This window comes from Aeromonas sp. R4-3 (genome assembly GCF_040908275.1).
GTDB classification, from domain to species: domain Bacteria; phylum Pseudomonadota; class Gammaproteobacteria; order Enterobacterales; family Aeromonadaceae; genus Aeromonas; species Aeromonas rivipollensis.
Genome location: NZ_JBFODK010000017.1, coordinates 1 through 45,106 on the forward strand (window position 1 = coordinate 1; position 45,106 = coordinate 45,106).

The 45,106-nt window shown below is 62.9% G+C and carries 43 protein-coding genes, 2 tRNA genes and 1 pseudogene; 25 read left to right on the top strand and 21 right to left on the bottom strand.

Annotated features, from left to right (window positions below; genetic code table 11):
• Nucleotides 1-44: 44 nt before the first annotated feature.
• The 3 genes from AB5Y91_RS03085 to pabB all read right to left on the bottom strand — a co-directional run bounded on the left by AB5Y91_RS03085 (nucleotide 45) and on the right by pabB (nucleotide 3,557).
• Nucleotides 45-1,343, bottom strand: coding sequence for an HAAAP family serine/threonine permease (locus AB5Y91_RS03085; RefSeq protein WP_106886661.1), 1,299 nt, complete (start codon nucleotides 1,341-1,343; stop codon nucleotides 45-47).
• A gap of 191 nt (nucleotides 1,344-1,534) precedes the next feature.
• Nucleotides 1,535-2,125, bottom strand: coding sequence for a CoA pyrophosphatase (locus AB5Y91_RS03090; protein ID WP_163157417.1), 591 nt, complete (start codon nucleotides 2,123-2,125; stop codon nucleotides 1,535-1,537).
• Between the two features lie 55 nt (nucleotides 2,126-2,180).
• Nucleotides 2,181-3,557, bottom strand: coding sequence for an aminodeoxychorismate synthase component I (gene pabB / locus AB5Y91_RS03095; RefSeq protein ID WP_368169048.1), 1,377 nt, complete (start codon nucleotides 3,555-3,557; stop codon nucleotides 2,181-2,183).
• 209 nt (nucleotides 3,558-3,766) lie between these two features.
• Here pabB and AB5Y91_RS03100 point away from each other — a divergent pair, with 209 nt between their 5' ends.
• Nucleotides 3,767-5,290: a fumarate hydratase gene (locus tag AB5Y91_RS03100; protein ID WP_368169049.1), complete on the top strand. Its 1,524-nt coding sequence runs from the start codon at nucleotides 3,767-3,769 to the stop codon at nucleotides 5,288-5,290.
• Nucleotides 5,291-5,449: 159 nt separating this feature from the next.
• Here the strand turns inward: AB5Y91_RS03100 and AB5Y91_RS03105 are convergent, their stop codons facing one another.
• Nucleotides 5,450-5,929: a cell division inhibitor gene (locus AB5Y91_RS03105; RefSeq protein ID WP_106886664.1), complete on the bottom strand. Its 480-nt coding sequence runs from the start codon at nucleotides 5,927-5,929 to the stop codon at nucleotides 5,450-5,452.
• 233 nt (nucleotides 5,930-6,162) lie between these two features.
• On the opposite strand from AB5Y91_RS03105, the gene AB5Y91_RS03110 reads away from it, so the two are divergent.
• Entirely contained in the window at nucleotides 6,163-6,360 is a 198-nt protein-coding gene (locus AB5Y91_RS03110; protein ID WP_005323525.1) for a DUF4250 domain-containing protein, read from the top strand.
• A 396-nt stretch (nucleotides 6,361-6,756) separates the two neighbouring features.
• Nucleotides 6,757-9,231 (top strand): glycogen/starch/alpha-glucan phosphorylase, encoded by a 2,475-nt coding sequence (locus AB5Y91_RS03115; RefSeq protein ID WP_163147602.1) that lies wholly within the window; start codon nucleotides 6,757-6,759, stop codon nucleotides 9,229-9,231.
• Between the two features lie 64 nt (nucleotides 9,232-9,295).
• Here AB5Y91_RS03115 and AB5Y91_RS03120 read toward each other — a convergent pair whose 3' ends face one another.
• The 3 genes from AB5Y91_RS03120 to trxC all read right to left on the bottom strand — a co-directional run bounded on the left by AB5Y91_RS03120 (nucleotide 9,296) and on the right by trxC (nucleotide 12,114).
• Nucleotides 9,296-9,862 (bottom strand): cytochrome b/b6 domain-containing protein, encoded by a 567-nt coding sequence (locus tag AB5Y91_RS03120; RefSeq protein WP_368169050.1) that lies wholly within the window; start codon nucleotides 9,860-9,862, stop codon nucleotides 9,296-9,298.
• Nucleotides 9,863-10,133: 271 nt separating this feature from the next.
• Entirely contained in the window at nucleotides 10,134-11,519 is a 1,386-nt protein-coding gene (locus AB5Y91_RS03125; protein ID WP_368169051.1) for a DASS family sodium-coupled anion symporter, read from the bottom strand.
• Between the two features lie 154 nt (nucleotides 11,520-11,673).
• Nucleotides 11,674-12,114 carry a thioredoxin TrxC gene (gene trxC, locus AB5Y91_RS03130; RefSeq protein ID WP_368169052.1) on the bottom strand — a complete coding sequence of 147 codons (441 nt, stop codon included), beginning with the start codon at nucleotides 12,112-12,114 and terminating at the stop codon, nucleotides 11,674-11,676.
• Nucleotides 12,115-12,268: 154 nt separating this feature from the next.
• Between trxC and AB5Y91_RS03135 the strand changes: the two genes are divergently transcribed.
• The 3 genes from AB5Y91_RS03135 to AB5Y91_RS03145 all read left to right on the top strand — a co-directional run bounded on the left by AB5Y91_RS03135 (nucleotide 12,269) and on the right by AB5Y91_RS03145 (nucleotide 18,801).
• Nucleotides 12,269-15,067: a response regulator gene (locus AB5Y91_RS03135; RefSeq protein WP_368169053.1), complete on the top strand. Its 2,799-nt coding sequence runs from the start codon at nucleotides 12,269-12,271 to the stop codon at nucleotides 15,065-15,067.
• Nucleotides 15,068-15,209: 142 nt separating this feature from the next.
• On the top strand, nucleotides 15,210-16,946 hold the full coding sequence (locus AB5Y91_RS03140) for an ABC transporter transmembrane domain-containing protein (RefSeq protein ID WP_368169054.1): 1,737 nt from the start codon (nucleotides 15,210-15,212) through the stop codon (nucleotides 16,944-16,946).
• Between the two features lie 103 nt (nucleotides 16,947-17,049).
• On the top strand, nucleotides 17,050-18,801 hold the full coding sequence (locus AB5Y91_RS03145) for an ABC transporter transmembrane domain-containing protein (protein WP_163157362.1): 1,752 nt from the start codon (nucleotides 17,050-17,052) through the stop codon (nucleotides 18,799-18,801).
• A 60-nt stretch (nucleotides 18,802-18,861) separates the two neighbouring features.
• Here the strand turns inward: AB5Y91_RS03145 and AB5Y91_RS03150 are convergent, their stop codons facing one another.
• Nucleotides 18,862-20,043: a hypothetical protein gene (locus tag AB5Y91_RS03150; RefSeq protein WP_368169055.1), complete on the bottom strand. Its 1,182-nt coding sequence runs from the start codon at nucleotides 20,041-20,043 to the stop codon at nucleotides 18,862-18,864.
• Between the two features lie 429 nt (nucleotides 20,044-20,472).
• Here AB5Y91_RS03150 and AB5Y91_RS03155 point away from each other — a divergent pair, with 429 nt between their 5' ends.
• Nucleotides 20,473-20,946 (top strand): DUF4442 domain-containing protein, encoded by a 474-nt coding sequence (locus AB5Y91_RS03155; RefSeq protein ID WP_025327111.1) that lies wholly within the window; start codon nucleotides 20,473-20,475, stop codon nucleotides 20,944-20,946.
• A gap of 39 nt (nucleotides 20,947-20,985) precedes the next feature.
• Here AB5Y91_RS03155 and ybcJ read toward each other — a convergent pair whose 3' ends face one another.
• The 4 genes from ybcJ to AB5Y91_RS03175 all read right to left on the bottom strand — a co-directional run bounded on the left by ybcJ (nucleotide 20,986) and on the right by AB5Y91_RS03175 (nucleotide 24,022).
• The gene (ybcJ, locus tag AB5Y91_RS03160) at nucleotides 20,986-21,219 is read right to left on the bottom strand and encodes a ribosome-associated protein YbcJ (RefSeq protein ID WP_010674882.1); all 234 of its coding nucleotides are present in this window, start codon (nucleotides 21,217-21,219) and stop codon (nucleotides 20,986-20,988) included.
• A 174-nt stretch (nucleotides 21,220-21,393) separates the two neighbouring features.
• On the bottom strand, nucleotides 21,394-21,798 hold the full coding sequence (locus tag AB5Y91_RS03165; protein ID WP_303806534.1) for a MaoC family dehydratase: 405 nt from the start codon (nucleotides 21,796-21,798) through the stop codon (nucleotides 21,394-21,396).
• The gene (locus AB5Y91_RS03170) at nucleotides 21,795-23,579 is read right to left on the bottom strand and encodes a class I poly(R)-hydroxyalkanoic acid synthase (RefSeq protein WP_368169056.1); all 1,785 of its coding nucleotides are present in this window, start codon (nucleotides 23,577-23,579) and stop codon (nucleotides 21,795-21,797) included. Before AB5Y91_RS03170 ends, AB5Y91_RS03165 begins: the two co-directional genes overlap by 4 nt.
• Before the next feature lie 92 nt (nucleotides 23,580-23,671).
• The gene (locus tag AB5Y91_RS03175; protein ID WP_025327108.1) at nucleotides 23,672-24,022 is read right to left on the bottom strand and encodes a phasin family protein; all 351 of its coding nucleotides are present in this window, start codon (nucleotides 24,020-24,022) and stop codon (nucleotides 23,672-23,674) included.
• A 303-nt stretch (nucleotides 24,023-24,325) separates the two neighbouring features.
• Here AB5Y91_RS03175 and AB5Y91_RS03180 point away from each other — a divergent pair, with 303 nt between their 5' ends.
• The 3 genes from AB5Y91_RS03180 to pdxY all read left to right on the top strand — a co-directional run bounded on the left by AB5Y91_RS03180 (nucleotide 24,326) and on the right by pdxY (nucleotide 26,934).
• The gene (locus AB5Y91_RS03180; protein ID WP_106886674.1) at nucleotides 24,326-24,889 is read left to right on the top strand and encodes a phaC PHA synthase; all 564 of its coding nucleotides are present in this window, start codon (nucleotides 24,326-24,328) and stop codon (nucleotides 24,887-24,889) included.
• Between the two features lie 78 nt (nucleotides 24,890-24,967).
• Nucleotides 24,968-25,723 (top strand): DUF429 domain-containing protein, encoded by a 756-nt coding sequence (locus AB5Y91_RS03185; protein ID WP_368169057.1) that lies wholly within the window; start codon nucleotides 24,968-24,970, stop codon nucleotides 25,721-25,723.
• Nucleotides 25,724-26,058: 335 nt separating this feature from the next.
• Nucleotides 26,059-26,934 (top strand): pyridoxal kinase PdxY, encoded by an 876-nt coding sequence (gene pdxY / locus AB5Y91_RS03190; RefSeq protein WP_368169058.1) that lies wholly within the window; start codon nucleotides 26,059-26,061, stop codon nucleotides 26,932-26,934.
• Between the two features lie 38 nt (nucleotides 26,935-26,972).
• Here pdxY and AB5Y91_RS03195 read toward each other — a convergent pair whose 3' ends face one another.
• The 4 genes and pseudogenes from AB5Y91_RS03195 to AB5Y91_RS03210 all read right to left on the bottom strand — a co-directional run bounded on the left by AB5Y91_RS03195 (nucleotide 26,973) and on the right by AB5Y91_RS03210 (nucleotide 29,026).
• Nucleotides 26,973-27,266, bottom strand: a complete 294-nt coding sequence (locus AB5Y91_RS03195; RefSeq protein ID WP_234676075.1) for an antibiotic biosynthesis monooxygenase — start codon at nucleotides 27,264-27,266, stop codon at nucleotides 26,973-26,975.
• A 113-nt stretch (nucleotides 27,267-27,379) separates the two neighbouring features.
• Nucleotides 27,380-27,886 (bottom strand): GNAT family N-acetyltransferase, encoded by a 507-nt coding sequence (locus AB5Y91_RS03200; RefSeq protein WP_139745335.1) that lies wholly within the window; start codon nucleotides 27,884-27,886, stop codon nucleotides 27,380-27,382.
• Between the two features lie 167 nt (nucleotides 27,887-28,053).
• Nucleotides 28,054-28,446, bottom strand: coding sequence for an NUDIX domain-containing protein (locus AB5Y91_RS03205; RefSeq protein WP_106886679.1), 393 nt, complete (start codon nucleotides 28,444-28,446; stop codon nucleotides 28,054-28,056).
• Nucleotides 28,443-29,026 (bottom strand): annotated as a pseudogene (locus AB5Y91_RS03210) (class IV adenylate cyclase). The gene AB5Y91_RS03205 and the pseudogene AB5Y91_RS03210 overlap by 4 nt, the downstream one beginning before the upstream one ends.
• 270 nt (nucleotides 29,027-29,296) lie before the next feature.
• On the opposite strand from AB5Y91_RS03210, the gene AB5Y91_RS03215 reads away from it, so the two are divergent.
• The 4 genes from AB5Y91_RS03215 (at nucleotide 29,297) to AB5Y91_RS03230 (ending at nucleotide 31,606) form a co-directional block, all read left to right on the top strand.
• Nucleotides 29,297-30,142 (top strand): DUF5718 family protein, encoded by an 846-nt coding sequence (locus tag AB5Y91_RS03215; protein WP_368169059.1) that lies wholly within the window; start codon nucleotides 29,297-29,299, stop codon nucleotides 30,140-30,142.
• Between the two features lie 134 nt (nucleotides 30,143-30,276).
• A complete protein-coding gene (locus tag AB5Y91_RS03220; RefSeq protein WP_368169068.1) occupies nucleotides 30,277-30,609 on the top strand; it encodes a YnfA family protein in 333 nt (110 codons plus the stop codon).
• A 35-nt stretch (nucleotides 30,610-30,644) separates the two neighbouring features.
• Nucleotides 30,645-31,106, top strand: a complete 462-nt coding sequence (locus AB5Y91_RS03225) for an N-acetyltransferase family protein (protein ID WP_368169069.1) — start codon at nucleotides 30,645-30,647, stop codon at nucleotides 31,104-31,106.
• Nucleotides 31,107-31,165: 59 nt separating this feature from the next.
• Nucleotides 31,166-31,606, top strand: a complete 441-nt coding sequence (locus AB5Y91_RS03230; RefSeq protein ID WP_368169060.1) for an acetyltransferase — start codon at nucleotides 31,166-31,168, stop codon at nucleotides 31,604-31,606.
• 73 nt (nucleotides 31,607-31,679) lie between these two features.
• Here AB5Y91_RS03230 and AB5Y91_RS03235 read toward each other — a convergent pair whose 3' ends face one another.
• Nucleotides 31,680-33,074, bottom strand: a complete 1,395-nt coding sequence (locus AB5Y91_RS03235) for a DEAD/DEAH box helicase (RefSeq protein WP_368169061.1) — start codon at nucleotides 33,072-33,074, stop codon at nucleotides 31,680-31,682.
• A 276-nt stretch (nucleotides 33,075-33,350) separates the two neighbouring features.
• Nucleotides 33,351-33,827 carry a glutathione peroxidase gene (locus AB5Y91_RS03240; protein WP_368169062.1) on the bottom strand — a complete coding sequence of 159 codons (477 nt, stop codon included), beginning with the start codon at nucleotides 33,825-33,827 and terminating at the stop codon, nucleotides 33,351-33,353.
• A gap of 209 nt (nucleotides 33,828-34,036) precedes the next feature.
• Here AB5Y91_RS03240 and AB5Y91_RS03245 point away from each other — a divergent pair, with 209 nt between their 5' ends.
• Nucleotides 34,037-34,645: a 2OG-Fe(II) oxygenase gene (locus AB5Y91_RS03245; RefSeq protein ID WP_163157388.1), complete on the top strand. Its 609-nt coding sequence runs from the start codon at nucleotides 34,037-34,039 to the stop codon at nucleotides 34,643-34,645.
• Between the two features lie 212 nt (nucleotides 34,646-34,857).
• Nucleotides 34,858-35,844: a D-alanine--D-alanine ligase gene (locus tag AB5Y91_RS03250; protein ID WP_368169063.1), complete on the top strand. Its 987-nt coding sequence runs from the start codon at nucleotides 34,858-34,860 to the stop codon at nucleotides 35,842-35,844.
• A gap of 277 nt (nucleotides 35,845-36,121) precedes the next feature.
• Here AB5Y91_RS03250 and AB5Y91_RS03255 read toward each other — a convergent pair whose 3' ends face one another.
• Nucleotides 36,122-36,550, bottom strand: coding sequence for a VOC family protein (locus AB5Y91_RS03255; protein WP_025327092.1), 429 nt, complete (start codon nucleotides 36,548-36,550; stop codon nucleotides 36,122-36,124).
• 183 nt (nucleotides 36,551-36,733) lie between these two features.
• On the opposite strand from AB5Y91_RS03255, the gene AB5Y91_RS03260 reads away from it, so the two are divergent.
• The 3 genes from AB5Y91_RS03260 (at nucleotide 36,734) to AB5Y91_RS03270 (ending at nucleotide 38,753) form a co-directional block, all read left to right on the top strand.
• On the top strand, nucleotides 36,734-37,519 hold the full coding sequence (locus AB5Y91_RS03260) for a tRNA-uridine aminocarboxypropyltransferase (protein ID WP_368169064.1): 786 nt from the start codon (nucleotides 36,734-36,736) through the stop codon (nucleotides 37,517-37,519).
• 29 nt (nucleotides 37,520-37,548) lie between these two features.
• A complete protein-coding gene (locus AB5Y91_RS03265; protein WP_263686348.1) occupies nucleotides 37,549-37,677 on the top strand; it encodes a hypothetical protein in 129 nt (42 codons plus the stop codon).
• A 296-nt stretch (nucleotides 37,678-37,973) separates the two neighbouring features.
• Entirely contained in the window at nucleotides 37,974-38,753 is a 780-nt protein-coding gene (locus AB5Y91_RS03270) for a TSUP family transporter (protein ID WP_368169065.1), read from the top strand.
• Between the two features lies 1 nt (nucleotide 38,754).
• On the opposite strand, the gene AB5Y91_RS03275 is transcribed toward AB5Y91_RS03270, so the two are convergent.
• Both AB5Y91_RS03275 and AB5Y91_RS03280 read right to left on the bottom strand, forming a co-directional pair.
• Nucleotides 38,755-39,696, bottom strand: coding sequence for a LysR family transcriptional regulator (locus AB5Y91_RS03275; RefSeq protein WP_368169066.1), 942 nt, complete (start codon nucleotides 39,694-39,696; stop codon nucleotides 38,755-38,757).
• 52 nt (nucleotides 39,697-39,748) lie between these two features.
• Complete coding sequence (locus tag AB5Y91_RS03280) at nucleotides 39,749-40,666, bottom strand: DMT family transporter (protein WP_163157399.1); 918 nt, start codon at nucleotides 40,664-40,666, stop codon at nucleotides 39,749-39,751.
• 157 nt (nucleotides 40,667-40,823) lie between these two features.
• On the opposite strand from AB5Y91_RS03280, the gene AB5Y91_RS03285 reads away from it, so the two are divergent.
• The 6 genes from AB5Y91_RS03285 to AB5Y91_RS03310 all read left to right on the top strand — a co-directional run bounded on the left by AB5Y91_RS03285 (nucleotide 40,824) and on the right by AB5Y91_RS03310 (nucleotide 44,951).
• Entirely contained in the window at nucleotides 40,824-41,711 is an 888-nt protein-coding gene (locus AB5Y91_RS03285) for a helix-turn-helix domain-containing protein (protein ID WP_368169067.1), read from the top strand.
• A gap of 62 nt (nucleotides 41,712-41,773) precedes the next feature.
• Nucleotides 41,774-41,896, top strand: coding sequence for a hypothetical protein (locus AB5Y91_RS03290; RefSeq protein ID WP_262110571.1), 123 nt, complete (start codon nucleotides 41,774-41,776; stop codon nucleotides 41,894-41,896).
• A gap of 76 nt (nucleotides 41,897-41,972) precedes the next feature.
• Nucleotides 41,973-43,607, top strand: coding sequence for an ATP-dependent endonuclease (locus tag AB5Y91_RS03295; protein WP_106886689.1), 1,635 nt, complete (start codon nucleotides 41,973-41,975; stop codon nucleotides 43,605-43,607).
• 103 nt (nucleotides 43,608-43,710) lie between these two features.
• Nucleotides 43,711-44,430: a hypothetical protein gene (locus tag AB5Y91_RS03300; RefSeq protein WP_106886690.1), complete on the top strand. Its 720-nt coding sequence runs from the start codon at nucleotides 43,711-43,713 to the stop codon at nucleotides 44,428-44,430.
• Nucleotides 44,431-44,705: 275 nt separating this feature from the next.
• Nucleotides 44,706-44,782, top strand: a tRNA-Met gene (locus AB5Y91_RS03305).
• A 92-nt stretch (nucleotides 44,783-44,874) separates the two neighbouring features.
• Nucleotides 44,875-44,951, top strand: a tRNA-Met gene (locus AB5Y91_RS03310).
• The last annotated feature ends 155 nt before the right edge of the window (nucleotides 44,952-45,106 follow it).

The following is a 45,106-nucleotide window of genomic DNA, read 5'->3' on the forward strand; positions in this document are numbered from 1 at the left end:
GGGTCAACCGGCGATCCGGTTGACCCTGGCCATCGGGGGCGGGGTTAGCCGACCAGCTGATAGAGGATGGCAGAGATGGCGATGAGGCCCATGGTTGCCACGAACACGTTGCTGATCTGGCCCTGGTATTTCGCCATGGCCGGGACGCGCTTGATGGCGTACATCGGCATCAGGAACAGGATTGTGGCGATGATGGGGCCACCCAGGGATTCGATCATGCCGAGGATGGAGGGGTTGATCACGGCCACACTCCACAGGGTCAGAATGAAGAAGGCGATGATGAACAGCTCAATCTTCTTGTGGTTCGGCTCTTTGCCGGAGGAGCGCATCTGCTGCATCACCATGCCCTTCAGACCTTCACGGGCACCCAGGTAGTGACCGAAGAAGGAGGAGACGATGGCGACGAAGGCAACCAGCGGGCCGAAGTAGGAGATGAAGGGGCTCGCATGCTGGTTGGCCAGGTAGGAGAGCACGGCAATGTTCTGGGACTTGGCTTCTGCCAGCTGGGCCGGAGTCAGGCTCATCACGCAGGAGAAGACGAAGAACATCACGAAGCCCAGCAGTACGATGGCGGTGCGCTTCAAGATGGCGTCTGACTTGGCGACGGCGTTGTCACCGTGGTCACGGCGCTGGGCCAGGGCGAAGCTGGAGATGGCCGGGCTGTGGTTGAAGGAGAACACCAGCACAGGGATGGTCAGCCACAGAGTGGTGGCGAAATCCTTGGCGGAAGGCACCTGGGCCAGGGCGGCACCTGTCCAGTCCGGGATCAGGTAGAGGGAGATGCCCGCCAGGATGGCGATGAGCGGGTACACCAGGAACTCGGTGACCTTCAGCATCAGCTTCTCACCGGCCAGCATGACCGACATCATGGCCATGATTAGCACTATGGAGAGGATCCAGCGCGGTGGCGCCGTCATCTGCAGCTGGTTGACCAGGAAGCTCTCGACGGTATTGGTGATGCCCACGCCGTAGATCAGCACTATGGGGTAGATGGCGAAGAAGTAGAGCAGGGTGATTAGTTTGCCGGCGCCCACGCCGAAATGCTCTTCCACCACTTCGGTGATATCCGCATTTGGCTTCTTGGAGGAGAGCACGAAGCGCGCCAGGCCACGGTGGGCCAGGTAAGTCATGGGGCCGACCAGCAGCGCCATCACCACCAGTGGCCAGAAGCCACCCATGCCGGCGTTGATGGGCAGGAACAGGATGCCGGCGCCGACGGCGGTGCCGAACAGGCTGATAACCCAGGTGGTGTCTTGTTTGCTCCAACCGCGTGATTGGACCGAGCGGATCCCTTGCTCCTGTGCGGCTGCAACGTCCTGTGCGCCAGTGACAGTATTGGACATGTGTCTCACCCCGAATGTGTGGTTTTAATTAGTCGGCGCAAGAATACTTTTTTTTTAATCAAAAATGTTGATCAGATTCACCTTTATGAGGCTGAAACCCGCACTTTCTTATAGAAATGTGATCAAAAGAATAAATAATCAAAATTTATTTATCATATGCGGTGTTAGTTGAATGTTAAATGGATAATCTTTCACCTCGCCAGGTTATCAATATGTTGTCCTGACAGGTGCTGGGCCAGTTGGCGGATCATGCTGGCGGTGGCCCCCCAGATGAAGGAGTGTTGCCAGGGGATCCAGTAGATGGTGTGGCGCTTGCCCGCCCTTGGGAGGGTCAGGGCTATGTGATGGGCCGGATCCAGCACATGGCTGAGGGGCACCTCGAAGGCCTGCTCCACCTCATCGGGGCTGAGGGCAAGCCGATAGTCGGGGTCTATCATGGCCAGCACCGGCAGGACGTCATACAGGGAGATGGTGTTGAGGGGGGTGAGGCTGCCGATGACCCGGATCTGGGAGGCGGGGATCCCGAGCTCCTCGTGGGTCTCTCGCAGGGCCGTGTGGATCAGGCTCTCATCTTCAGGGTCCTGGCGCCCGCCGGGGAAGCTTATCTGCCCCGGGTGGTGGCGCAGGGTAGGGCTGCGGCGGGTCAGCAACAGATGCAGCCCCTGGGGACGCTCCACCAGGGGGATCAGCACAGCCGCCGGTTTGAGCCCCGCCAGCATCAGGCGGTGGGCGGGGGCGGGGCGCTGCAACAGGAAACGGGTCAGCAGCTCGGCGCGGTTCATCTCGATATCCATCTCGGTCCTGGTCTCCTTGGGGCGGGCGAGGGCAGTCACAGGCTCATTGGCGCAGGGCATCCAGCAGTGGCAGGATGCGGGCCACCTTGTCGTAGGTCTCCTGATATTCGGCGTCCGGGTCTGAGTCGGCGATGATGCCCCCTCCCGCCCAGCAATGGAGCCGGCCGGCCTCGGCTATCAGGGTGCGAATGCAGATGCTGGTGTCCATCCGGCCGTGCTGGCTCAGGTAGCCGATGCTGCCGCAATAGGCGTTGCGCCGCACCGGCTCCAGCTCCTCGATGATCTCCATCGCCCGGATCTTGGGGGCCCCCGTGATGGAGCCGCCAGGGAAACAGGCCCGCAGCAGATCCACCCCCTGCCAGCGCGCATCCAGCTCACCGTGAATGGTGGAGACAAGGTGATGCACGGCGGGGAAGGACTCCACCGCAAACAGGCTAGGCACGCTGACGGAGCCCGGGCGGCTGACCCGACCTATGTCGTTGCGCAGCAGATCCACGATCATCAGGTTCTCCGATCTGTCCTTGTCGGCACTGGCGAGCGACTCGGCCACTTGCCTGTCGATGGCGGGATCCGGATGACGGGGCCGGGTGCCCTTGATGGGCTTGGTCTCGATGTGGCGGCCATCGAGCAGCAGGAAGCGCTCGGGGGAGAGGCTCAAAATGGCGCTCTGGGGCAACCGGACAAAGGCCGAGAAGGGGGCCTTGTTGGCGACGCTGAGGGCGAGATAGGCGGACCACTCGTCCCCGCCATAGGGGGCGCTGAAGCGCTGGGTCAGGTTGATTTGATAGCAGTCCCCCGCTGCCAGATAGGCCTGGATGCGGGCGAACTTCTCGCCATACTCGGCCCGGCTCATGTTGCTCTGCCACTCTCCCTGCAAGGCGAAGGGGGCGCCGGCCTGCGGGGTTTGCGCCGCCAGCCACTGCAGGCGTCTCGCGAGCCCGGCCTCATCTCCCCAGTGCACCAGCTGCCAGCGGCCGGTCGCGACCTCCCGCAGCAGTGCCCAGTCGTAGATCCCCACCGCCATGTCAGGTACCTGGATGTCCGCACAGGCCTGAGTGGGCAGACGCTCGAATCGCCGTCCCAGGTCGTAGCCAAAGAGCCCCAGGGCGCCCCCGATGAAGGGCAGGTCATGTTCATCCTGCACCTGATCCCCCAGCAGGGCCTGCTGGGTGCGGGCGAGCAGGGTGAGGGGATCGTCTTCATGCAGGGTCTGGCTGCCTGCGTGGCGCAGGCTGGTGCTGGCACCCCGGGTCTCCAGGGTGGCGAGCGGATCGGCGCTGATGATGTCAAAGCGGTTGTCGGCGCCCGTTGGGCCTGCCGATTCCAGCAAGATGGCCCAGGCCTGGTGTTGCAAGCGGGCAAACAGGGCGTGAAGCGATGCTTGCGGGTCGAAATGGTGGATATGCAGTCTTGGTTTCATTTTTTGTTACACAGGCAACAGTTTGCACCCAGCTCCCTAGCCGGTTCGGGTGCTCAAGCGTATCATGGCCGCCGGCATTTTTAAGAAAAACACCGTTATAAAAACACGCCGTAGTCGCCGGCTCTGTGCGCATTCGCCGCCTGCCGTAGGCCCGGCTCATATGGAAGCCCTTGCTCGCGCAAGCGACGACAAGGACCAGTGAGGATGATATGAGCATCATTAGAAAACAGGACTTTATCGATTCCATTGCTGACGCCCTGCAGTACATCTCTTTCTACCACCCCCTCGATTTTGTCCATGCCGCCAAGGCTGCCTATGACCGCGAGATCAACCCGGCCGCCAAGGATGCCCTGGCCCAGATCCTGATCAACTCCCGCATGTCTGCCGAAGGGCATCGCCCTCTGTGCCAGGACACCGGCATAGTCACCTGCTTCGTCAAGATCGGCATGCAGGTGCAGTGGGACAGCGACATGACGGTCCAGGAGATGGTGGATGAGGGCACCCGCCGTGCCTACACCAACCCGGACAACCCGCTGCGTGCCAGCGTGCTGGCGGATCCGGCCGGCAGTCGCAAGAACACCAAGGACAATGCCCCTGCCGTGGTGCACATCGACATGATCCCGGGGGACAAGGTGGAAGTGAGCATTGCGGCCAAGGGCGGCGGCTCCGAGAACAAGTCCAAGATGGTGATGCTCAACCCCTCCGACGATGTGGTCGAATGGGTGCTCAAAACCGTGCCGACCATGGGCGCCGGCTGGTGCCCGCCTGGCATGCTGGGGATCGGCATTGGCGGCACCGCCGAGAAGGCGGCCGTGCTCGCCAAGGAAGCCCTGATGGAGCACATCGACATTCAGGAGCTGATCGCCCGGGGTCCAGAGACCACAGAAGAGAAGCTGCGGGTCGAGCTCTATGACAAGGTCAACCGGCTGGGGATTGGTGCCCAGGGTCTGGGCGGCCTTACCACAGTGTTGGACGTGAAGGTCAAGTCCGCCCCGACCCATGCGGCCTCCAAGCCGGTGGTGATGATCCCCAACTGCGCCGCTACCCGTCATGTTCACTTCGAGCTCGATGGCTCTGGCCCCGCCGAATTGACCCCGCCGAAGCTGGAAGACTGGCCACAGATCACCCGTGAAGCGGGCGGCAACGTGCGCCGGGTCAACGTCGACGGCATCACCAAGGCCGAGCTCGCCAGCTGGAAGAGCGGTGACACAGTGCTGCTGTCCGGCAAGATCCTCACCGGCCGTGACGCGGCCCACAAGCGCATTGCCGACATGCTGAAAAATGGCGAAGGCATGCCGGAAGGGGTCGACTTCACCAACCGCTTCATCTATTACGTCGGCCCGGTCGATGCGGTGCGTGACGAAGTGGTCGGCCCGGCTGGCCCCACCACCTCCACCCGGATGGACAAGTTCACCGACATGATGCTGGGTGAAACCGGCCTCATCGGCATGATAGGCAAGTCCGAGCGGGGTCCGAAAACCGTCGAGAGCATCAAGCAGCACCAGGCCGTCTATCTGATGGCCGTGGGGGGTGCCGCCTACCTGGTGGCCAAGGCCATCAAGAAGGCCCGTGTGGTGGCCTTCGCCGATCTGGGGATGGAAGCCATCTATGAGTTCGAGGTGGAAGACATGCCGGTGACAGTGGCGGTCGACTCTCAGGGCAACAACATCCATGAAACCGGCCCGGCTTACTGGTCTGCCAAGATCGCCGAGCTGGATACCAAGCTCGCCTGATCCTGTGCAAACCCCTGGCGGGGCGCCGGGCAGATAGCAGCCCATCACACAGGCCATATGACAGAAGGCGACCCCAGGGTCGCCTTTCTCGTCTTGGTTGCCGGCCAGGATGACGCGCGGGGGCGGGGAGCCCTGCCAGCTGGCGCCGGTCGGCGTGTATTAATGGTTCAGGTAGACGTCCTGCCCACCGTAACAAAGGGGGCCACCTTGGGATGGGGTGGGCTCGAAGAAGCGGGTCAGGACACCTGTACGCTGCCCCAGGGTGCTGAGGCGGCTGCGATCCAGGGCAACCCGTTCCGGCAGCCAGGTCAAGACGGCGGCACAATGGCCGTTGGCCAGGCTCTGCTCCAGCAGACGTTGCCAGTTTTTGATCTTGGGGCCGTGGACCACCAGTACCCGGGCTGGGTTGATCCCCTGTGCCTGCAGTTGCTTGGCCACGGGCAGCCCTGGCGGGGCTATGAGCAAAATCCAGCCGCTGTCGCTCTGGCTCAATCTTCCCAGCGCATCCAGCAGCGGGGCTTCATGGAGATCCATGGCCAGTCGATGCTCATGCTCCGCCTTGCCCTGATGGCGGGTGGGCCAGGTGGGGATAACACCTGCAGAGGAGGAGAGTGGGCGGTGACTCAGGGGCTGGCTCATATGTGTGTCCTGTATGAATAACCATGCTGTATGCGTATACAGTAGTTCTATCTCATGCCAGTGACAAGGCGTTTGTGATTAAAAATGTGAGCCGACTAACAGGTTTTTTTATTAACTATTTGAATTTAAATAATATTTATATTGATGGTGGGGCGGGTGTTTTTTAACCTGTAGACAAAGCGCGGGTCGGCGCTCATGGTTATACAGTATGTATGGCAAGAGGAGGGACCAAGATGGATGTGAGCACCTTGCAACGGCTGGACGCCAATATTCTGCTCGGGATCATCAACGAGAAGCTGCGGCTGGAGTGCGATGGTCTGGAAGAGTTGCTGGCTTACTACGACATGACGGAGGATCAGCTGGCCACCCGTCTGCAGCAGATTGGTTATCACTACGACCCCATGAGTAACCAGTTCAAGGCTCATGGTTAATTCAGCTCAGGAAGCTGCCCCAATTGGGGCAGCTTCCTTTTATTGCCGTGCTGATGCATCAAGCATTGAAAGCGATTTCATCGCCGGCCGAATAGCCGCTTATTTTCACGTATTTTCAGCCGCTGGCAATCATTGAAAACCTATTCATGAATCCATCTTTTTGAATTTCATTCAATGTTTTGATTTTTAAGGTTATTTTTATTTTGTTTAGGCGGGATATAGGAAAGGGTTTTCATGGTGAAACTGTCATTTTTATACGTTAAAGTGTGACTCACGTTAACTTTTAAACCCCCGGCTTTAGCTAGTATGCCCACGCCGGAACATATTCTGAGATAACAACAGCGCCGGTCCCTCAAGGGGATAACATTTTTTATTTGTAACGAAGGAAAATGGTTTATGGCTACCAAGAAGAAGACAGACCAGGATCTCCAACTGGATAAAGATCAGCTCAAGGCGAGTATCGTGCGTCACCTGCGTTCTACCTTGGGTACAAGCGAACAGAAAGCCTCCCCCGAAGCATGGTGGAAAGCGACCGCTGCCGCCGTCAACGAACAGGTGTACGAGCGCCTGACCCGTACTCAGCAGACTCACTTCAAGAAAGATACTCGTGCGATTCACTATCTCTCTGCTGAATTCCTGATGGGGCGTTTGACCTCCAACAACCTGCACAACCTCTCCCTGTACAAAATTTGCGAAGAGGCCCTGGGTGAACTAGGTCTGGAACTGACCGATCTGTGCGAACAAGAGCCGGACATGGCCCTTGGTAACGGCGGCCTGGGCCGTCTGGCCGCCTGCTTCATCGACTCCCTGGCCACCCTGAACTACCCGGCGGTGGGTTACGGCATCCATTACGAGCACGGTCTGTTCCGTCAGGAGATCCAGGATGGCCGCCAGATCGAGCGCCCGGACTCCTGGCGTGAATATGGCAACCCCTGGGAGATCTGCCGCCCCGAGTCGGTACAGGAGATCCCGCTCTACGGCTACGTGGAGACAGTGTTCGGTGACAAGGGCGGCCTGAAGAAGGTGTGGCACGCCGGTCGCAAGATCAAAGGGGTGCCCTGGGACATCCCTGTGGTGGGCTTTGGCGGTCACACCGTCAACATACTGCGGCTGTGGGAATCCCGTGCCTCCGAGTTCTTTGACTGGGATGTGTTCAACGCCGGTGGTTACATCGACTCCCAGGCCGAGAAGGCCCAGGCCGAGACCATCTCCAAGGTGCTCTACCCGAACGACGAGACAGATGCAGGCAAAGAGCTGCGCCTGATCCAGCAGTACTTCTTCTGTGCCTGCTCCATCAAGGACATCATGCGCCGCTACAAGCGGGTGCATGGTGCGGACTTCCGCAACTTTGCCGCGCAAATTGCCATTCAGCTCAACGATACCCACCCGACAGTGGCCATCCCCGAGCTGATGCGAGTGCTGGTGGACGAGGAAGACCTGCACTGGGATGCCGCCTGGGCCATCTGCTACCAGGTCTTCTCCTACACCAACCACACCCTGCTGCCGGAAGCGCTGGAGAAGTGGTCCGTCAGCCTGTTCGAGAAGGTGCTGCCCCGTCATCTCGAGATCATCTACGAGATCAACGCCCGCTTCCTGAACGAGCTGGTGGAACCCAAGTGGCCGGGCAACGATGCCATCAAGGCCAAGCTCTCCATCATCGAAGAAGGGGACGTACGCAAGGTGCGCATGGGCAACCTGTGCGTCATCGGCTCCTCCAAGGTGAACGGCGTGGCCGAGATCCACTCCAAGCTGGTGAAAGAGGATCTCTTCCCCGAGTATGCCGAGCTGTGGCCAGAGAAGATGTGCAACGTCACCAACGGCGTGACCCCCCGTCGCTGGCTGCTGGCCTGCAACCCCGAGCTCTCCGCCCTCTACAACGAGGTGGTGGGCAAGGAGTGGCCGCTGCAGCTGGACAAGCTGCGCAGCGTGACCAAGTTTGCCGACGACAAGGCGTTCCAGCAGCAGTTCATGACCATCAAGCGTCACAACAAGGAGAAGCTGGTCAAGGTCATCAAGGCCGAAACCGGTATCGATGTCTCGGCCGAGGCGATCTTCGACGTCCAGATCAAGCGTCTGCACGAGTACAAGCGTCAGCAGCTGAACCTCATCCACATCATGGCGCTGTATCGTCGTCTGCTGGCGAACCCGGACTATGACATGCATCCGCGTGTGTTCATCTTCGGCTCCAAGGCGGCGCCCGGTTACAAGCTGGCCAAGGACATCATCTACGCCATCAACAAGCTGGCGGAGCGGGTCAACAACGACGCCCGCATCCAGGGCAAGCTGAAAGTGGTGTTCATGCCGAACTACCGCGTGAGCCTGGCCGAGAAGCTGATCCCGGCGGCGGATGTCTCCGAGCAGATCTCCACCGCAGGCTACGAGGCCTCAGGGACAGGCAACATGAAGATGGCACTGAACGGCGCCATCACCATAGGTACCCTGGATGGTGCCAACATCGAGATCGCGGAAGAGGCAGGAGCCGAGAACTGCGCCATCTTCGGTCTGAACGTGGACGAGGTGAAGTCCCTGAAGGCGCGCGGTTACAACCCGTACGACTTCTACTATGCCAACTCCGAGCTCAAGGCGGTGCTGGACTGGTTCGACACCGACTACTTCACGCCGGGTCGCCCGGGGGAGCTCGCCTCCATCAAGCGCTCCTTGCTGGAAGGGGGAGACCCTTACCTGACCCTGGCCGATTTTGCCTCCTACTCGGAAGCGCACAAGCTGATCGATACCTGGTATCGGGATCCGGCGCTGTGGGCGAAGAAGGCCATCATCAACTCGGCCACCATGGGCAAGTTCAACTCCGACCGCTCCATCCAGGACTACGTGGATCGGATCTGGAAATTGAAGAGCTGCAACGTCGGCTGACCACAACCAATATGAAAAAACCCCGCATCGCGGGGTTTTTTTATCTCCTTTGATCGAGAAGGACTCAGCGCTTGTCGACGATCTCGGTGCCGACCGGCACGCGCTTACTGCCGGTGATCATGGCCCTGATAAGATCCCCCCGGGTCAGGCGATCGAGGACGATGACCGCCAGCACATGGATGAAGATGGCGATCTGCAGCGCCTTGGCAAAGAACTCGTGCAGCTCCTCCATGAGATCCTCATTAAACAGCTGCTCGTACCCCGTCATGATCCCGGTGACGGCTGTCCCCACCAGACAGGTCAACAGCAGCAGTATCATCAAGGCACCCAGCGGATTGTGGCCGGCATGATAGGGGTGCTTGCCCTGCCAGCTGGCCTGCAGGTAGCGGCCCAGACGGGCCGGGGTCGGAAACCACTGGGCAAACCTGGCGTAGTCTGAGCCGGCAAATCCCCACAGGATGCGCAGCACCAGCAATCCGGCCAGGGCGTATCCGACATAGCGGTGATTGCGTCTGCCCTCATCCAGGATGAACAGGTTGAGCACGCATAGCAGGACGGTTGCCCAGTGAAACACCCTGATCAGGGGATCCCACACCCTGATGGCCTTGCCGCTTTCCGTCGCTTTCTCCATGATTTTTTTCCTCTCGTTGTGATCCATACCGGCTTTCCATACGCCTGTTGCCGGAGCGCCGTTGCCCGCATCATGGAGGCACTTTCTTAAGGCCGTGTTAATGGCTTGAGGCGCGTCACAGGGCAGGGCCAGTGGCAAGGAGAGGGGGAGAGGCTGGGGGGAAGCTCTAGGGGGGAAGAATAAACAGAGCCCCGAGGGTGCGGGGCTCTGGTGTTTCAACGGGCCTGGGGGCGACGGCTCAGGGGCTGGGCCCATCAGCCTGGCACCGGGATCAGTGCAGTATATCGCCGAAGAAATAGGCCAGTAGGGTCAGGATGACGGTGAACACCAGGTTCAGCACCAGACCGGCTCGCATCATCTCCCGCTGCTGGATGTGACCGCTGGCAAAGACGATGGCGTTCGGCGGGGTGGCCACCGGCAGCATGAAGGCGCAGGAGGCGCCGACGGCGATAAGCACAGACACCACTATGGGGGAGACCCCCAGCGCCTCGGCCACACCGGCGAACAGCGGCACCAGCAGGGCGGCGGTGGCGGTGTTGGAGACCAGCTCGGTCAGGAACACCACGAAGGCGGCAAGGCAGAGCAATATGATGAAGATGGGCATGGTGGAGAGCGCACTGGAGAGGTGCTCCGCCAGGAAGGCGTTGGCACCGGTTTGCTTGAGGATGGCGCTCAAGGTCAGGCCACCCCCGAACAGCAGCAGCACGCCCCAGTCGGTGTTCTGGTTGATGTCATCCCAGCTGGCGACCCGGCTGACGGCGATGGCCAGGATGGCGCCCATGGCGATCAGGGTATCGAACTGGGGAATGCCGCCGAGCGCCGCGGCTATGGGCTGGGAGCCAATCCACAGCAGCACTGTGGTCAGGAAGATGAGCAAGGTGGTCTTGCGCTGGCCGGTCCACTCTATGGTGACCTGCTCTGTGCTGACCTGGTGCGACAGGTTGGGGCGCGTCACCCAATAGAGCAGGCCTATGCCCACCGGCATGAAGATGAGCACCACGGGGATGCCGAACTTCAGCCAGTCGGTGAAGCCGAGGCCCATCTGGGCGGCGGCGATGGCATTGGGGGGGCTGCCCACCAGGGTGCCTATACCGCCGATGCTGGCGCTGTAGGCGACGCCAAGCAGGACGAAGACCAGGGTGCGGCGCTCCTTGTGAATATCGAGCCCCTTGAGCATGCCGAGGGCGAGCGGCATCATCATGGCGGCGGTGGCGGTGTTGCTGATCCACATGGAGAGCGCCGCCGTGATGGTGAACAGCACTATGGCTGCCCAGCCGAGGTGACCCTTGGCCAGCTGCATCACCTTGGCGGCGATCTGGGTATCCAGCCCCTGCTTGGAGAGGGCCGCCGCCAGGGCAAAGCCGCCGAAGAAGAGGAAGAGGACAGGGTTGGCGAAGTCGGTCAGCGACTTGCTCATGTCAAACACCCCGAGCAGGGTGGCGAGCACCGGGATGGACAAGGCCGTGATGGTGATGTTCACCGCCTCGGTCAGCCAGAGGATGGCGATGAAGATCAGGATGCCGAGGCCTTTGTTGATCATGGGATCAAACGGAAGCCAGGCGAGCATGGCGCAGAGCAGCAGAACGTCCAGGATGACGATCCCGGCCTTGATGTCCAGCCAGCGTGTAGGGGCGGAAGGGACTGCAGAGGTATGCATGTTGTTCTCTCGGTTAATTTATGGTTGTTGTTGTGTTGCCGAGGTTACATTTATCCCCCTGTTTGAAACAGGGGGATGTGGTCAAATCATGTGGCGACTCACAGAGTCAAGTGAAAATGGATCTGCTATTAAACAGAAATTAAACATTCTGTTTTCATTTGAGCTCTGCCGTGACGGAAAGCAGCCACTCCTTGAACAGGCTCTTTGGCAGGGAGCCGCTGCGCTGAGCCAGGATCTGCCCCCCCTTGAAGATCATCAGGGTCGGGATGCTGCGAATGGCGTAGCGGCTGGCGATGGCGGCCTCCTGTTCGGTGTCTAGCTTCACGAAGCGGATGCGGGGTTCGAGCTCCTGGGCTATCTCTTGAAAGACGGGGGCGAACTGCAGGCAGGGGCCGCACCAGCTGGCCCAGAAGTCGACCACCACCGGTATGTCGGACTGGATCAGGGCATCGAAGTGCGCCAGGCGACCCGACACCGGGGAGTGGGAAAACAGGGGTTGGTGGCAGCGACCACACTTTGCACTGGCATCCACCTTGTCGCCGGGCAGGCGATTGCGGGTAAAGCAGTGGCTACAATAGGTAGTGACAAGTGACATAATTGGCTCCTTTATTCATGGCCCGGCAACATCTTTATTGCATTCACAGAGCAGACTAACGGTAACATAGCGCTCAGTTGTTTTTCACACTCGGCTGTTCGGCCCTGATCCTGGGGCACCGGATGGCCGACCATGACATGAGAATCGAGACGGGATGAAGAGTGTTGCACGGGACCATCGTGTTGTCTTTGGCCTTATCATCGTATCGCTGCTGGCGTTCTCTGCCTATTGCTGGCAGTTGCTGAGCCAGCAACAACGCGCCTCCGATCTGAGCGTGGCCGCAGAGTTGGTCCTCAATCGGGTCAATACCGACACCGTCTATCTGCTGGGGCGCGAGAAGGCCAGCGATGGCAGCGTGCAGCAGCGCCTCAGCCTGCTGTCGAACAGCCTGGATCGCTTCGTGAGCCAGGTGCGCGAAGACCCGGGGTCGGTGGATGATCCCAAGTCCCTGGCGCTGCAACGGGATATCGACGGTTATCTGCTGGATCTCGCCAGGCTCTACACCATGGAGATGACCATCGAATACCTGGCGCCCCGTTTCCAGAGCCAGCTCAAGGCGCTGCTGGCAACCCTGCCGGCCGGGGCCGAACAAGCCCGCGATCTCACCGAGCTCTCCCGGTTGAGCCACTACCTCAGGCGCAGCTGGGACACCAGCGAACAGCGTCAACTGCGGCAACTGCAACTGCACCTGATGGAGACCTACCCCGGGCAGCCCAAAGTCACGGCCCTGACCCAGCTCAGCCAGGAGCTCAATCAGCAGGTGATGGAATACCACCGCCTGCGCAACCAGATCGTCGAGATGAAGGGGCTGGCCTCGCTGCCGGCCTGGAAACAGAGCAAGCTGGATCTGGCCTCCTCCCTCAAGAGCCGCTTCTACCTGATGGTGCTGGGGAGCGCGCTGCTCTGCTTCTCGCTGGTGGCCGCGACCCTGTGGCGCCGCAACCAGAAGCTGAGCGAGCTGTCCCGCCACGCCGCCTTGCTGGCCCAGGCCAAGAGTGACTTCCTGGCCAACATGAGCCACGAGATCCGCACCCCCATGAATGCCATCATCGGCTTCAGCGCCCTGGCGCTGCAGACCAACCTCGATCAGCAGCAGCGGGACTATCTCAACAAGATAAAGTCCTCTTCTGATACTTTGCTGCTGCTCATCAACGACATCCTGGATCTCACCAAGGTGGAGTCAGGCAAGCTGACCCTGGAGGAGATCGACTTCGATCTCAGCGAACAGCTCGACTCCCTGGCCGCCATGTTTGCGGATCTGGCGGAGCGCAAGCAGATCGAGGTCATCATCAACAAGTCGCCTGCGGTGCCCGATTTTCTGCGCGGTGATCCGCTGCGCCTCGGCCAGGTGCTGGTCAACCTGGTCAACAACGCCATCAAGTTCACCGAGCGGGGGGAGGTGGAGGTGGCCATCACTCTAGTCAATCAATACCCGATGCGGGTGTGCTTCAGCGTGCGGGACACCGGTATCGGCATAGCGCCGGAGAAGCAGGCACAGCTGTTCCAGCCCTTTACCCAGCTGGAGGCGGGCAACACCCGCAAATATGGCGGCTCGGGGCTCGGGCTCAACATCTCCCAGCGGCTGGTGGGGCTGATGGGGGGGGAGATCAGGGTGCAGAGCAAGCCCGGGGTGGGCTCCACCTTCCTGTTCGAGATCCCCCTGTCCCAGGCCGTCTATGGGGTCTCCGGGCGCCGGGTCTTCTTCGATCACCAGCCCCTCATCCTGATGATGGATGACAACGAACTGGTGCTGGAGCTCGCCAAGGACATACTGGGCCGGGCCGGTGCCTCCGTGATCGTGGTCAACAGCCTCTCCCGTGCCCGCCAGGTGTTGCGGGAGGAGGGCCACCACATCCGGCTCGCCATCCTCGACTGGCGCATGGGGCAGGAGGACGGCCTGGATCTCGCCCTCGAGATGTATCAGCACAGCCAGTGGCGGCGCCTGCCCATACTGATGACCAGCGCCTGGTCTAGGGAGGGGCTGCACGGGCGCATGGAGAGCATGGGGCTGACCCACTTCCTGGCCAAGCCCATGACAGAGAACGCCCTGCTGGCCAAGGTCGATGAGCTGCTCAACGGCAGCTCCCACGACAGCAAGGTCCGTCAGGCCGAGGCCCAGGGGGATCAGCAGCACTTCAGGGAGCTGCTGCACGGGACCCGGGTGCTGCTGGCCGAGGACAACCGCGTCAACCAGCAGCTCATCATGGAGTACCTGCGCCGGGTCGAGGCCGTGGTCACTGTGGTGGACAATGGCCGCGAGGCGGTGGAGCAGGTAGCGGAGCAACCCTTTGACGTCATCCTGATGGACTTGCAGATGCCGGTGCTCGATGGACTGGATGCGACCCGCCAGATCCGCAAGATGGTGGACAAGCACGACGTCCCCATCATAGCGCTCACCGCCAGCGCCATGCCGGGGGACAGGGAGCGCTGCCTCGGGGTCGGCATGAACGGCTATGTCACCAAGCCGGTCAGCAAGCTGGATCTCTACAACAACCTGCTGCAGTGGGTGAAGAACGCCAGTGGCGAGCGGCGGGCGCCGCTCGAGGTCAAGCCGCCGGATCTGATGGGGGTGCTGGATCTGGAGGATGCGCTGCGCCGGCTGGAGCAGGACAGGGAGGCGCTGCAGATCCTGTTCAAGCTGTTCCTCTCCGAGCACAAGGACGATCTGTGGGACATTCGCTCCGCCCTGCGCCGCCAGCAACCCGAGGTGGCCTGCCGCCTGCTGCACACCCTGAAGGGGGTGTCGGCCAACATCTCCGCCTCCCGGCTGCAACTGCTGGCCGGCGAGCTGGAGTGGCGGCTGCGGCTGCAAGAGGAGCTGAGCGAGGGGGAGCTGACCCAGTTGCAGCAAGTCTTCACCCAGACCCGGGAAGAGGTCTCCCATTTCCTGCTGACCGGCGAGCAGCAGGAGTCGGTCGCCTTCCCGTTTTCCTCCCCGGACAAGCGGCTGTGAACCGGTGAGATAGCAATCGTTCTCAAGTCGTCCGCTTCAGGCTATGATGACCCACTCCCATCGCCCCCACCTCGGGGGCGATTGTATTGAGCTTCTCTTATGATCACGCGGCCCCCGCTGTGCCGCGAGCAAGGACTTTACTGTGAGCGTATTTTTGCGGCTTGGCTGGTTTTTCAAGGATCAGTGGCGGCGTTATCTGATGGCCATCTCCCTGTTGATGATGGTGGCTCTGTTGACCGTGATCCCCCCCAAGGTGGTGGGTTGGGTGGTGGATGGCATCGCCAGGGGGGAGCTCGATGAGGGCACCCTGATGGGCTATCTGGCGGGGCTGCTGGGCCTTGGCCTGCTCATCTACCTGCTGCGCTACGTGTGGCGGGTCATGCTGTTTGGCGCCTCCTACCGGCTCGCCTATGTGCTGCGCAACCGCCTGTTCAGCCACTTCACCCGCATGAGCCCGGACTTTTACCAGCGCCACCGTACCGGCGATCTGATGGCCCACGCCACCAACGACATCCAGGCGGTGGAGATGACCGCAGGCGAAGGAGTGCTGACCCTGGTGGACTCCTTCATTGTCGGTATCCTGGTGCTCTCCATCATGTGCAGCCAGTACTCCTGGCAGCTGACCCTGCTCTCCCTGCTGCCGCTGCCGGTGATGGCCTTCTTCATGAACCGCTTCGGCACCCAGATCTACAAGGAGTTCAAGGCGGCGCAGGGGGCCTTCTCCCGCCTCAACAACAAGACCCAGGAGGCCCTCTCCGGGGTGCGGGTGCTCAAGTCCTATGCGGTGGAATCCCTGGAAGACAAGGGCTTTGCCGAGCTGACCCGCCAGGCGGGGGAGTGCAACATGGCGGTGGCCCGCATCGATGCCAAGTTCGATCCCGTGATTTACCTCTGCATCGGCTGCTCCTACTTCCTGGCGGTGGCCGGCGGCAGTGCCCTGGTACTGCAAGACAAGCTGACCCTGGGGGAGCTCACCAGCTTCACCATGTACCTGGGGCAGCTCATCTGGCCCATGTTCGCCATTGCCTGGCTGTTCAACATCATAGAGCGGGGCAGCGCCGCCTATTCCCGCATCGAGAGCATGCTGGGGGAGCGCAGCGACATCGAGGAGCCGGCCCGGCCCGCGGCCTTTGTCTCGGCCCTGCCGCTTGAGGCCAGGGGCCTGGGCTATCGGCTGGAGCAGCGCAGCCTGCTGCATGGCGTGGATTTCACCCTGCAACACGGCGCCATGCTGGGGATAGTGGGGCGCACCGGGGCGGGCAAGAGCTCGCTGCTCAAGCTCTTGATGCGGCTGGCCAATCCCACGGCCGGTGCCATTGCCATGGGGGGCGTGCCCATCGACCAGCTGCCCCTGGGCACCCTGCGCAGCCAGTTTGCCTACGTGCCCCAGGAGCCCTTCCTCTTCTCCACCACCATCGCCGCCAACATCGCCCTCGGCAAGCCGGAGGCGAGCCGGGAGGAGATAGAGCGGGTAGCCCGCATCGCCTGCGTCCACGACGACATAGTGCGTTTCCCCAGGGGGTATGAGACCGAGGTGGGGGAGAAGGGGGTGACCCTCTCCGGGGGCCAGAAGCAGCGCCTCGCCATCGCCCGCGCCCTGTTGCTGGCGGCGCCTATCCTGGTGCTGGATGACGCCCTGTCGGCGGTGGATGCCCACACAGAGCAGCAGATACTGCTGGCGCTCAAGGCCCACAGACGGACCCTCATTCTGGTCAGCCACCGCATGACGGCGGTGGAGCAGGCCGACGAGATCCTGGTGCTGGATCAGGGAGCCATCAGCGAGCGCGGTGCTCATGGCGCCCTGATGGCCCACAACGGCTGGTACGCGGACATGGTGCGCTATCAGCGTCTCGAACAAAACGTGGAGGAGAGCCTGTGAGTTTGATGATGAGACGAATGGTTCCCCTCATCCCTTCTCCCGCGAGGGGAGAAGGGGGCAAAGAGAGTCAATTCCTTGGGAACGCTGTGCTGGAGGCAAGTCTGTGAATCCAACCATCAAACGCCTGCTCGCCTACTGTGCCCGCTATCCCCGCTGGCTGGTGCAGGCGGGCATCTGCCTGCTGCTGGCCACCGGCGCCGAAGTGGCCGGGCCTCTGCTCATCAAGCTCTTCATCGACGACTACCTGGCGCCGCGCCAGCTGGTGTGGCCCCACATCGCCGCCCTTGCCGCCGGTTATCTGGGGTTGCAGGTGCTCTCTGCCGCGGGCTTTTACCTGCAATCCCTGCGCTTCAACCGCATCGCCCAGGCTGTGGTGCAGACCCTTCGCGAGCAGGTGTTTGCCACCGCCATCCGGCTGCCTGCCCGCTATTTCGACAAGCACCGCTCGGGTTCCCTCATCTCCCGCATCACCAACGACACAGAGGCGATCATGAACCTCTATGTGCAGGTGATAGGGCTGCTGGTGCAAAAAGTGGTGCTGCTGTGCGGCATCCTCATCTCCATGGCGCTGCTGGATCTGCGCCTGATGCTGGTGTGCGCCACCCTGCTGCCGGCGGTGGGGGCCGTGATGTGGCTCTACCAGCGCCTGAGCGTACCCGTGGTGCGGGCGACCCGCAGCCTGCTCTCCGACATCAACAGCCGCCTCAACGAGTCCCTGCAGGGGATGCCGGTGATCCAGGCCATGGTGCAGGAGCGCCACTTCGCCAATGCCTTTGCCGAGGTGAACCAGCAGCACTGGCAGGCCAGGATCAAGAGCCTCAAGATCAACGGCATACTGCTGCGCCCCCTCATCGATCTCTTCTACATGATGGTGCTCATCGGCCTGCTGGCCCTGTTTGCCAAGGAGGGGTTGAGCGCGGGTGGCGCCATCCAGGTGGGGGTGCTCTACGCCTTCATCAGCTATCTGGGGCGCATGATCGAGCCCCTCATCGAGATGACCAACCAGCTCAACCAGCTGCAGCAGGCCATGGTGGCGGGGGAGCGGGTGTTCGCCCTGCTGGACGAATCCCGGGAGAGCACGCAAGGCGAGACGCTGCCCCTGGCGGGACGGGTGCGTTTCGAGCGGGTGAGCTTCTCCTACGATGGCCAGCAGCCGGTGCTGCAGGAGGTGAGCTTCGCCACCCGTCCCGGCCAGATGCTGGCGCTGGTGGGTCACACCGGCAGCGGCAAGTCCACCATCATCAGCCTGCTGATGGGCTTCTACCCGCTGGATCAGGGCTGCATCCGTTTCGATGATCACCCCATGAGCGCGCTGTCGCTCTCGGCGGTGCGCCGCAGCATAGGCCTGGTGCAGCAGGATCCCTTCATCTTCGTCGGGACCTTGGCAGAAAACCTGCGTCTTGGCCGTGACGGCATCGATGAGGCGCGGCTCTGGCAGGCCCTGGAGGAGGTGCAGCTGGCCGCGTTCGTGCGCCATCTGCCCAAGGGCCTGGAGACCCTGATGGAGGAGGGGGGCAAGAACCTCTCCGCCGGCCAGCGCCAGCTGCTCTCATTTGCCCGCGCCCTGGTGGGGGATCCGCGCATCCTCATCCTGGACGAGGCGACCGCGAGCGTGGACTCCCAGACGGAGCTGGCGCTCTCCCAGGCGCTCTCGGCGGCGCGCCGTGGCCGCACCACCATCGCCATCGCCCACCGGCTCTCCACCATAGTGGATGCGGACGAGATACTGCTGCTCTCCCGCGGCCAGGTGAGCGAGCGCGGCACCCATGGGGAACTGATGGCGCTAGGGGGCCACTACGCCCAGCTGTTCGAGATGCAGAGCCAGGGCGCCTGGCTCGAAGAGAAACGGGCCTGAAGCCCTTCATAAAAAACAGCCGGCAGATGCCGGCTGTGTTGTTTCCAAGATGGGGGAAGATCAGACCGTCGCCTTGCTCCGTGCGATCTGCTTGGGTTGCAGCGGCGGGAAGTCGTCGTTGAAGAAGGTGTCGGCTTCCTCGATCTGGGCCTTGCGCTGCTTCTGGATGAAGCTGTCGAAGTCGCGCTTGATCTCGGGATCCTTCAAGGCCTCGTAGTCGAACACGTTGGCGGCATAGAGGTAGTTGAAGTGGATGTCGACGAATTCGGCGCTGGCACAGGCGGAGGTGAACTTGCTGTTCTGGCGGTCGAAGTTGACGCGGTACTGCTTGATCTTGGGCACATAGACCAGCTCGCTGCCCACCTTGAACACCTCGACCGTGATGCCCACCGTGATGGTCTTGTAGAAGTCCTTGTTGTTCTCCACCCCGAAGCGGATGGCATCCCCCTGTTTTTGCAGGAACTTGTTGAAGCTCGCCAGCGCCGTGGTGCCCTGGCTCACCACCACGTCCATGATGAAGTTGATGAAGTCGGTGGCGATGCTGAGCCCCTTGATGTGGCGGCTGTAGCTCTGCTGATCGATCTTGCTCGGCCCCATCAGGGGGATCTTGGAGAGGGCCCGGGCCCAGAGATCCGCGTCCGTCTTGTACTGCTCGCCATAGGCCTCGGCGTAGCGGTTGATGTAGGCGGTGACCACTGAGGTGATGGCGATGAGGTAGGCCTTCTGCTCCGCCAGTTTGGCCATGACGGCGGGATCGTCCAGCAGCTCGTTGGCCACGATGAACTCCACCAGGCCATCCTTGTCGGCATAAGGATCGCTGCCCAGGTTCCTGGCGGTGGTGGGCAGGTTGACGTCGTTGAAGAAGGCCTCGGCCTCGGCGAACTGATCCAGGTTGTTCAGGCGGCTGGCGGGGGCCTCACGCACCAGCTGGCAGAGCACTATCTCGGCCTCGTAGTCCGACTCGCGCCACAGGGGCGCCTGGGCCTGATTGCCAAAAGTCTTCTTGTAGGCGAGGTTGAAGTCGAACAGCACAGAGCTGCAGCCGCAATCCATGGCGAAGTCGACGGCGTAGCTGAGCGGCCCTGTGGGCAGGGGCTTGCTCATCTTGCCCTTGACCGCCAGGTTGGCGTAGCACTTGAGGTACTCCCGGCCAAACAGCTCAAAGGCACGGTTGTTGTTGAAGTTGAGCAGGAAGGTACCGGCGCTCTCGCCCCCGTTGAACAGCTGTTGAACGTTACTCATCTCTCTATCCTTATGCTGAGATTGGTGTCACAGGATGACTCGGTGCCAGCTGGCCATTCACGAGCCAGCAGAGCCTAGCGAGGGGGGAGGCATTTCGTTACTGTGACTAATCCCAGTGGCGCTGGCGGATGAGTGGGCTAGCGCCGGGGCAACTCCGTTTATCGTTAGCTTTCAGCCCGCTAGAGTCGTCATGAAAGTGCCATATGAGTTCTTTCTTGAAAAAACCTCCGCCACCAGGAGGAAATGGCGTCGCTGTGGCGGCGAATACCCGGGGTTATCATTTATCTATCGAATGCAGCGGCGCCCATCATTTGATTTTCAAATGCACTCGGGAGTCGATCGTCCTCACAACGACGGCAATGGAGGCTTGTCTATTGGGGTGGGGGCTGGCAACATTTCGGTCACAATCACTCATCGGATCAGTTTGCAATGGACCTGCAACGCTTCAAAGCCAATCTGGCACTGCGCCTGTTCGCCTGGCGCTATATTCCCGTCATCGGATTCTGTGCCCCCGTCATCGAAGAGATGAATGCCAAGGCGCTGCGCATCCGCATTCCCCTCGGCTGGCGTACCCGCAACCACCTGGGCAGCATGTACTTCGGGGCGCTGGCCACCGGCGCCGATCTGGTGGGGGGCTTGCTGGTGATGGAGAAGGGGCGGGCGCGGCGCAAGAAGGTGCACTTCGCCTTCAAGGATGTGCAGGGGGAGTTTCTGAAGCGCCCCGAGGGGGACGTGCAGTTTGACTGCGCGGCCGGGGAGGCCATAGACGCCATGATAGACGAGTCCCTGGCGACCGGGCAGCGCATCAACCGCCCCATCCAGGTTGTGGCCACCTGCCCGTCGCTCAACGGAGATGAGGCGATGGCGCGCTTCGTGCTGACCCTGTCGATCAAGGCCAGCTGAATGCTGACGGGCGCGTTGGCGCCCTTATTCAAGCAGGGCTTAGAGGATCTCGGGGCTGACGCCTTCCTTCACCACCACCTTCATGCCGTTGAAGTTGACCACCTGCTCGGCGACTATCTTGCAGCGTTTGCGGGTCTCGACCTGACCGTCCACTTCCACCAGGCCCTCGGCGACCAGCGCCTTGGCGGCACCGCCACAATCGGCCCAACCCTGATGCTTGATCAGGTCACACAAGGCAACGAAGGGGTGGCCTTCGAGCAGAAACGTCTCCATGGGAAATCCTCTAGCTGGATGAATGCCTACACGGCAGGGCGGCCATTTTAGGCAGTTAGGCGGGGCAGGGAAAGGGCCTGGGCCAAATTGCCCCGAAAAAGGGGGCGAGGGGAGCGGGGGAGAACAATCAGCCCGGCAGGGGCCGGGCTGATTGTGTCTGCGTGCCGCCGGTGCTTAAGGCAGCTTGACCACGGCTTCTCCCGTCACGGCGAGGGCGCCGTCCTGGGTGAAGATGCGGGTGGTCAGGGTGGCGATGGGTTTGTCCTCGCGAAGAGCGGTCACCTCCACCTCGGCCGTCACCTCGTCCCCGACAAAGACCGGCAGCTTGAAGCTGAGGCTTTGACCCAGATAGATGCTCCCCTTGCCCGGCAACTGCTGGCCCAGCAGCCCGGAGAAGAGGCTGGCGAGCAGCATGCCGTGGACTATGGGCCGCTCGAACGCCGTGGTGGCGGCGAAGGCCGGGTCCAGGTGCAGGGGGTTGAAGTCCTCCGAGAGCGTGGCGAAGGCGGCCACCTCCGCCGCCCCGAACCGCTTGCTGAGACGGGCCTTCTGGCCCACTTCAAGAGGCAGTGCGCTCATGCTGCGTCCTCCTCTGTTGGGCAGGCAAACACGGGGTTGAGCCGCACCTTGACATAGTCGCCGGGGGCGGGGGCCAGCCCTTCCTCGGGCACCCGCGCGGGGACGGGATCCGACCCTTCGTCACGGCTCTGGATAAAGCCCATCATCTCGGGCCACCAGGAGCCGCCCTGGTGCGTCGCCCCTGCCAGCCAGCTCTCCGGGCTCTCGGCCTCGGCCCCGTTGTGCCAGAAGCCGTACTTGTTGGCGACCGGCGGGTTGATGATGCCGGCGATGTGGCCGGACTCCGCCAGGAGGAAGCGCTGCTCCCCGCCAAACAGCTTCATGCCCTGCCAGGTGCCCTGCCAGAGGGCGATGTGATCGTCCACCGCCGACACCAGCAGCACCGGGGTCTTCACCTTGCCAAGATCGATGCGGGTGTTGCGGATCTTGAGCTCCCCCTTCACCAGCTGGTTCTCCAGGTAGAGACGGCGCAGCAGGCTGTTGTGGGTCTTGCCCGCCACATTGGTGCTGTCGCCGTTCCAGTGCAGCAGATCGAAGGCCACCGGGCTCTGGCCCTTGAGGTAGCTGTCGATGTAGTAGTTCCAGTAGAGGCTGTTCTCCCGCAGCAGGCTGAAAGAGACAGCCAGCTGGCGCCCGTCCATGATGCCCTTGGCCTCATTTTGCGCCTCGAGCGCCGCTATGATGGGCTCGTGGATGAAGATGCCAAGCTCCCCTGGCTGGGAGAAGTCCAGCAGTGTAGTGAACAGGGTGGCGGTGCGCACCCGCTGCTTCTGGCGCCGCGCCGCCAGCCAGCCCATGGCGAGCGACAGGGCGGTGCCGCCGATGCAGTAGCCGATGCCGTGCACCTCCCGCTCGCCGGTGGCCGCCTCCACGCCGTCCAGGGCGGCGATGACCCCATCCACCACGTAGTCGTCGAGATCGATTTGGGCCTGGGCCACGCCCGGGTTGCGCCAGGAGATCATGAACACCGTCTGGCCCTGGGCGACCAGCCAGGCGACCAGGGAGTTCTGGGGCCGCATGTCCATGATGTAGTACTTGTTGATGAAGGGGGGCACTATCAGCACAGGTGTCTTGCCCACCGTCTCGGTAGTCGGGCTGTACTGAATGAGCTCATAGAGCTCGGTGCGCTGCACCACCCGGCCCGGGGTGGTCGCCAGATCCCGCCCGAGCTCGAAGGCGGATTCGTCGGTCAGGCGGATGTTGAGCTGATCGGCGCTGCGCTCCAGATCCTCGGCCAAGAGGGCCAGCCCGCGCACCAGGTTCTGGCCGTCGGACTCCAGGGTCAGCTTGAGCAGCTCGGGGTTGGTCGCCAGGAAGTTGCTGGGGGCCATGGCGTTGACGTACTGGCGGGTGAAGAAACGCAGCCGCTCCCGGCTCTTCTGGGGGACGCCCTCCAGGGCATCCACCGAGGCCAGCAGGTGCCTGGCGGTGAGCAGGTAGGACTGCTTGAGGTAGTCATAGATGGGTTGTTCGCTCCAGGCCTCGGCCTTGAAGCGGCGATCGCCGCGCTCCGGGGTGATCACCGGCTCGCTCTGCTGGCCTGCGCTTTTGAGCAGGGTGTGCTGCATCAGCTTGAGCTGATCCTGCCACCAGTTCATCTGGGCCTGGATCAGTTGCCAGGGTTGCTGGCTGCCTTGCTCCAGCACCTGGCCCAGATCGTCCAGATTGGTCTGCAGCAGCGCCTGGGCGGTGCGCTCTGTCTGGGCCTTGGCCATGGCCAGCAGCTTGTCATTGTAGTGGGCCAGGGCCTCGAACAGCGGGCCATAAGATGGTTGGCTCATGTGCTCTCCTTCACCCACACCCGAGGCGGGAGCTCGCCCGTACCGTCGAGTCGTGGGGAGATGTGGCTGCCCGAACGGGCAGCCAGGGGTTATCAGGCCTTGCCCGTGCTCTTCTTGATGCCGTCTGCGGTCAGGACATCCAGCTCTTCCTTGAACTGCTGGCCGAGGGCGCTCAGCTTCTGGATGTCATCCAGCATCTGGCGGGAGAGCTGGCTGGCGGTCTCCAGTTGCACTGTGCCCAGGGCCGCCAGGCTCTGGGTGTCCTGCACCTTGCTCACGGCCTGCAACTGGTTGAGGCCCAGTTCGGCGTAGGCGTTGGCGGAGGCCAGCTGCAACCGGGTCAGCTGTTCGATGTTGCTGGCCAGCAGCTGGTTGTAGCGGGTGAGGGGGGCGGCGAAGCCTTGCATCTGCTCGGTAAAGCTCTTGATCACGTCCATATTCATCATCGGTCTCCAGTTCGGCAGAACAGTGTTGTTGTGGGCCAATCGGCCCTTCTTACGGGTACTGCATGTCATCCCTGTTTACGTGTTGCTTGCTCTGTTCAAACACACGTTTGAGCATTCTGCAACCAAATGCGGTTTGGTGTAAATGACATAAATGTTAATTTCTGTTTGAATTTTTTTGTCAGCGACGCCCGTCGGGGGCGCGGGTCAGACGAGAGGTGACGCACTGGGCCCGGCGCGCCCTCGCCGCACCGGCGCCGCGCTGTTAGGCTGGCACGTCATTCAGACTGCCAAGGAATCCCGATGAAACCTCTCGCCCTGCTGCTCGGTTGCTCCGCGCTGGCCCTGGCCGGCACCGCCCAGGCCAGCACCCCGGTCCAGATCTCCCTGCCCGGCATCAACCTGCCTTCCTCCCACCAGGTGGAAGGGGCGCGCGCCTCCTTCCTGTATGGCCGCACCGGTCAGGTGAAGGGCATAGATCTGCCGGTGTTCGCCCTCTCCGACGTGGATCAGTTCACCGGTCTGCAGCTGGGCATCTTCTTCGGCGCCGCCCGGGTGCGCCATCAGTTCGGCGGGGTCGCCATCAACGCCGTCAACTGGCATGAGGGGCAGGACACCGGGGTCAACCTGGGTTTCGTCAACCTGACCAACAACGTGCAGGGGCTTAACTGGGGGGCGGTCAACATCGCCAAGGGCAATGCCCTGGCCAACCTCGGCTTCGTCAACTATGCCGAGCGCACCACCTTCCAGCTTGGCTTCATCAATGCCACCAAGCACCTCGATGGCCTGCAGATAGGGCTCGCCAACTACGCCGAGAACGGCATCTTCCCCATACTGCCCCTCATCAATTTCAAGAAATCCTTCTAGGAAGGGCGCCCGGCCTTGCTTTAGGGGACGCAGCCATTACCCTGTGCACCATCAATAGTGCGCAGAGGTGACAGGGGCATGACAACGGAACACTTGGATGCCATCGGCATCGGTTGGGATGTGAGGGGCTGGCAGGGCAATGCCCAGGCGATGGCCGTGGTGGGCTGGCAGGCCCGCACGCAGCAGTTGCACTGGCTCGGGGTCTCCCCCCTGTTCAGGTTGAGCTCCCGGGTGGCGCCGGATCTGGACGCCTTGCTGCGCCCGGCGCTGCAAGACGAGATGGCGCTGATGCAGGTGCTGGCCTGCCCGCGACTGGCGCTCGGCATCGATGCCCCGCTGGCCTTTCCCCGAGCCCTCGGCGAGTTGCTGGCGGGGAGGGGAGTCGAGTGCGCCGTGCCCCAGCGGGAGATAGACAACCCCTATGCCTATCGGGACTGCGAGCGCTGGCTGCATCAGCAATACGGCAAGAAGCCGCTGTCGGCCACCTTCGACAGGCTCGGCAACAATGCCACCCTGGCGCTCTCCATGTTGCCGCGTCTCGGGGATCTGCTGCTTGTGCCCAGGCAGCAGCCCCACGCCGATCGCGCCGTGCTGGAGGTCTATCCGGCTCTTGCCAAGGTAGCAGGCAAGGCCTCACCGGCCAGGGCGGAGATAGCCGCCTCCTTGCCACCTGATGTGGTGGCCGGGACGGATCGTTACGACGCCGCCCTCTGCGCCCTGATGGCGCTGCAATATGCCGCCGGGGGGGCCGTCGCCGCCCTGCCCAACCTTGTCTCTGCGCCCTCCGATTTCCCCCTGGACGAAGGCTGGGTCTATCACTTCGTCAGGCCTTAAGCCTTAAGTACAAAGCCCGGGGCGTCGGCCCCGGCTTGCCTGCCGCCGCGCCTCGTTGTTCTGCCTCGAGGCTTTCTCACGCCATCCGCCATCTTGTATTGAAAATGCTCTCATATGCCATCAAACAAGAGTGTGAAAAGCCCATATCACACCGACGAGACAGAGGTGGTCTTGGCTTGCCTGGTTGAGCAGGAGTGGGGGGAAGTTGGCGTAACACTCCATTGAATGGTCTTTTTGCAGCATAAATGGCGAGGGTTGCCGAGAATCGCTGGCAGAGCCCGCTCTGCATCCGATATATTGCCCGCTTTCCTCATGCTTCTTCAGTGGTGGTGTCGATGAAACGCATTCTCTCTATCCAGTCCCACGTGGTATTTGGCTGTGCCGGCAACAGCGCCGCCGTCTTCCCCATGCGCCGTCTCGGCATGGAGGTCTGGCCCGTCAATACGGTGCAGTTCTCCAATCACACCCAGTACGCGGCGGGATGGCAGGGAATGGCGATGCCCGCCGGTCATATCAGTGCTCTCTGTCAGGGGCTGATGGATATCGAGGTGCTGGGGCGCTGCGATGCGGTGCTGAGCGGCTACCTGGGATCGGCGGAGCAGGGGAATGAGATCCTGGCGGTGGTCGCGGCCGTCAAGGCGGCCAATCCGGCGGCCATCTATTTTTGCGATCCCGTCATGGGCCACCCGGAGAAGGGGTGCATAGTCGCCCCTGGCGTGACCCGCTTCCTCACAGAGCAGGCGCTGCCGGTGGCGGACATCATGGCCCCCAACCTGCTGGAGCTGGAGACCCTGTGCGGCGTCCACCTGACGACCCTGGCCCAGACTCGCGCAGCCGCTCACCAGCTGCTGGAAAGCGGCGTCAAGATGGTGCTGGTCAAGCATCTGGGGCGCGCCGCCAGTGATCCCGGCCGTTTCGAGATGCTGCTGGCCACTCCGCAGGGGGATTATCTCATCGCGCGGCCACTCTACGACTTTGCCCGCCAGCCGGTGGGGGTGGGGGATCTCATCAGCGCCCTGATGCTGGCCAACCTGCAGGCGGGGTTTGATGCGGTGGCCGCCTTCGAGCGCACCAACGCCGCTGTCGATGAAGTGCTGCGCCAGACCTGGCAGGCGGATGCCTACGAGCTGCAGCTGATCGCGGCCCAGGCCGACTTCGCCGAGCCGCGGATCGCACACAGGGCCGAGCGCCTGGCCGATGGTGTGGCGTGAGGCCTCAACCCTGATCGGCCAAGTTCATTCTGGGCTGATCAAGGTTGTACGGCCTGAAAATGCTCCACAGTGGGGAAGGGATCGTAGAAGTGATGGAGCAGCGCCTTCCACTGCTGGTACTGGGGAGAGCCGCGAAAGCCCAGGGTATGGTCCTCGAGCCGTTGCCAGTTGACCAGCAGCAGGTAGCGGTGTGAGTCGGTCAGTGAACGTTGCAACTGGTGGCCGGCGTAACCGGGCAGGGTGCTGATGATGCGCTGGGCCTGCTCGAATGCCTGCTCGAAGGCGGCAGCCTGGCCCGGGATGATCTGCAGCGGGGCGACTTCCAATATCATGATGGCTCCTTGCCGTCTCTGGATGAAGGGGCCATTTGAGCAGTGAACGCGCCAATAAACAAGGCCAGCCTGGGGGCTGGCCTTGTTGCGTTGGGCCTTTGGGCTCTCGCCCCTCAGAGCTGCTTGTAGAAGAACTGGGTCGCCGCCAGGGTGCCGTCCGCGTTGCGGGCGAAGTCCGGGATCTGGCCGGCCTCCTGGTAGCCCAGCTGGCGGTAGAGGGTGGAGGCGATGTCGCCGACCCGGGTGTCCAGTACCAGCAGGGTGCGCCCGGCCTCGCGGGCCCCTTGCTCCATGGCCTGCATGAGGGCGCGACCCACCCCCTTGCCACGGGCCTGGCTGTGTACCATCAGCTTCTCCACCTCGGCCCTGTGACCGCCGTTGGCCTTGGTGCAGAGCGACAGCTGCAGGGCGCCCACCAGATGGTGCTGATCGAAGGCCACCCAGAGCCTGCGCACCCCGTCGGCCAGCTCCCCTTCGATGCCTTGCCAGTACTCCAATCCCCGCTCTTCCTGCAGGGGCGGCAGGAAGCCCACCGAGGCGCCGCTGGCCACGCAATCTTGCAGCAGTGTGATCAACGCAGGCTTGATGCCTCTGGTGCTATCGACCTCAAGGATCTCCATTGAAACTCCTCTTCTTGTATCCAATTGCCAATCCATTCGGGATTAACGGTTCAATCTTGCTCTGTCAGCCAGTCTCACTGCGGCGGGGCTGGAAGCCTGGCCAGGAGCCATCTCTGTCAGCCGGTGTTCCAGGGACGGAGCGGGAAGGCTGTTCAAGAGCCATCTCTCTAGCGGATCAGTCCCTGCTCAGCCAGCCACTGGAACAGCAGGCGGGAGACAGGGGAGACCTCGTTCAGATGGCGGCTGTCGAGCCAGCGGAGCTCGGCGATCTCCGCCGAGGCGGTGGGGCTGCCGTCAGCCTCCCCTGTGTAGCAGCGCAGCCGGACTTGCACCCCTTGCGGCTTGCCGTCGGCCTGGGCGCTGAACTCGCAGGCGAGGCGCAGGGTCTCGGGCTTGAGGCTGACCGCCAGCTCTTCCGCTATCTCCCGCACCAGGGCGGCCTCGTCGCTCTCCCCCGGCTCACGCTTGCCGCCGGGTATGTAGTAGAGGGCCTTGCCGTGGGAGCGGGCACAGAGCAGTTGCCCCTCCTTGAAGGTGAGCCAGGCGAGTTTGTCGATCATGGGGCTGATTCCTCTTGTTTCCTCTTTTCACAGGTTCGAAGGTGAGTTGACTGCTCGCACAGGGTGCGATAGGAGCGGGTCTCCCGCATCTCGGGGCTGAGCCCCAGCCGGGCGGCCAGCGCCAGCAGCTGCTCCCGGTAAGCGGGCAGTGCGGCCTCCTCGTCGGTCATGATGGCGAGCTCGGCAAAATCCCCTATCCCGGCCAGGCTGTCCAGGGTCAGATGGAAGGGGCCAAGGAAGTAGATGCTGCGCCGCTTGTCTATGGTCAGCACCCGTTGGTAGCCCAGGGTGCGCACCATGCTGATGGCCTTGTCCGCATCCGTGATGTTGACCGCCTCGCAGCGATTGGGCCCGGGTCCCTTGACTATCCAGAGCCGGATGCCGCCATGGTGCGGATCACCAGGCTCTTCTGCTCCCTCGCCAAGGCGCTGTCCGCCGTGTCGAAGTAGCAGTCCTGCTCATGATTGTCCGCCATCATCAGCTCGGGGCCGAGTGCCTCGAGGGCACGCAGGAAGGCCGCGCTATCCGCCAGGCGGTATTTGAACTCCACCTCGAAGCGACCCTGAAAATGTGTGGTCATGGCTCGGCACCGGCACCCAAACGGAAAATGAATAGGGCAGACTAGCAAAAGCGCGGGGCTCGCCCAAGCACCGGGATCACAGCTTGGCGCTGACTGCTCTCTTTATGACCATATGGTGAGGGAAAATCCGCCCTGGTGCACAGCTTGTGGCGGGGCGACTGGGCGCCGTCAGGGGGCTGTGCTCTAATAAGCTCCCTCTTTGGCGGTAGCCCTGCCGCCCTGAACTTAGACAACGAGGCGGCGGCCCGGGTCGCGCCAATGGAGCCACAGATGCAGATCACTGAATTGAGCAACTTCATCGGATTGGGGGTGGCGGGCAACTTCGCCGGCCATCTGGAGCAGGCCGGCGAGGCGGCGGACTTCGTCGCCGTCAAGGTCGCGGACAAGGTTGCCCCCAAGGCGCTGTTCCCCTTCTATGTGCCAGGCCATCCGGGCCAGCTCGGCGTCTTCCCATTGAGCGGTGAGGCCATCTTCCTGCCAGAGGCGGCGGTGAGCGGCGACGAGAAGGTGCAAATCGAACCCGAGGTGGCGCTCTGGTGCGAGCTGGAGTACGCGGGGGAGCAGGTGGTGGCCATACATCCCAGGGCGTTCGGCGCCTACAACGACTGCTCCATCCGTCGCCCCAACGCCAGAAAGATCAGCGAGAAGAAGAACTGGGGGGAGGAGAGCAAGGGGCTGGCGGCCACTCTGCTGCCCCTTAACCATTTTGCCCCGGGTTGCGAGCTCGACGACTATCGCATCGCCTGCTATCTGGAGCGCGATGGCGAGCTGCACCCCTATGGGGTTGACAGCGCGGCTGTGGATTACAGCTACTTCCATCAGCAGCTGCTCGACTGGGCCATCGACAAGTTCAACCATCAGCAGGATGAGGGCCCGGCCGAGCATATCCAGGGGCTGCTGGCCCAGGCGGGGCGTCCGGCCCACGCCCTCATCAGCATAGGCGCCACCCGCTATACCCCCTTCGGCGAGACTCACTTCCTCGCGCCCGGCGACACCTCCTGCGTGGTGGTCTACCCGGCCAGCCGTTACGGCGAAGCGGATATTCGCGAGGCCATCCGCAGCCGAACCTTTGGCCCGGATGTCTCTGCCTTGCTCCAGGCAGTCAGGGTCCGTTGACCCCTTCCTTCCCCCACGCCCGTGGGGGAAGGTTTGCCCTCCCTTCCTCCAGGCCTGCTGCGCCGCCGTGCTTACATAACCCAATGCGTTGTTTTAACATTCAGCCTCTATCACCTTCTTGCTAGAGACCCATGATGCTGGAGTTCAAAACGATCGGGCTGTTCCTGATCACCGCGCTGGCCGAAATTGTCGGCTGCTATCTGCCCTACCTGTGGCTGACCCAGGGGCGGAGCGCCTGGTTGCTGCTGCCGGCAGGCCTGAGTCTCGTCCTCTTTGCCTGGCTGCTCTCCCTGCATCCGACCGCCGCCGGCCGTGTCTATGCCGCCTATGGGGGCGTCTATATCTTCGTGGCCATCCTCTGGCTCTGGGCGGTGGATGGCATCAGACCCACTGTGTGGGACTGGGTCGGTTCCGGCGTCGCCCTGACGGGCATGGCCATCATCATGTTTGCCCCCAGATCCGCATAGGGCGCCGGGGAATACAGAAGATCAGGAGGGTTGCCATTGTGGTGATCAGAGAGTGCAAGGAAGAGGATCTGGCGGGCCTGCTCAGTCTTTACGCCGAGCTCAGGCCCAATGATCCCGTGCTGGCGCCGTCGGTGGCCAGGGAGGCGCTGAGGCGACTGCTGGCCGAGCCCGGAGTACGACTCCTGGTGGCCGAGGTGGAGGGCCAGCTGGCCGCCACCTGCCAGCTCGGGGTGATCCCGACCCTGACCAACGGCGGCAGGCCCTTTGCCATCATAGAGCACGTGGTGACGGCCTCTGCGTTTCGGCGACAGGGGGTGAGCCAGCAGCTATTGGCGCAGGCCCTGACCCTGGCCTGGGAGCTGGATTGCTACAAGGTGATGCTGCTGTCGGGGGAGGGGCGCGAAGGGGCCCATCGCCTGTACGAAAAGCTGGGCTTCAAGGCCGGCATCGAGAAGGGCTTTGTCATCAAGCAGGCCGAGGCCAGGGCAACCCCCTGACGGCGCCCGGCCCCTGGACCCGGCATTGGCCTTTTCACCACAGATGGAATTAACGCACCATGAAGATTGAACAAGCGGACACCGGGGATTACCAGGCTCTGATCGCCCTCTGGGAGGCCTCGGTGCGCGCCACCCATCACTTCCTGCAAGAGGCGGACATCACCGCCCTCAAACCCCTGATCCTGAAGCACTATTTTGCGGCCGTGGATCTGGTCTGCGCCAGGGGAGAGGAGGGGGAGATAGCCGGTTTCTGCGGTGTGCACAATGGCAACATCGAGATGCTCTTCATCGCCCCCGAGGCGAGAGGACGCGGGGTCGGCCGCCTGCTGGTGGCCCACGCCATCCAGCGGCAAGGGGCGAGAAGGGTGGACGTCAACGAGCAGAATGCCCAGGCCCTCGGCTTCTATCAGCACCTGGGTTTCGGGGTGACGGGGCGCTCTCCCCTGGATGGCCAGGGCAAGCCCTATCCCCTGCTGCACATGGCCCTGGCCGCCGAGTAAGGGCGCCAGAGCATAAAAAAACCGCCCTCGTGAAGTGGGCGGTTTTTTTGTGTCAGGTCGGCAACAGCTTGCCTTACTCCTCGCTGGAGTTGTCCTGATAGTCATCGCGCTGGGCCTTGGGCAGGCGGCGCATGGGGGTGAAGCCGATGTCTTCCCCCACGACCTCGCGCTTGCGGGCCGGGGCCGGCTTCTTGGGGCCGTCCCCTTTGGCCTTGCCTTTGGCCGCGTCAGGCTTGCCTTTGGCATTGTTGCTCTTGGCGTTGGCATGGCCGCGGTCACGGGGCGGGTTTTGCACCGGCTTGCTGCCTGGCAGGGTCTGGCGGCTCGGCTTGCCGCTCGGCTCGTACCCTTCCAGGATCTCCACCGTCAGGGATTGGCCGATCAGGGCCTCGATATCCTTGAGCTGGCCCAGCTCGTCCTGGCTCACCAGGGAGATGGCCTCGCCGCCACGGCCGGCGCGACCGGTGCGGCCGATGCGGTGGATGTAATCCTCCGCCATCTGGGGCAGCTCGAAGTTGATCACGTGGGGCAGCTGATCGATGTCCAGACCGCGAGCGGCGATGTCGGTGGCGACCAGCACCCGCACCTTGCCCTCGCGGAAATCGGCCAGCGCCCGGTTGCGGGCACCCTGGCTCTTGTCGCCGTGAATGGCGACGGTATTGAGGCCATCTTTTTGCATCTGCTGGGCGAGGCGGTCGGCGATCTGCTTGGTACGCACGAACACCAGCACTCGCTGCCAGTTGCCACGGCCGATCATGTGAGAGAGCATCTCGCGGCGGCGTTCCCGGTCGACCTGGATGACGCGCTGGGTCACCTGATCGGCGGCGGTGTTGCTGGGATCCACCTCGATCAGGGTGGGGTCATTGAGCAGATCGTCCGCCAGCGCCTTGATGTCATTCGAGAAGGTGGCGGAGAAGAGCAGGGTCTGCCGCTCGTCCGGCAGCGCCTTCATGATGCGGCGAATGTCGGTGATGAAGCCCATGTCGAGCATTCTGTCCGCTTCATCCAGCACCAGCACTTCCAGGGAGCTCAGGGTGAGAGCCCCCTGGGTCAGCAGATCCAGCAGGCGGCCCGGGGTGGCGACCAGGATGTCGACCCCGAGCTTGATGGCGTCCAGGTTCGGCTTGATGCTGACGCCGCCATAGGCGATCAGGGTGCGGAACGGCAGATGATGGGCGTACTTGATGATGCTCTCGCCCACCTGGGCGGCGAGCTCCCGGGTCGGGGTCAGCACCAGGGCGCGGACCTGACGGCGACCGCCACGGCCGTGGTTGGCCAGCAGACGGTGCAACATGGGCAGGGTGAAACCGGCGGTCTTGCCTGTGCCTGTCTGGGCACCGCCCAGCACGTCCTGACCGGCCAGAATGGCCGGGATGGCTTGCTTCTGTATGGGGGTGGGTTGTTCGTAACCCAGCTCCTTGACGGCCCGCAGTATGTGCGGTGACAGACCCAGTTCATTGAATGACATGTTCGAGAGAAACTCCGAGCCTTGGGCTCAACGGGTGACGACAGCCTGGGCCCGTCACGACATGGAAGAAGGTGGGTAGCGGGTCAGGGCAGGGCCTGATCCCTTCAGGCCCGTCCCGCGGGCGCTACGACACGAAAAAGATAATGGGCGCGTAATATAGCAGAAGTGACGCAGGCACGCAGTAACGGCGTCACGAAGGAGGACCCGGGGCACAAAGGGGCGCGCCGAGTCCGATGGGAGAGGGGCCATGGCCGTCTGTCGCCCGGGGTGCCCGGCTCACAGCAGCCCCTGGATGGCCCCCGCCAGATCCTCGGGTTTGGTCTGGGGGGCGAAGCGGTCCACCACCCGGCCCTCCCGATCGAGCAGGAACTTGGTGAAGTTCCACTTGATGGCCTCGCTCCCGAGCAGCCCGGGTTTTTGCTGCTTGAGCCAGCGATAGAAGGGGTGGGCCTGCTCGCCATTGACCTCGCACTTGACCATCAGGGGGAAGCTCACCGGGTAATCCAGCGAGCAGAAGCGGGCTATCTCCTCGGCATCCCCGGGCTCCTGGTGGCCGAACTGATCGCAGGGGAAGCCAAGGATCACCAGGCCCTGCTCACCAAACTGGCGATGAAGCGCCTCCAGCCCGGTGTATTGGGGGGTGAAGCCGCAGCGGCTGGCCACGTTGACCACCAGCAGGACCTTCCCTTGCAGGGCGTCACCGGGAAACTCGCTGCCATCGAGTCGTTGCAGGGGGATAGTGGGCAAGGGCATGGCGCTCTCCTGAGTCATGGATGCAGAGGGAGACCCGTTTCGGGCCTTGTTTTCACGTTAGCGGGCCGGGGGCAGCGGGGCAAGGGGAAATCGGCGCCCGGGGCCAGTCCCTTATTGATGGCGGGACTTCTCAAGAGAAGCAATCCGGTTTGTGCCCAGGGGGGGAAGTCGCTACAAAGCGCACTCTCTCCACTCGCTGCGAGTCAATCTTGGACTATCAAGCCGTCATGGATGCCATTTACACCCGGGGATGGGTGATTGTGGATGATTTCTTAACCGCCTCCGAGGTGGATGCCTTGCGGGCCTGCCTGCCGGGGGAGTGGCAACCTGCGGGGATAGGGCGGGAGGGGTTGCATCAGGGTAATCCGGAGATCCGCCGTGATCAGATCCACTGGCTGGATCCCTCCCTGGGCGCCCCCGTGGCCGACTATCTGGCCCGCATGGAGTCCCTGCGTCTGGCGGCCAATCGCAACCTGATGCTGGGGCTGTTCGACTATGAGGCCCACTTCGCCCGCTACCGCAGCGGCGACTTCTATGCGACTCACCGCGACGCCTTTGCCGGGCGCTCCAACCGCCGTCTCACCTCGGTGTTCTACTTGAACAACGGCTGGCAGCCCCAGGCGGGCGGCGTGTTGCGGGTCTATGACAACGACGAACAGTTTCTGATGGATGTCTCCCCCAAGGGGGGGCGGCTGGTGCTCTTCCTGTCGGAGGAGTTTCCCCACGAGGTGCTGCCTGCGAGCGAGGAGCGTTACAGCATCGCTGGCTGGTTTCGGGTCAATGGCAATGGCGCCGGGCGGGTAGATCCCCCTCGCTGAGTCCGTTTCGTCCCATTTTTGACACAGGCGCCTCTTTTTACGGGCCAGGATGGGGGGATGGCGGCCCCATCGGCTGACAAGGCTTCCTCTCCCTTGCTACACTGGCCGCACTTATGTTCGTATCTGGCTTCGCCCGTTGTTTGGTGCGCAGGTCGCGCAGCCGGATTTTCCCCGGCCATGACGAAGCCGCTTCTCCCAAGGGATCACATCTAATGAAGAACATGCATGTCTTGCTGCTGTGCGGCGGCGGTGGCGCCGAGCACGAAGTCTCTCTGCGCAGTGCCAATTTCCTCGAACAACAGCTCGGTCTCCTGCCTGGGGTCGAAGTGACCCGGGTCGAGATGTTCGCCGACCGCTGGCTCAGTGCCGACGGCCGCGAGTGCAAGCTGGGGCTGGACAAGCTGCTCTCCTTTGACAGCGTGGCCCGTCCGGTGGACTACGTGGTGCCCTGCATCCACGGCTATCCGGGTGAGACCGGCGATCTGCAATCCTTCCTCGAGCTGGCGGGCCTGCCCTATCTGGGGTGTGACGCCGAGGCGAGCAAGATCTGCTTCAACAAGATCAGCACCAAGCTGTGGCTCTCCGCCATCGGCATCCCCAATACCCCCTATCTGTTTTTGACCGAGCAGGGTGATGAGGCACTCGCCGAGGCGAGAGCCGCGCTGGCCAAGTGGGGCAAGGTGTTTATCAAGGCCGCCTCGCAAGGGTCATCCGTGGGCTGCTACTCCGCCAGCAACGAGGCCGAGCTGCTGCAGGGGATCAAGGATGCCTTCGGTTACTCCGAGCAGGTGCTGATAGAGAAGGCGGTCAAGCCCCGCGAGCTGGAAGTGGCTGTCTACCAGTACGGCGACGAGCTGGTGGCCACCTATCCCGGGGAGATCTGCGTGCCCCAGGACAAGTTCTACACCTATGAAGAGAAGTACAGCAGCGCCAGCCACACCGAGACGGCGCTCAAGGCAGAAGGCTTGACCCAGGCCCAGTCTGACGCCATTCACGCCTACTCCCTCAAGGCCTTCCGTCAGCTGAAGTTGACCCATCTGTCACGCATCGACTTCTTCCTGACCGAGGATGGCGAGATACTGCTAAACGAGATCAACACCTTCCCGGGCATGACCTCCATCTCCATGTTCCCGAAACTGCTGGAGCATCACGGTCACAGCTTCGCTCGCTTCCTCGAGCAGAATCTGCGCCCCGCCTGAGGGCGCCGACAAGGCATAGCAACAAGCGAGGGGCCCAAGGGCCCCTCTGTCGTTGTTGCGGTGTCGTCATGGCCCTCAGGGTTGCTGGCAATCCCCGGGGAATAGAAGTGAACAGCCAAATGTGCGCCCCTTGTGGATGGGCAATGAGCGCCAATGTAGCGCTGTCGTCATGACCCTCAGGGTTGCTGGCAATCCCCGGGGAATAGAAGTGAACAGCTAAATGTGCGCCCCTTGTGGATCGGCGATGAGCGCCAATCTAGCGCTGTCGTCATGACCATCAGGGTTGCTGGCAATCCCCGGGGAAGGGAGTGAACAGCCAGATGTGCGCCCCTTGCGGATCGGCGATGAGCGCCATGCGCCCGACTGTGGGGATGTCCATGGCGGGCACCACTAGGCTGCCGCCATGCTGGGTCACCCTGGCCAGCCTGGCATCGACGTCATCCACCGCTATGTAGGTCGCCCAGTGGGGCGGCACGCCAGCCATCTGGGGGTTGCCCCGGGTGGATTGCACCCCGGCCACCGGTCGGCCGTTGACCACCAGCATGGGGTAGTTGCCTCCCTCCATCTCCATGAGCTGACTCTCCCAGCCGAGCACCTCGGCGTAGAAGCGGATCCCGGCCTCGCCGTCGGGCACATAGAGCTCGTGCCAGGTAAAGGTGGATCCTTCGGCCAGGGCGTGCTCCCTGGCCATGTCTGGTTCTGCCATCTTCTCCTCCTGTGTCCCATCGGCCTTCCCGTGCGTGGGATGATGGGATGAGGACCAAGTATAGAGCGGCGCGTTGGGCCTGGGCGTCTGGCTGGGCAGATGCCGCGCACCTTGCCCCCGGCAGACCCGCTCGCTACAATCTTCCCCCTTTTTCCCGCAGACCCTGTCGCCGAGCCGCGCCCCATGAAGCCCATCCCCGATCATGCCGTCAACCGCCTGCGCATCTGGCGCAAGAGCATCTCTACCCGTCCCTTTCTCGCCCGTGGTGGCAGCGTGCCCCGCTGCGAGGCCTGCCAGCTGCGTCATGCCTGGTGTGCCTGCGAGTGGCGCCCCGAGCTCAAAGCCGAGGCGGGCTTTTGCCTCTTGATGTATGACAGCGAACCCATGAAGCCGTCCAACACCGGCCGTCTCATTGCCGACGTCTTGCCCCAGACGACCTGGGCCTTTCTCTGGAAGCGCACCCAGCCCCATCCCGAGCTGCTGGCCTTGCTGGCGGATCCCGCCTGGCAGCCCTATGTGGTGTTCCCCGCCTGCGAGAAGAACCCGGCCCGGGTGACCGAGCGGGTGGCCCTGGCCCCTGGCAAGAAGCCGCTCTTCATCCTGCTGGACGGCACCTGGCCCGAAGCGCGCAAGATGTTCAACATGAGCCCCTATCTGGATGGCTTCCCCGTGCTGTCGGTGCGGCCGGACGCGCTCTCCACCTATGGCATGCGGGTCGCCCACTGCGATGAGCACCTGTGCACCGCCGAGGTGGCGGCCTGCGTGCTGGAAGTAGCCGGTGAGCTGCAGGCAGGCCAGGCGTTGCAACATTGGTTCAATCTGTTCAGCAGCCGCTATATGGCGGGCAGGGTGAGCCGGGCGCCCGGCGAGGACGAGACCTCGCTGTTGCAGGCCCTGGAGGCGATCAAGGGGGAGGTTGCCGAGTCTGCCGCGGAGCGGGGCGAGGCCAGCGTGGCAACCCTGGTTTAACCGGCTCGGCTGAATGGCGAAGGTAGGGGATGGGCATCATCGGACAAGCTGATCGCCCCAATTGCCGTGCCTGTGATCAGGAATGGATGGAGTTGGATTCACCACCTGCCGCTGTTTCGTTCGCTTTGGCGGTCGATGCCAAGGTGGCGACCTATTGATGAAAATCAGGAGGTGAATCGATCGTCTGCCACAGTGTCGTTCGCTTTGGCAGACGATAGCAAGGCAGTGTCCACATTGATGAAAATCAGGAGTTGAATCGATCGTCTGCCACAGTGTCGTTCGCTTTGGCAGACGATGGCAAGGCAGTGTCCACATTGATGAAAATCAGGAATCAGTTGGCTGCCATTGTTTCGTTAGCCTCATGAGCCTGCCCCCGTTAGGATAGCGACCTGCATTGTGCTCAAACAGGACACCCGGGGTTGCCGCGGGTGGCCGCATCACACGAGGTTTATGGATGGAACTGGAACTGCTCACCCTGGTTGCCCTGTTCGGGGTCGCCCTTATCGCCGGCTTTATCGACGCCATCGCCGGAGGCGGCGGTCTGCTGACGGTGCCGGCCTTGCTTGCCACCGGCATGCCGCCCGCCCTGGTGCTCGGCACCAACAAGCTGCAGAGCAGTTTCGGCTCCTTCTCCGCCACCTGGTTCTATGCCCGCAAGGGGCTCCTGGAGTGGGCCATCATCTGGCCGGCGGTCATCTGCACCTTCATCGGTGCGGCCATCGGCACCCTGGCGGTGCAGACCATAGACGCCGCCATCCTGGAGCGCCTCTTGCCCTTCCTGCTGATGGCGTTCGCCTGTTACTTCTATTTCTCCCCCAGGGTGAGCGATGCGGAGAGCCAGCGCCGTCTCACCCCCATGCTGTTCGCTTTGCTGGTGGGGGGGGGGGTCGGTTTCTATGACGGTTTCTTCGGCCCCGGCACCGGCTCCTTCTTCGCCATCGGCTTCGTGGCCCTGGCAGGCTTTGGCATGGCCAGAGCCACTGCCCACACCAAGCTGCTCAACTTCACCTCCAACATCGCCTCCCTGCTGTTCTTTGCCCTCGGCGGCAAGGTGGTGTGGAGCGTGGGTTTCTGCATGGCGCTGGGCCAGTTCATCGGGGCCCGTTTCGGTTCCAAGCTGGTGCTGATAAAAGGGGTGAAGCTCATCAAGCCGCTGCTGGTGACCGTCTCCCTGGTGATGTCCGCCAAGCTGGTGTGGAGTCAGTACCCCGAGCTGTTCAGCTGGCTCGTCTGAGTCATTTATAGCCTTGGCTCACCCGGGCGAAGTGGGCCCGGATCGCCTCGACCAGGCGCTGGATCCGCGCCCGCTTGAGGCTGCTCGGCCGATAGACCAGGTGCAGCGGGCGCGCTAGCCCAGGCAGGGCGCGCGCCCTTTTCCCCTGATCCCCCACCAGGGCCAGCAGTCCGGCCGGCAGCAGCACCGGGCCTATGCCCGCCTTGGCCAGCTCGATCAGCGCCAGGTAGGAGTCGAGCTCCATGGCCGGCACCAGCCCGAGCGCGGCCAGGGGATCCCGCAGATAGCGATTGGAGGGGTTCTCCAGATCCATGGTCAGGATCTTGCGCACCTTCTCCTGCACCAGGGTTTCCTCACCCAGATCTCTTTGTGTCAACGGCTTGCCACTCGCCCTGTCTGGCGAGGCAACCCTGTGATCCGGCTGCGCCGCCGTCTCCTGATCGTCCCCCACCAGATAGAAGGGCTCCTCCAGCAGCAGCTCGGCACAGAGGCCGTGGCCGGGGGGCAGCCGACCGGCGCAGATGCCGAGCAGGGCATCGCCACCGCGCACCCGCGTCAGTATCACCGGGGTGTGGTGAGTGGAGAGTGCAAGGTGAGGATCTTGCTCAAGGTAGTCGTGCATGAAGCGTGCTAGGTAGCCCGCCAGCAGGGTCTCGGAGCAGGCGACGGGCAGGGGGGTCTGGTCGGTGAGGGTCTGGCTGTCCGCCAGCACCCCCTTCATCTCCGCCAGGCTCGGGGCCACCCGGGCGAGCAGCTCCCGGGCCTGGGGGGTGAGGCGAGTCTGGCGGCCATCCGGCTCGATGAGCCGCTTGCCAAGGCGCTGCTCCAGCTGGGTGATGCGCTTGCTCACCGCCGACTGGCTGATATAGAGGCGGCTCGCGACCTTGGCCATGGTGCCCTCGCTCGCCAGCAGGCAGAGTGTCTCCAGCCCTTCCAGTAACATGCTTCCTCCGTTCAACCTCTGTTGGGAGGGGTTACCTTAGGGGCTGCTGGCATCAGGGGCAAGTCCCGTCTGTCACCCGTGACAGCGGCCAGCGCCACGTCTTGACGGGCGGGGCGAAGATCACCAGGTTGCCGATAAGGCTCACCACCACACCCAGGATGGAGACCGTCTGCCAGACGAAGCCCTCATACAGGGTGGAGAGGCTCAGCGCCACCAGGGGAAACAGAACAGTAGCATAGGCCGCCTTGCTGGCGCCGATGCGCCCCACCAGGGTGAGGTAGGCGGTGAAGGCGATGACGGAGCCGAAGATGGCCAGATAGACCATGGCCGCGAGGTAGCGGGGCTCGGTCGGCAGGGTCAGGGACTGACCCAGCACCATGACCCAGCCCAGCAGCAGCACTACCCCGTACACCATGCCCCAGGGCACCATCTGCAACACCTGATAGCCCTGGCGCTGGCCGCGAGCCGAGACAAGGTTCCCGAGGGAGAAGCAGAGGGTCCCCGCACAGGCAAACAGCAGCCCCTTCCAGCCGTTTGCACCCAGTTGCGCATCCGCCAGCACGGGCCAGAACAGCAGCAGTGTGCCCATGAGCCCCAGCAGCGACCCCTGCAACCAGCGCATGCCGGGGCGCTTGCCCTCGAACAGCCAGAGGTTGAGGCCGTTGAAGATGCTGGCGCTGGCGAAGATCACCGCCGACAGGCCGCTCGGGATGTAGAGGGTGGCGTGGTAGAAGCAGAGAAAGTTGGTGGAGAAGAGCAGGGCGCCGAGCAGGGCCGCATAACGCTGGCCCGCCCAGGGCAGGCGCGGGAACTTGCCGCTTAACGTGAGCAGGGCAAAGAGCGCCAGCGCCGCCAGGGCGAAGCGGTAGAGCACAGAGACTTCGATGGGAATGGGACCGAGCTGCCAGGCGATGGCGATCCAGGTACTACCCCAGATGAGGACGGTGGAAACATACAGCAGGAGGTTCATAAGCGGATCCGAGCAAAAGGGGAGTGACATGGGGATCAGCATGGGCCGGACGGCGTGAGCTGGCTTGCACCATCTTGCGGTTTTTTGTGGCCGGCAGCAGCGCTCGGCGAGCCGCCGCGATAAGATGTCGGCACGGGAACAAGGATGAGGCAGACAGGTGCAGCAGAGACGACAGGCGGGGGTGTTCGATGCCCTGGTCAGCACGGGGGCGCGGCTGGAGGACTCCTGCTGGCTGGAGCCCGGGCTCGGGGTGGCCAGCTGGCGCAACCGCTACGATCAGACCCGTTACCACAAGCCGGGTCACCACACCATCAGCGTCTATCTGCAGGGGGGCGAGCAGACCGAGCGCCTCGACGGTCCCGGCGGCCACGGTGGCACCGGCAAGGTGTGCATCATGCCGGATCACCACAGATCCGAATGGCTGGTGCGCGAGGAGTTTCGCTTCTTCCACCTCTACTTCACCCCTGAGCACCTCTGCCGCATCGCCGAACAGGTGTGCGACAAGGAGGGGCGTCATCTGGTGTTGCAGGACAAGACCTTCATCGAGGATCCCCAGGCCGCGGCCCTGGTGCAGGCACAGCTGATGAAGCTGGACTGGCAGAACGGGGTCGATCGCATGGCGCTCTCCCACGGCGCCTGGATGCTGATGCTCCATGCCTATCGTCACCATACCCGTGAAGCGCCTGGGCTCCCCGAGGTGCGAGGCGGCCTGGCACCCGCGGTGATCCGGCGGGTGCAGGAGTATCTGCTGGCCCACCTGGCCGAGCCCGTCACCCTGGGCGAACTCGCCCGGGAGGCGGGCCTGAGCGAATATCACTTCGCCCGCATGTTCGGCCAGAGCCTGGGTTGCCCGCCCCATCGCTACCTGCAGGGGCTCAGGCTCCAGCGGGCCAAGCAGTTGCTGGCAGGGAGTGACCCCCTGGCCAGCATCGCCGCTCAGTGCGGTTTCTCCTCCCAGGCCCATTTTGGCAATCGCTTTCGGGAGGCGTTCGGCCTGAGCCCGGGGCAGTGGCGCGCCCAATTGTCATTCTCTTGTCACAGATAACGCTGAGACTCTGGGTGAAAGAGGTGTACCCTCTACCACTTACCCATAAAAAGGAATGCCCATTGAATCATCGCAAACGTCAGACCCGCACCCGCCACCTCTGGTTCAGCCACTGGAATGCCCCTCAGGATCGCGCCTGCCTGCCTACCCCTCCCGAACCCGTAGTGCCTCACAGTTCCCGCTGAAAACCCCAAGACCCGATAGGATTTTTCCGGCAACTTTGCCACTATTGCGCCATCAGGATGGACTGGATATGGCCGCATGTTTCTGGAACGCATTGAAGTCAAAGGTTTTCGCGGGATAAATCGGCTCTCGCTCGGGCTGGATCACACCACTGTTCTCATCGGTGAGAACGCCTGGGGCAAGTCCAGCCTGTTGCGTGCCCTCTGGTGCCTGCTGGGGGATGCCGAACCCTATCAATTCAGTCGCGATGATTTCCATCAGCCCGAAGACCCCGAGCTGAGCCCATCGCGCACCCTGCAACTGGTGCTCACCTTCAGCGAGTACCGCCCCCAGATGTGCCAGCACTCCCGCCGATTGGCGCGCCTTGGCGCGGCCTGGATCCCCCACAGGGACAAGTTCCACCGTATCCACTATCGCGCCAGCGCCGAGCTGCTGGACGATGGCAGCGTGCAGAGCACCCATGACTTTCTCGACGGCATCGGCAAGAGCCTGGCCATCGACAACAACGCGGAGCTGGTGCGTCTGCTCATCACCATGAACCCTGTGTTCCGGCTGCGGGATGCCCGTACCGCCCGCGACGGCATAGAGCAGCTGCCCTGGGACGATCTCTCCGAGCAGCGGCTCGGGGAGCTTGCCGGCAAGCTGACCGACGAGCCCCAGCGCATCGGCGAGCCCGAGCTCAAGGAGGCGCTGCAGGCGGTGCAGCAGTTGATGGAGCACTACTTCAGCGCCCTGGCCCCCATCAAGCACAAGCCCCGCAGCCAGCGGGAGATAGTCAATCGCCCCATGACCCTGCGCAACCCCGGCAACTTGCAGGTGCTGCTGCGCAGTGCGGACAACCGGGCCCTGCAACTGGCCATGGCAGGCATGGCCGCCATGCTGCTCCATGCCCGCGGCAACCGGGAGCTGGAGGAGGGGGCCAGGCCCATACTGATGCTGGAAGATCCCGAGAGCCGCCTGCACCCCACCATGCTGGCGCTGGCCTGGGGCCTGCTCGAGCAGTTGCCCGGCCAGAAGCTGCTCACCACCAACTCGGGGGATCTGCTCTCTTCCCTGCCACTTAACCAGGTGCGCCGCCTGGTGCGCCGCCAGCATGACATCCTCTGCCATCAGCTGGGGGGGGAGCGCTACAGCAGCGACGACTTGCGCAAAATTGCCTTCCACGTGCGGATCAACAGGCCCATGTCGATGTTTGCCCGCTGCTGGTTATTGGTGGAGGGGGAGACGGAGATCTGGCTGCTCTCCGAGCTCGCCCAGATCTGCGGCTACAGCCTGAGGGCGGAAGGGGTGCGCATCATAGAGTTCGCCCAGTGTGGCCAGGCCCCCCTCATCAAGGTGGCCCGCGACTTTGGCATAGAGTGGCACCTGCTCACCGACGGCGACGAGGCGGGCGCCAAGTACGCGAGCTCCGCCCGCTCCCTGCTCAAGGGGGAGCGGGAGCGGGACAGGATCACCCAGTTGCCCTCGGCGGACATAGAGCACTACCTCTACCACAACGGATTCGAGGCGGTGTTTCGGCGCGAGGCCGGGGTAGGGGGGCGCTCCACCCTCAACGCCGGGCGCATCATCTCCAAGGCCATTCACCATCGCAGCAAGCCCGGCCTGGCCCTGGCCGTGGTGGAGGAGGCGGAGCGCCTTGGCAGCGAACACATTCCCCCCATGCTCAAGCAGATGTTCGCGCGGGTGGTCGCCCTGGCCCGAGGCCAGAGCTAGTCTCGCAGGCGTTGGGTATGGGGGCGGGTTTGGGTATACTCGCCCCTTGTTTTTTGTTGCCGGGGCCCTTGGGCCCTGTCCTCTGTTTGCTGCCGGAGACCCTATGTTCGTCCAACTTCCTTTTTGGCTCTTTTCCCTGACCGGCCTGATGGCCCTGGGGGCCCTGATCGCGCTCGGGATCGTCTTGTGGCGCGGGGATCTCTGCCCGGGCCAGCGCTCGCGGATCACCAACCAGCTCTTCTCCATCTGGGTGATCACCGGCCTCTCCCTGATGCTGGGGATCGAAGCCGGGGTGACCGGCTGGCTGATTTGGTGCGGGGGCGCCGCCCTTATCCTGGGGATAGTGCTGTCCCTGGCCCAGTCCCGCCTCGAGGGCAAGCGCGCCATTCCCGCCAGCCTGCTGTGGCTGCCTGCCATGCCACTCGCCCTCTATGGCCTGGGCCTGCTGCAGATCCAGGGCTGGCTGAACGGGGCACTGCAGATGGTGCTGCTGGGCTCGGCCTTCGCACACCTGATGCTGCTGCGTGCCCGTCACCGTCTGCAAGCCTTCAACCTGCTGCTGCCGTTGGCGGGGCTGCTGGCCGCCATGCTGAGCCTGATCTGGCTGGCGGTGCTGGTGAGCGGGCAGGACAATGGCGCCGGGCTAGATGCCCTGATCCCCGGGGTGCTGACCCAGGCGGGCTTGCTCATCGCCGCCCTGCTGCTCTGGTTCAGCCCGATCTACCGGCAGCAGGAGACGGCTCCCGTGGTGTTGTCCGTGACCCTGTGCGGTCTCATCATCGCCCAGATAGCGGCGACCAGCGTGTTGCATCAGCTAGTCTGAGCCCGCCGCAACGCGTCATGAAGAATAGAGAAGCCCGCGCCGTCCCATAGGCGCGGGCTTTTTCATGCATATAGATAGGGGAATGGCACGCCGGATCCGGCAGCGCAACCTGGCAGGGAAGGGCCCTGAGCGGCAAGGTGATCACCTAGTTGACTGAAAAAACTACGGTTTGTTGCAAAAGAACACAGCATCTGATGGTTTAATCCCCTGGTAAATTTTTTTTAGGATAATTACTTGCAATCTCAGCGTTGGAGCCTATTATTGGCCACCTCAGACGCGGGGTGGAGCAGCTCGGTAGCTCGTCGGGCTCATAACCCGAAGGTCGTCGGTTCAAATCCGGCCCCCGCAACCATCTGAGTGTCGACATCGACAACACCCACAGGGTGACAGCGGATGAAGACGATTCGAACTGGCTACTGCTCGGCCACTTCGGAAAAATACGGACGCGGGGTGGAGCAGCTCGGTAGCTCGTCGGGCTCATAACCCGAAGGTCGTCAGTTCAAATCTGGCCCCCGCAACCAACTATTTGTCCTCATGGCTCGGTGTTGCATCGCAGCGGTGAGACGAAGACGCAAGATGCCACTGCTCGGCAGCTTGCGGGAAAGGTCTGGCAACGGACACACAATTCGGACGCGGGGTGGAGCAGCTCGGTAGCTCGTCGGGCTCATAACCCGAA

Excerpts from the sequence above, each read along its gene's own strand:
- AB5Y91_RS03120 (WP_368169050.1), bottom strand. The coding sequence starts at position 9,862 with ATGGAGAAAGCGACGGAAAGCGGCAAGGCCATCAGGGTGTGGGATCCC.
- AB5Y91_RS03295 (WP_106886689.1), top strand. The coding sequence starts at position 41,973 with ATGTTTCTGGAACGCATTGAAGTCAAAGGTTTTCGCGGGATAAATCGG.
- AB5Y91_RS03255 (WP_025327092.1), bottom strand. The coding sequence starts at position 36,550 with ATGGCAGAACCAGACATGGCCAGGGAGCACGCCCTGGCCGAAGGATCC.
- AB5Y91_RS03175 (WP_025327108.1), bottom strand. The coding sequence starts at position 24,022 with ATGAATATGGACGTGATCAAGAGCTTTACCGAGCAGATGCAAGGCTTC.
- trxC (WP_368169052.1), bottom strand. The coding sequence starts at position 12,114 with ATGTCACTTGTCACTACCTATTGTAGCCACTGCTTTACCCGCAATCGC.
- AB5Y91_RS03105 (WP_106886664.1), bottom strand. The coding sequence starts at position 5,929 with ATGAGCCAGCCCCTGAGTCACCGCCCACTCTCCTCCTCTGCAGGTGTT.
- AB5Y91_RS03275 (WP_368169066.1), bottom strand. The coding sequence starts at position 39,696 with ATGTTACTGGAAGGGCTGGAGACACTCTGCCTGCTGGCGAGCGAGGGC.
- AB5Y91_RS03220 (WP_368169068.1), top strand. The coding sequence starts at position 30,277 with ATGCTGGAGTTCAAAACGATCGGGCTGTTCCTGATCACCGCGCTGGCC.
- AB5Y91_RS03110 (WP_005323525.1), top strand. The coding sequence starts at position 6,163 with ATGGATGTGAGCACCTTGCAACGGCTGGACGCCAATATTCTGCTCGGG.
- AB5Y91_RS03180 (WP_106886674.1), top strand. The coding sequence starts at position 24,326 with ATGAAACCTCTCGCCCTGCTGCTCGGTTGCTCCGCGCTGGCCCTGGCC.
- AB5Y91_RS03155 (WP_025327111.1), top strand. The coding sequence starts at position 20,473 with ATGGACCTGCAACGCTTCAAAGCCAATCTGGCACTGCGCCTGTTCGCC.
- AB5Y91_RS03265 (WP_263686348.1), top strand. The coding sequence starts at position 37,549 with ATGGGCATCATCGGACAAGCTGATCGCCCCAATTGCCGTGCCTGTGAT.
- AB5Y91_RS03300 (WP_106886690.1), top strand. The coding sequence starts at position 43,711 with ATGTTCGTCCAACTTCCTTTTTGGCTCTTTTCCCTGACCGGCCTGATG.
- AB5Y91_RS03260 (WP_368169064.1), top strand. The coding sequence starts at position 36,734 with ATGAAGCCCATCCCCGATCATGCCGTCAACCGCCTGCGCATCTGGCGC.
- AB5Y91_RS03250 (WP_368169063.1), top strand. The coding sequence starts at position 34,858 with ATGAAGAACATGCATGTCTTGCTGCTGTGCGGCGGCGGTGGCGCCGAG.
- AB5Y91_RS03270 (WP_368169065.1), top strand. The coding sequence starts at position 37,974 with ATGGAACTGGAACTGCTCACCCTGGTTGCCCTGTTCGGGGTCGCCCTT.
- AB5Y91_RS03240 (WP_368169062.1), bottom strand. The coding sequence starts at position 33,827 with ATGCCCTTGCCCACTATCCCCCTGCAACGACTCGATGGCAGCGAGTTT.
- pdxY (WP_368169058.1), top strand. The coding sequence starts at position 26,059 with ATGAAACGCATTCTCTCTATCCAGTCCCACGTGGTATTTGGCTGTGCC.
- ybcJ (WP_010674882.1), bottom strand. The coding sequence starts at position 21,219 with ATGGAGACGTTTCTGCTCGAAGGCCACCCCTTCGTTGCCTTGTGTGAC.
- AB5Y91_RS03170 (WP_368169056.1), bottom strand. The coding sequence starts at position 23,579 with ATGAGCCAACCATCTTATGGCCCGCTGTTCGAGGCCCTGGCCCACTAC.
- AB5Y91_RS03165 (WP_303806534.1), bottom strand. The coding sequence starts at position 21,798 with ATGAGCGCACTGCCTCTTGAAGTGGGCCAGAAGGCCCGTCTCAGCAAG.
- pabB (WP_368169048.1), bottom strand. The coding sequence starts at position 3,557 with ATGAAACCAAGACTGCATATCCACCATTTCGACCCGCAAGCATCGCTT.
- AB5Y91_RS03150 (WP_368169055.1), bottom strand. The coding sequence starts at position 20,043 with ATGAGTAACGTTCAACAGCTGTTCAACGGGGGCGAGAGCGCCGGTACC.
- AB5Y91_RS03200 (WP_139745335.1), bottom strand. The coding sequence starts at position 27,886 with ATGGAGATCCTTGAGGTCGATAGCACCAGAGGCATCAAGCCTGCGTTG.
- AB5Y91_RS03085 (WP_106886661.1), bottom strand. The coding sequence starts at position 1,343 with ATGTCCAATACTGTCACTGGCGCACAGGACGTTGCAGCCGCACAGGAG.
- AB5Y91_RS03195 (WP_234676075.1), bottom strand. The coding sequence starts at position 27,266 with ATGATATTGGAAGTCGCCCCGCTGCAGATCATCCCGGGCCAGGCTGCC.
- AB5Y91_RS03280 (WP_163157399.1), bottom strand. The coding sequence starts at position 40,666 with ATGAACCTCCTGCTGTATGTTTCCACCGTCCTCATCTGGGGTAGTACC.
- AB5Y91_RS03100 (WP_368169049.1), top strand. The coding sequence starts at position 3,767 with ATGAGCATCATTAGAAAACAGGACTTTATCGATTCCATTGCTGACGCC.
- AB5Y91_RS03235 (WP_368169061.1), bottom strand. The coding sequence starts at position 33,074 with ATGTCATTCAATGAACTGGGTCTGTCACCGCACATACTGCGGGCCGTC.
- AB5Y91_RS03205 (WP_106886679.1), bottom strand. The coding sequence starts at position 28,446 with ATGATCGACAAACTCGCCTGGCTCACCTTCAAGGAGGGGCAACTGCTC.
- AB5Y91_RS03090 (WP_163157417.1), bottom strand. The coding sequence starts at position 2,125 with ATGAACCGCGCCGAGCTGCTGACCCGTTTCCTGTTGCAGCGCCCCGCC.
- AB5Y91_RS03215 (WP_368169059.1), top strand. The coding sequence starts at position 29,297 with ATGCAGATCACTGAATTGAGCAACTTCATCGGATTGGGGGTGGCGGGC.
- AB5Y91_RS03115 (WP_163147602.1), top strand. The coding sequence starts at position 6,757 with ATGGCTACCAAGAAGAAGACAGACCAGGATCTCCAACTGGATAAAGAT.
- AB5Y91_RS03185 (WP_368169057.1), top strand. The coding sequence starts at position 24,968 with ATGACAACGGAACACTTGGATGCCATCGGCATCGGTTGGGATGTGAGG.
- AB5Y91_RS03125 (WP_368169051.1), bottom strand. The coding sequence starts at position 11,519 with ATGCATACCTCTGCAGTCCCTTCCGCCCCTACACGCTGGCTGGACATC.
- AB5Y91_RS03230 (WP_368169060.1), top strand. The coding sequence starts at position 31,166 with ATGAAGATTGAACAAGCGGACACCGGGGATTACCAGGCTCTGATCGCC.
- AB5Y91_RS03135 (WP_368169053.1), top strand. The coding sequence starts at position 12,269 with ATGAAGAGTGTTGCACGGGACCATCGTGTTGTCTTTGGCCTTATCATC.